Genomic DNA, 55,921 nt, shown 5'->3' with positions numbered 1-55,921 from the left:
GCAACTTCGACATGACAATCGTCGCCCATGCCGAGCCGCTCGACATCGACATCTACGGGCGCGATCCCTATTATTTCAATTACAAGAACACAGCCTTCAACGCGCTGATGCAGAAGGTCCAGGAGACGGCCGATCCCGCCGCGCAGAGTGCGATCTATGGCGAAGCACAGAAGATCCTCGCCGAGGACGTGCCGGCGCTCTACCTCTTCGTCATGCCGAAGCTCGGCGTCTGGGACAAGAAGTTGAGGGGGCTGTGGGAAAACGAACCGATCCCTTCCAACGTGTTGTCTGGGGTTTCCTGGAAAGAGTGAGGCGGTAGGTTTGTTAGGTGGGTGGTTGCGCCGGCTTTGGGGAGATCCGACATGCTTTTGGCCGATATAGCGCCCAGCCCTGCCCCTGCCTCACTAAGTCCAGTCAGCCCGGGCCGACATTGTTTAATTTCGCTGGCGGATGGCGCGGGGAGCCGCCGTGCCACCCCGGCAGCGTGGCCAGCATGATCGCGCTCCTCGCCCGCCGTCTCACCGGTCTCCTCGTTACGCTTCTGATCGTCTCACTGCTGATCTTCGCCGTCATGGACCTGCTTCCCGGCGATCCCGCCTCGATCATGCTCGGCACCTCTGCAAGCCCGGAGACGCTGGCGGCGCTGCGCCATGATCTCGGCCTCGACCAGCCGCTCATCCTGCGTTACGGGCAATGGCTTGCCGGTGTCGTGTCAGGCAATCTCGGTCAATCCTACACCTACGGCGTTCCGGTGGCGGGGCTGATCGTCGAGCGACTGGCGGTGACGCTGCCGCTGGCGCTGATGGCGGTCGTGCTTTCGGTGATGATCGCCGTGCCGCTCGGCGTGCTGGCCGCCTCGCGCCGCGGCGGCATCTTCGACATCATCGCAACGCTGTTTTCGCAGATCAGCATCGCCGTACCCGCCTTCTGGGTGGCGCTGCTGCTGATCATCCTGTTTTCGACGATGCTCGGGCTGATGCCGGCGGGCGGCTTCCCGGGCTGGAGCGCCGGCGTTCTACCGGCGCTCCAGGCTCTGGTGATGCCGGCCGTCGCACTGGCTATGCCGCAGGCCGGCGTGTTGACGCGGGTGGCGCGTTCAGCGGTGCTCGACACGATGCACGAGGATTTTGCCCGCACCGCGGTGGCCAAAGGGCTTTCACGCAGCGCCGTGCTGTGGCGGCATATCGTGCCGAATGCGCTGATCCCGATCCTGACCATGGTCGGGCTGCAGTTTACCTTTCTCATCGCCGGCGCGGTGCTGGTGGAAAACGTCTTTAACCTGCCCGGTCTCGGGCGGCTCGCGCTTCAGGCGCTCTCCCAGCGCGACATCATTGTGATGCAGGATGTCGTGCTGTTCTTCGCAGCCCTCGTCATCGTGATGAATTTCATCGTCGACCTCTCCTATCTGGCGATCGACCCCAGGATGAGAAAGGCGGCATGAAGCATGGCTCCTGCTGTTCCTTCCGTCGCCAGCCGCGGCCGAGCCTTTATACTTAGCCGGCGAATGAACCTGATCTCGGGAGCGGTGATCATCGGTCTCTTAATGGCCGTTGCGCTGCTGTCGCTCGTCTGGACGCCGCTGCCGCCGGCGAGGATGCAAATCATTCACAAACTGCAGCCGCCTCTTGCCTTCGGCGTGCTCGGCACGGATCAGTTCGGCCGCGACGTGCTTTCCATGCTGATGGCGGGCTGCTGGAATTCGCTGTCGATCGCCATCACCGCGGTTGCGATCGGCGGAACGCTCGGCTCGATCGCCGGCATTTCGGCGGCGGCCATCCGCGGCCCTTTCGAAGCGCTGCTGATGCGCATCTGCGACGTCATCTTCGCGTTGCCGCCGATCCTGTCCGCCATGGTGCTTGGCGCCTTTCTCGGGCCTGGCCGTTTCACCGCGATTACCGCGATCGCGGTCTTCATGATTCCGGTCTTTGCACGCGTGACGCTTGCGACCTCGCTGCAGGCATGGAGCCGGGATTATGTGACGGCGGCGAGGGCGATCGGCAATACGCGCCTGACGATTTCTCTCCGTCATGTGCTGCCGAATATAGCGAGCCAGATCATCGTGCATGGCGCAATCCAGCTCGGGCTGGCGATCCTCACCGAAGCGGGCCTCAGCTTCCTCGGGCTCGGAATGGCGCCGCCGGCGCCGACCTGGGGCCGGATGCTCGCCGATGCACAAACCTATCTGGCGCTGGCGCCCTGGCTGGCGATCCTGCCCGGCCTTGCCATCGCGCTTACCGTCTTCGGCTTCAACATGCTCGGCGACGGGTTGCGCGATCTTCTCGACCCGCGCGAGGCGAGCCGCTGATGTTCTCCCGAGACGAAACGCCCGAAAGACCATGCCATGACCGAAACCGACCTCACCATCCGCGAACTCAGGCAGCACTTCGCCGATAAAAGCCTCTCTCCCCTCGAATACTGGCTCGCGCTCGAAGATCATATCGCGGCCTGGGAGCCTTCGATTTCAGCACTCTACCTCTACGACCCGGAAGCAGCGCGCGCGCTGGCGAAGGCCTCGACGGAGCGCTGGGCGAAGGGCGAAACGCTGGGAATCCTCGACGGCATCCCGGTGACGTTGAAGGAACTGATCGCCACGAAAGGCCAGCCGGTGCCGCTCGGCACGAAAGCAGTGGAACTCAAACCGGCTGATGCCGATGCGCCCGCCGCCGCGCGGCTTCGGGAAGACGGCGCGGTGATCTTCGCCAAGACCACCTGCCCCGATTACGGCATGCTTTCCTCCGGCCTTTCGAGCTTTCATCCTCTCAGCCGCAACCCCTGGAATACGACGCAAAATCCCGGCGGATCGAGTGCCGGGGCGGCCGCGGCGGCGGCGGCCGGATACGGGCCGCTGCATATCGGCACGGATATTGGTGGCTCGGTGCGCCTTCCCGCCGGCTGGACCGGCATTTTCGGCTTCAAGCCGAGCCATGGGCGCATCCCGGTCGACCCCTATTATGTCGGGCGCTGCGCCGGGCCGATGGCGCGCACGGTCGGGGACGTGGCCTCCGCGATGGCGACGCTGTCGAAGCCGGACTGGCGCGACGGAACCAGCCTGCCGCCGAACGATTTCAACTGGATGGATCTCGACCTTGACGTGTCTGGCATGAAGATCGGGCTGATGCTCGATGCCGGCTGCGGGCTTGCGGTGGACGACGAGATCAAGGCCGCGGTCGAAGCGGCGGCGCGGCACTTCGAGGATGCCGGCGCGACCATCATCGCCGCCCAGCCGGTCCTGACACGCACGATGCTCGATGGGCTCGACAATTTCTGGCGCTCCCGCTTCTGGGGCGATATTGCGGAGCTCGACGAAGAGCGACGCAACGGCATCCTGCCCTATATAAGGGATTGGGCGAAGGGCGGTGCCGATATCGCAGGCGTCGATGCGGTCAAGGGTTTCAACCAGACGATCGAGATGCGCAAGAACTGCGGACGGCTGTTCAGCGAGGTCGACGCCGTGCTTTCGCCGACCAATCCGATCATCTCCTACCCGGCCGAATGGGCATCGCCGACCAACGATCCGGCCCTGCCCTTCGAGCATATCGGCTTTACGGTGCCCTGGAACATGTCGGAGCAACCGGCCGCGTCGATCAATTGCGGATTCTCCCGGTCGGGCATGCCGATCGGGCTGCAGATCGTCGGGCCGCGTTTTGACGACATGCGGGTGCTGCGGCTGTCGAAAACCTTCGAGGACTGGACGGGCGGGGTGAGCGCCTGGCCGCGGTCGCCGACCAACTGATCAGCTGGTCGGGCGGCGGTAGCCGGTTGGCTGCTCGTAAAGCCAACCGATACGCTTTACGGCGGCCTCGAAATTCTCGCGCGCCACCGTCATGCTGTGGCCGTTGGCGTGGAGGATGGTTTCCGGATCCTCGAAGACGGCGACATGGCCCTTCCAGAAGACCAGGTCGCCGCGGCGGATTTCGGCGCGGTCGATCGGCTGGCCGAGGCCGGCCGCCTGCATGTCGGTATCGCGCGGCGCATCTCGGCCGCTCATCAGCATCGCCAGCTGGACGAGGCCGGAGCAATCGATGCCGAGGCCGGAGCGTCCGCCCCACAGGTAGGGCGTTTCCAGAAAACGGGCCGTGATTTCGACATAGTCGGCGCCAGCGAGGGCGCCGATCGGCTGGAGGTGCTTGGCAAAGATCGCGGTTCCGTCATCGAGCACGACATAGTGATTGCCGCGCGCTTCCGCCTCGCCGGCGACATGGACGCGGCTTCCCATAGACAGGATGGCCTGGTGCGGCTTGCGCAATTCCGGCTCCGAATAAAGGAAGGTGCGCTGGACGGTGACGATGTGGGTGGGGGCCGGCCGGCCTTCCGACAACGCGTCTGTGGGGAGGTAGCCGACATAACCGTCCGAGGCGGCTTTCACCCAGCACCAGCCGCCGGCGCGATCGAACACCGTCACGCCCTCGCCAAGAAGCAGTTCAGTATCGATGCCTCGCGCAAGATCCGGTTCGGGGCGCAGGCCGACGACCGGAACGGCGACACGCGCCAGGGCGCCGTCCACGAAGCGCAAAGCCTCTACCTTGCCTTCGAGCCCCGCTTCGGCGAGATCGGGCCGATAGGCATGCAGCCGGCGGTCGAGCATCGTCATTGGCATTCCTTTCAAGTGGCCTTTCAAGTGGCCTTTCAAGTGGCCTTTCAGATGGCCTCTCAGAGCGGCAGCCGGCGGGCCTGATCACGGACGAGGTCGCCAAGCTTTTCCAGGTACAGCGCGCCGCCGACGGTGCGCTTGATGATTACGCTGCGCCGGTCGGCATCGTCGCGCACACGATCGACCAGGCCCATTTCGCCCATCGTATCCAAGGCGCGGGTGATGACCGGCTTGGTGACGTCAAGGGTGGCGGCAAGCCCACGCACCGTATGCGGCGGCGGCACCAGATAAATATGCAGCAGGATCGCCATCTGGCGCAACGTCAAATCGCGGTCATCGTGGCGGACCTGGTCGAGCGCCACGCCATGCCAGAGCCCCAGCGCCTGCGAGGCGGTCAGTTCGATCGGCACGGCCCCTCCGGATGATCGTTACGCTAACGTTTCATTTTCCGGCAGTTGGCATGGACATGCAAGGGGCGGCAGAAATTGCCGCCCGGCAGGGTGAATAAAATTTTAACGATCGGCAGGAAGGCGCAGCGCATGAACAGGGTCACGCGATGCGCCTCGGCTCCAGCGTGATATGCGTCAGCGCAGGCTCTCGCGGATATGATGGAAGAGCGCGCGGATTGCCTGTGCTTCACCGCCGCCCGGCGAATGCGGCCGTTCGGACTGCGCCCAGCCGTAAATGTCAAAATGCGCCCAGCTCTTCGCCTTGCCGACGAAACGCTTGAGGAAGAGGGCCGCGGTGATCGCCCCCGCCATGCCGCCGGCCGGCGCATTGGTCAGATCGGCGAACTTGGTGCGGATATCCTTTTCGTAACCGGAATAGAGCGGCAGGCGCCAGATCGGATCGTCTGTTTCCAGGCTCGCTTCGGTCAGATCATGCGCCAGATTGGCGTCATCGGTGAAGAAGGGCGGGAGGTCAGGACCGAGGGCGACACGGGCAGCACCGGTCAGCGTCGCCATGTCGATCAAGAGCTCGGGCTCGTCCTCGTCGGCATAGGCGAGCGCATCGGCTAGGATCAGACGGCCTTCAGCATCGGTATTGTCGATCTGGACGGTCAGACCCTTGCGGCTCTTGTAGATGTCGCCAGGGCGGAAGGCATTGGACGAGATGGCGTTTTCGACGACCGGAACGATGACGCGCAGGTCGACCTTCAGCTTGGCGTCCATGATCATCAGGGCAAGCCCCATGACATTCGCCGCGCCGCCCATGTCCTTCTTCATCAGCAGCATGGAGGCGGCAGGCTTGATATCGAGACCGCCAGTATCGAAGCAGACGCCCTTGCCGACGAGTGTCACCTTGCGATGGCCCTTTTTGCCCCAGCGCAATTCGAGAAGGCGCGGTGCATCGGCGCTGGCGCGGCCGACGGTATGGACCAGCGGGAAGTTTTGCTCGAGCAGGTCGTCGCCTTTGATAACCGATATCTCTGCCTTGTAATGTGCGGCCAGGCCGCGGAAGGCCGCCTCGAGCTGTTCCGGCCCCATATCATTGGTCGGGGTGTTGATGAGGTCGCGGGCGAGAAAGACGCCGGCGAGCTGGCGCTTGATGTCGGCACTGTCGGCATCGCGGGGGATCATCAGCGTCGCCGCCGGCGTTTTTTCGGACTTGTAGCGGTCGAAACGGTAGCGGCCGAGACCAAAGCCGAGAGCCAGGCGATTTGCCGTCAGCGGTGCAGTCTCGATGTGCCAGTCGCCGGCCGGCAGCGCCCGGGCGAGCCTGCCAGTAATATAAGGCTGCTCGGATGGATTGGTGCCGAGGCCAAAAAGCGCGCCGCCGAGATGGCCTTCGGCCGTCGGGATCAGCAGCACCGACCCGCTTTCGGCCTTGTAGCCCGCCCTGCGCGCCCAATCGAGCGCGATCGGATCGATCGTGCCGGTCTCGATATGGGCGGGGGTGACGGCAAAGATCGGCAGCGTCGAACCGCCCTTGGTGTTGAAAGGGGTCGCTCTCTCGATGAACTGATAGGGGGCCATGATTATCCTTCGGCGGTCGTAAGGAATCACTCCTTAACGGTCTGTTAGGGTTAACAGACTATTGCTGGAGCGAAGATTGCGTCAAACCTTTCCCTGTTCCGCTTCGAGGTCAGGCGCCGATTTCGGAATTCAGGAACGCGTCATGCCCGCCTCGCTTACATCCACATTCACGAATCGTATCCTGCAGGGCGCTGCGGCATCGCTCATCGTCCTGGCGGTTGCCGGCTGCTCGACGACCAAGGACCGGATGACGACAGGCTCGGTGCCGAAGCTCACCAAGCCGGTTGAAGAGATGGACGCGACCGAGCTGCGCTCGGCAACCGACCGGCTCGGTCAGGCCTATGAAAAGAACCCGCGCGATCCCGTCACCGGCGTCAGCTATGCCAACCTGCTGCGCATGAACGGCCGTGACACGCAAGCGCTCGCCGTCATGCAGCAGGTGGCGATCAGCAATCCCGCCGACCGCAACGTGCTGGCCGCCTACGGCAAGGCGCAGGCAGCGGCCGGCCAGTTCCAGCAGGCGCTCGATACGATCGGCCGCGCCCAGACACCCGACCGTCCGGACTGGAAGCTGATCTCGGCCGAAGGCGCGATCCTCGACCAGATGGGCCGGGCAAGCGACGCCAGGCAGCGCTACCGCGACGCGCTCGACATTCAGCCGAACGAGCCCTCCATCCTGTCCAACCTCGGCATGTCCTACGTGCTGACAGGCGATCTGCGCACGGCCGAAACCTATCTGCGCTCCGCCGCCAGCCAGCCGACCGCCGACAGTCGCGTCAGGCAGAACCTTGCCCTCGTCGTCGGCCTGCAGGGACATTTCCCCGAGGCCGAGCAGATCGCCCGGCGCGAACTTTCGCCGCAGCAGGCCGATGCCAATGTCGCCTATCTCAGAGGCATGCTCTCGCAGCAGAATTCCTGGCAGAAACTCGCCGCCAAGGACAAGACGCCGGGTGCCGCGGAGGCCAGCAATACCAACTAACAATGGTCTAGCGGACACTCAGGCCCGAAAGAATGAGACGAAGTCCGAGGCCGCCCATCACGGCACCGGCGGCCCGGTCTATCCAGCTCTTCGCAGCGAGATAGAGCCGCCGCGGATGGCGGGCCGAAAAGGCGAAGGCCACGATCGAATACCACCCCGCTTCCACCGCAAAGACGCCAAGCGGCAGCGCAACCATTAGATCGAGCGGCACCGTCCACGGTAGAAGCGCGGCAAAGAGGCTGGCATAGACGATGATGGTCTTCGGGTTGCTGAGTTGGGTCAGCAGCGCGGTCGTGAAGCTCAGCATCGGCGCGCGTTGGCTATCGCCGGCGTCGGAAACCTCCAGCGGCTGGCCAGCACCTCTCCAGATATTGACGGCGATATAAATGAGATAGGCGCCGCCTGCGACCTTCAGCAAGACATAGAGCCATTCGAACTGAGACAGCAGCGCCGTCAGCCCGGCGAGTGCCAGCACGGCAAAAACGACGCCGCCGGCGCCCATGCCGAGTGCGGCCGCAAGACCATCCAGCCGTGACCGCGAAATGGCAATCCTGGAGACGACGACGAAGCTCGGGCCGGGGCTCATAGCGCCGACTGCCAGGGCTGCCATGATGCTGATGAAAACGCCTGCGGAAGACATCCGAAAACCCTCGTTTGAGATCGGAGGTTACCGCATAATTCCTCAAATCGGAATCGATTTAAGCGGCGGCAATCATCAGAACTTGTCTGAGACCTGAATGCCGGCCGGGCCAAGAATAACAGCGATCAGCACCGGCAGGAAGAACAGGATCATCGGCACCGTCAGTTTCGGCGGCAGGGCGGCCGCCTTCTTTTCGGCTTCGTTCATGCGCTCGTCGCGGCCTTCCTGGGCGAGGACACGCAGCGCCTGCGCGACCGGCGTGCCGTAGCGATCGGCCTGGATCAGCGCTTGAGTGACCGAGCGTACCAGCTCGATCTGGGTGCGCGTGGCAAGATTTTCGAGCGCCATGCGGCGATCCGGCAGGAAGGAGAGTTCAGCCGTGGTCAGCACCATCTCCTCGGCGAGCGCCGGCGACTGCTCGCCGAGTTCTTCCGACACGCGACGCATCGCGGCCTCGATCGAGATGCCGGATTCGACGCAGATCAGCATCAGGTCCAGCGCATCCGGCCAGGCACGTTTGATCGAGTGCTGGCGCTTGCCCATGCGGTTCGAGACATAGATGTTCGGCGCGTAGAAACCGACATAGCCGATGGCGATGACAGCGAACATGCGGATGGGCAGGCCCCTTTCGGCGAGATGGCCGAGACCGAAGACCCAGAAGACGGCAAGCGCCAGGAAGAGGAAGGGCAGCAGGAAACGCGCCACGAGGAAGGTATTCAGCGCATTCTCGGAGCGAAATCCGGCAGCACGCAGCTTGTTGACGGTATTCTCGTCGACGAGCGCCTTGCGCAGGTTGAAGCGTTCGACGATCTGGCGGACCGAACGATTGTTCTGGCTCCTGAGCGAGGCTTTGCCGGCGCCGGTTTCGGCGTTCATGCGGGCGCGTTCGCGAGCGCGGATCTGCTCGCGCTCGGTCGAGACGGCCTTCATACGCTTGTTGAGATCGCCGCGCTCGAAGAAGGGGATGGCGATCGTGTAAAACGTGGCGAAGACGGCGACCGCGACGAAGAGCGCGATCAGCATGCTCGGATTGGTCAGGGTTGCGGCAAGGTCCTGCGACATGGGGTGCGTCCTTCCGTCTAGATGTCAAAATTGACCATGTTGCGCATGACGAAGATGCCGATCGACATCCAGATCGCCGAGACACCCATGATGAAATGGCCGCGCGGATCGGTGAAAAGGATCATCATGTAGTTCGGCGACGTGAGATAGACGAGGGTCGCGACGATGAAGGGCAGAGCACCGATGATGACGGCCGACGCCTTGGCTTCCATCGAAAGCGCCGAGACCTTGGCCTTCATTTTCCTGCGCTCGCGTATCACCTTGGAAAGGTTGCCGATTGCTTCCGACAGATTGCCGCCAGCCTGCGACTGGATGGCGATGACGATGGCGAAGAAGCTGACTTCCTGGAGCGGCATTTGGGTCGTCATGCGGGCGCAGGCGTCGGGGATGCTGAGGCCCACCTGCTGCGCCTCGATCACGCGCCGGAACTCGCTCTTCACCGGCTCGGTACCTTCGGTGGCGATGAGACGGATCGCATCGTTGAGCGGCAGGCCCGATTTGATCGAGCGGGTGATGACGTCAAGCGCATTGGGGAGCTCGTTGAGGAACTTGTTCTGGCGGCGCTTGATCAGGAAACCGACGATCCAGCGCGGCAGGCCGAGACCGGCGACGACGGCAATACCGATTATCACCATCAACGATACACCGATGATGAAAGCCATGAGCAGCAGCACGCAGGCGAAGATGGCGCTGATGAGATAGAATTTCCCGACCGTGATCGTCAGGCCGGCCTGCACCAGCCGGGATTTCATCGTCAGGGTCTTCTTGGTCTTTTCGTGCTGGCGCTTTTCCAGATCCTTCAGATTGTCCTGCACCGATTTCCGGCGCTTCGACATTTCCTGCACCCGGTCGCGGGCGGCCTTGACCTTGACCCGGTCGCTTTCAGCCGATTTGACGCGGTTGATGCGGCTTGCCGATTTCTTGTCGGCCTCGATCCGGGAAAACATCAGGGCATAGGCGACCGCCGCCGCGGAGATGGCGGCGAGGACGACGATTGCCAGCACTATCGGATCGAACCCGAACATCTCGCCTAATCCTTCGTTTTCGCTTCCATCGCGTCAAGGGCAGCGGCAAGACGCTTTTCCTCGTTGAAGTAACGGGCGCGATCCCAGAAATGCGGCTTGCCGACGCCGGTCGACATGTGCCGGCCGATCAGGCGGCCGCCCGCATCCTCGCCTTCGATCTCGTAACGCATCAGGTCCTGGGTGATGATGACGTCGCCTTCCATGCCGATCACCTCGGTGATCTGGGTGATGCGGCGCGAACCGTCGCGAAGGCGCGCCGCCTGGATGATCACGTCCACCGAGCTGGAGATGATCTCACGCACCGTCTTTGCCGGCAGGGTGAAGCCCCCCATGGCGATCATCGATTCGATACGGCTCAGGCATTCGCGCGGCGTATTGGCGTGGATGGTGCCCATCGAGCCGTCGTGACCGGTGTTCATCGCCTGCAGCAAGTCGAAAACCTCAGGTCCGCGCACTTCGCCGACGATGATGCGCTCGGGACGCATACGCAGGCAGTTCTTGACGAGATCGCGCATGGTAATCTCGCCCTCGCCTTCGATATTCGGCGGGCGCGTTTCGAGACGTACGACATGCGGCTGCTGCAGCTGCAGTTCGGCGGTATCCTCGCAGGTGATGACGCGTTCATCCCTGTCGATATAGTTGGTGAGGCAGTTCAGCAGCGTCGTCTTGCCCGAGCCGGTACCGCCCGAAATGACGACGTTGCAGCGCACGCGCCCGATGATCTGCAACACGGTCGCGCCTTCCGCCGTGATCGCACCGAAACGGACGAGCTGATCGAGCGTCAGCTTGTCCTTCTTGAACTTGCGGATGGTGAGCGCCGGCCCGTCGATCGACAGCGGCGGCGCGATAACGTTGACACGCGAGCCATCGGGCAGGCGGGCATCGCAGATCGGGCTCGATTCGTCGACACGGCGGCCGACCTGGCTGACGATGCGCTGGCAGATCGAGAGAAGCTGCGCATTGTCGCGGAAGCGGATCTCCGATTCGATCGTCTTGCCGCCGACTTCGATGAACGTCTGGCCGGCGCCGTTGACCATGATATCGGCGATATCGTCGCGCGCCAGCAATGGCTCCAGCGGACCGTAGCCGAGAACGTCGTTGCAGATATCCTCGAGCAGCTCTTCCTGCTCGGAGATCGACATCGCATAGTTCTTGATGGTGATGATGTCGTTGACGATGTCGCGGATTTCCTCGCGCGCGCTTTCGCCGTCGAGCTTGGAAAGCTGCGAAAGATCGATCGTATCGATCAGCGCGGAAAACACCTGCGCCTTGGTGTCGTAATATTCATCGGTACGAACAGGGCGCTTGCGCTGCGGCGTCTGCATCGGCGGCGGCGTCACCTGCTGGCGTGCGGGCTCGCGAGCGGGTTCGACCAGAATCGAGGGGGAAGAGGCCGCAGGGGCAGCGGCCGGAGCCGGCGGCGGGGGAGCAATCGCCCCTCCAACCTTTCCGGAACCTTCGTTTCCGCGTTTTCCAAACATGCCGCTTAATCCAATCTGCTTGTTCTACTTGCTACTTGCGCTTCAGGAGGCCCAGCAGTCCGCCCTTCTTCGCCTTCTTGATCGCGACACGGCCGGTGACGATGTGCGATATCTGCGAAAAGGTTTCCGCCGTCGGCGACTTCGGGTCGACTTCCGAGATCATCCGGCCGCTATTGGCGGCATTGCCGAAAAGATGGATGTCGAAGGGAATGATGGCGATCGGATCGATCTCCAGCGGCTCACAGAAATCCGATGGTGAAATCTCCGGACGTTTCGGCATGCCGACCTGGTTGAGGATCAGATGCGGCGGCTTGTCGTTCGGCCGCATCTTGCGCAACGCGTCCAGCATGTTCTTGGCATTGCGCAGGTTGGCGAGATCGGGAACCGCTGTGATGACCACTTCGTCGACACTCGACAGCACCGAGCGTGTCCATTCCGACCATGTATGCGGAACGTCGAGCACGGTAACGGGCGCGCTGCGCTGCAGCACATCGAGCACCGGCTGGAACGCCTGGCCATCGAAATCATAGGCACGGTCGAGCAGCGAGGGTGCCGCAAGCAGGGAGAGATGTTCGGAACATTTCGTCAGCAGGCGGTCCAGGAAGACCTCGTCGAGACGGTCGGGCGCGAAGACAGCTTCGGCGATGCCCTGGGCCGGATCCTGGTCGAAGTCGATGTTCGCGGTGCCATAGGGCAGGTCGAGATCGGCGAGGATCGTCTCGGATGAGAAGAGGTTGGAAATGCCGAAGGCACAATTATGCGCGATGGTCGAGGCGCCAGTACCGCCCTTCGAGCCGATGAAGGCGATGCTGCGGCCGAGCGGCTCGGCTTCCGGATCGACGAAGATCGAGGCCATCGACGCCAGGATATCGGGCATGGCAACGGGCTGGACCATGTATTCGGAGATGCCGTTGCGGATGAGGTCGCGATAAAGCCCGATATCGTTGTAGTAGCCGATAATGACGACTTTGGTCGTCGGATCGCAGACGGCGGCGAGCGGCGCGAGTTCGGAGAGAAGGTTTCCGGCATTCGCCTTGGTCTCGAGGATGATGAGGTTCGGCGTCGGGGCGCCGGAGAACATATTGGCGGCAGCGGCGATGCCGCCGCTGGTGATGCGCATGCTGACCTTTGCCACGCGTCGATCATTGGCGCAGCGTTCCATGACCTGCTGCAGAGCCTCGCTCTCACAGAAGGCATGCACGGAGATGCGCGGCAGCGGCCGCATGTTTTCCAGATCGGCCATGCGCACCGCCTCCTCGGCGTGGCGAAGCTCGCTTTGATTCTTGATTTCGTACTCTATCGCGCTCATCGTCCCGTTCCGCCTCAGAAGCTGCTGTCGCTGCCGGCGACCTCTTCGATCGTCGATGTCGTCGTCCGATATTCCTGGATCGCGTTGTTGCGGCGCTGCGCGTCGATCGGGGTCATGCCGCGGGGCGCCACCAGATCCTCCGGATTGGCGATCTGGGCGGCGAGGTTGTTCTGCGAGGCGCAGCCGAAATTATAGTAATTCTGGTTGGTCAAATCGCTAGAGATGTCCTTCGGCCACTGGCCGCATTGCGTGGTGATCGCCGTGGTGCCGGTAAAGCTCAGCCGGATCGGTGCCGCATCGCCGGGGCCGACCGCGGCGTAGGAGGTGTTGACGATTTTCGAGCTTGCGATCCCCCTCCTCGCCAGCTCGGCACGGACCTGATTGCGCAGTTGATAGGCTGCCGCCGAATTGGGCGAGCCTTGCGGCGACAGCACGTAAACCGGACCCGAGGCGCGCGCGATGTAGTTTGCGGCAAAACCGCGAATGAGGTCGCGCTGGGCGTTGGTCAGGCGGCGATCGGTGGAGGCGACGGGAATATCCACCGTCTGCTCCGCTTCGGTCACGATGATCGGGTGACGCGCGCGATAGTCGTCGGGAATACCGCCGGTCGTCAGCTGGTCATGTGGGCCGGCGCATCCGGAAAGGGCGGCCAGCGACATGGCAACCGTGGCAAAAAGCGCCTTCGAGATTCCGAGGCGGGGTGTCGTCGAATTGATATGGGCCATCACCTGATCCCTGTTCTCTTCCATTGCTGCCGACCGTGCGCCGCTCATTTGTAGATGAACCCAATTGAGCCGTGGAACTGCGCGTCGGCAACGGGCGCCTCGCGGCGGCCATAGACTTTGTTGACTCGGTTGAGGAAGAAGGTTGCACCGTCATTCTCGGGGCTGAAATTGTCGTCCGGCCGGTTGAGCTGATTGCGCGCCACCGGACGCACCAGATAGGGCGTTGCGATGATGACGAGTTCGGTTTCCTGACGCTCGAAACCCTTCTGGCGGAAGAGGGTGCCGAGCAGTGGAATCTTCGAGACACCAGGCGTGCCGCCCATCGTCTGGGAAACGTTGTCGCGGATCAGGCCGGCCAGCGCGATCGAGCCGCCCGAGGGCAGCTCCACCGAGGTCTCCGCCGAGCGGCGCTGATAGGTCGCGCCGCCGCTGCCGGCCACCGGTTCGGAGACATTGGTCTTGATCTGCAGGCTGATGCGTCCCGATGAGAGCACGACCGGCTTGAAGGCGAGGTTGATACCGTAGTTGAACGGCACGACGGTGACGTTGCCGTTGCTGTCGGTTGTCGAATAGAGCTGTTGGCCGCCGGAATTGAAGGTCGCGGCCTGGCCCGATATTGCCGTCAGCGTCGGCTCGGCAAGCGTCTTGACGACCTTGGCCTGCTCCAGCGCGTTGAGGTAGGTCGAAATGTCGTATTTTCCGATCGTGCTCTTGAACAGCGCCGCCAGGCCGCCGCCAACGACGGATGTGGCGCTGTCGGCGCTGGGGCTACCGAGCTGTGCGACTGTCATGCCGGAGGAATTGGAAACCAGATTGTCGAAGCCGAGCTGCTTCAGCACCTCGCGGCGGACCTCGGCGATCGTCACCTTGAGGGTGACCTGGTCCTCGCCCTCGATCTGCAGCAGGTTGACAACCTGCGAGCTCTGACGGGCTTCGGCAAAGAGCGCCACCGAGCTGTCGCCGCCGGTGCCCGATGCCGTCTCGCTTCTGGTCGTCGCTTCGCCGCCCTTCAGGAAGACCTGCGCCAGATCGGCCGCCTGTGTGGCATCCTGCGGGGTGCGCACGGTGCCGGTCAGCACGATGTTGTCGGAGACGATTTCGACGTTGATGTTGGAGTCTGGAATGAATCGGCGGAGATTGACTTCGAGGCCGGAAACGTCGCGCTCGATCTCGATGTCGAGATTGACGATTTCCTGTCCACCGGCGCCGAAGACGAAGATATTCGTCTGGCCGACCTTTTTGCCAAACAGGTAGATGCGCCGCGAGGTGCGGGTCACGGCATCGGCCATGGTCGGATCGGATACGAGGATATCATGCGCATCCTCGGGCAGATCGACGACGACAGCCTTGTTCAGCCCGAGCTTCAGCCGGCGGTGGGCATCGCGGCCGGTTTGCGAGATGCGGACCAGGTTTTCGGAATCGGCGCGCGCCTCGCCTGGTACAAGAAGCAGCGCGAAAGAGGCCGACACTATACCGGAGACGGCGACTGCCAGCGACAGGCAGCCTGTCAGGAGAAGTCCGGCGCGCCGCGTAGAATTGCCCATGTGCACGTCCCTTTACTCCGCCTTCGGCGCTGCGCTGGCATCGGTGACGATGGCGCCGGATTTGATGACCTGGATGCTCGCACTGCCGTTATCGCCGCTCAGCAGATAGTCGGCTGCGCTGGTGTCCTGCTCCTGCGCATCAGCGACCGAGCGTAGCGCGAGCGACAGCCGGTCCGCCATCTGCTGGGCGACAGCGAGCACCTTCGTTTGATCGGGGGTGAGTTCGAGCGTCGCGGTCGTGCCCACCACGGCCTTCGAGCCGTCGTCTTTTTCCTGGATCTGCTGGTCGATGGCCAGAACGCGGACATTGCTCAGCACGGTCTCGGTGATGAGCTTGTTGGCTTCGGTGCCCTTGCGGACCATGATGACGTCGACGCGGTCGTTCGGCAGGATGAAGCCGCCGGCACCTGTTGCCACCGATATCTCGGTCGCGACGGCGCGCTTGCCGGCCGGCAACAGCGAGGAAAGGATGCGGCTGCTGGAATCGGCGACCTTTTCCGGCCGGATCGGTTCGCCTTCGAAGATCGGCAGGCGCACGACGGCACCCTGCAGATCCTTGATCGCATCCGGCTTGTCGGCTTCGGTGATCAGGCCCGGGACAACGGCGCCCTGCGGCCAGGCCATCCAATGAACGGACTGGTCGCTCAGCCTTTCGCCGACCGCCAGATTGGCGCCCGAGACCAGGACGTTGACCGTCGGTTCCTTCTCGATGACCGACTGGACCTGGGTAACGACACCGCCGCTGCCTGCCATGCGCATCGCCAGGAGGCCGGCGAGGCCGGCTGCCACCACGGCGACAGCAAGGATTATAAGGCGGGCCGGTTTCATCGATCATTCCTCAGGGCACGATATGTTCGCCCTGCAGAATGCTCAGCAATTGGTATAATTATGGTTAATGGAACGCTTACATTTTAAGTTAACGGGCATTTAAAATGCCGTTATTTCAGGCTTTCCAGCGCAGCTAGGAAGAGCGGCGAAGAAGGGAAGGCCATGAAGCCGCCGATCGCGATGGCGATGCCGTAGGGGATCTTCTTGGCCAGCAGGACCGAATTCGGCACCGGCAGGCCGATGGCAAGGATGGTGTTCGATTGCGCTCTCACCAGCAGGATCAGCAAGGTTATCAGACCGCCGATCATGGCGACGTCGACCATCAGGAAAGCGAGCGATTGATTCAGACCAAACCAGAGCGCGGTGGCGCTCAACAGCTTGGCGTCTCCGCCGCCCATCACATTGAACGCAAAAAGAGCGAAGCAGGCACTAAAGACGATTGCCGCGCCGGCAAGATGCAAACCGATCATCTCCCAGCCCAGGCCGGACAGCGGCGCGAGGATGAAGAAAGAGGCAATCAGGATCAGGGAAACGCGGTTCGGAATCGTCATGGTGAACAGATCGGAAAAGGCCGCCATGGCGAGGCAGAGTGGCAATATCACAAACACTGCAGCGGCGATCATGTGTATACCCCGTCATAACGAGATGCGAAAAGGCTCACGGCCATTCAGCCTGTGAGCCCGCTCGATAGATCAGTCGGAGCCGATCCGGCCGTATAATATGGGCGCCAAGTGGCTGCCCCTATCTTAGTTCGACGCCGTAACGCCGGTGTTCATCTTGGTGCTCAGATTGTTGAACGTGGTGCTGATGCTGTTGCCGAGAGCCGTTGCGCCGGTAATCAGCGCTACGGAAATGAGGGCAGCGATCAGGCCGTATTCAATTGCGGTCGCGCCGGATTCGTCCTTCAGAAAACGGCTAAAAAGCTTGGTCATGGTAACTCCTAACTCCAGTTGATGTTCAGCACGTCCGCCAACTGTTTGCCGTTGATCGGATGGCATCAACCTAGCGAATGGGCGTTTCCATCGGCTTAAAGAAAAGAGTTAACGAGGCGTCAACGAGACACCAGCCCCTTGCAGGGTAAGTATTTTCTTATGCGACTACTTCAATATTTAACAATCTTCCCGGAATAACCGCTGGATTCATCCGGTAATAGCACAGGTCTTACTTCCAACCGGAGCGTGTGCGGTCCTGAGGCCGTGCCAAATCGGATCATTGCGCCTCATCCCGGAACAGGGAGGCGGGCTTAAGGCTTCGTTCACCATTTTTTTCCATTCTATGCGGATATTGCGCTGTGATCGTGAAAGAGGACCAAATGTCATCGAGCGGCAAAACCATTTTCTTTGCCGGCATGATCGCCGTTTTCGGTAATTCGGGAGTTTCCTCGGCCGCAGACGATGACATGCTGCGCGTCTATATGGATCACGCGCGCGTATTGAAGCTCGACCGCCCCGTCAGCAAGGTCATCGTCGGCAATGCCAAGGTCGCCGATGCGACCGTCGCCGACGCCAAGACCATCGTTCTCACAGGACGCAGCTTCGGCACCACCAATCTGGTTCTACTCGATGCCGATGGCAATGCGATCCTCGACGAGCGTATTCTGGTGTCGATCGATGAGGGCAACACGGTGCGCGTATACCGGCAGACCGAACGCTCCGTACTGTCCTGCACGCCGAACTGCGAGCAGCATGCACAGCAGGCGACCACCAGCACTACCTCGCCCTGATTGGCTTACCTCTCTTCTTCGGCCATTCGTTAAAATCGTCGCCTCAGACTGAAACGGAAAATCAACGAACGGACCCTAGTGTGGCGGACAGAGAATGTCGCTCGGGTCCAGGCAATGACGGTAATTGATCAGAAGACGGATAAAGCGCGCGTCTGCGCGCCGTTCCGTTTTTCACGGTTTCGCGCTCTCGGCCGATCGCGCGAGGGTTCCGCGGCGATCGAATTCGCGTTGCTTGCCATTCCCTATTTCCTGGTGATTTTCGCAGTCCTCGAAACCTTCGTCGCCTTTGCTGCCGAGGAACTCGTCTCCAACGCCGTCGATACGATGAGCCGCAAGATGCGAACCGGGCAGATCACCTATAATCTTGGCCGCACGACCGATATGAACCAGGCGCAGTTCCGCCAGGCTTTCTGCGATGAGATCTCGATCCTGATCCGCTGCTCGACGAGCGAAGTGGCTACGCCGAGCAAGCTCTACCTGGATGTACAGACATTCAGCACCTTTTCGGCCATTCCGACGACGATTCCCAAGCTTTCGACCGACAAATATGCCGACCTCAACACGGCGGCCTTCAAATATGCGCCGGGCGGCGCAGGCACCATCAACATGGTCCGCGCCTACTATCGCTGGGAAATCACGGCGGATCTGGTCCGGCCCTATATCACGACGATACGTCCCTCCGACGGTTCGATGCCGAGGGAATATCTGATCATCGCGACCGCGGCCTTGCAGAACGAGCAGTATCCATAATGGCGTTACGCAACCCGTTCAGCAGACTGGTATTGACGGCGCGGCGGCTGGCCCGAGACCGCAAGGGCGCCGGAGCGATCGAATTCGCGATCCTCTTTCCCGTGCTCGTCATGCTATATATCGGCGCTTTCGAGATCACGATCGGCCTCAGCGTCAGCAAGCGGGTGACACGCGCTGCAGGGACGGTGGCCGACCTCGTCACCCAGCAGCAATCCATCACGAAGAGCACGCTTGCACAGATGCCGTCGGTCGCAACCGCGATCTTCGTGCCTTACAACAACACGTCGCTGACGCTGAAGATCACCGGAATTACGATCGACGCCAGCGCCAATGCGAAAGTGCTGTGGTCGTGGGCGCAGGACGGGACCTCGCCCTATGCCAAGAATACGGCCGTGAGCAATGTGCCGTCCGACATGAAGACCGCCAACAGCTTCCTTGTTCGCACCGAGCTCAGCATCCCCTATACGATGTTCCTGTTTGCGCCGAATTTCCTGCCGGACGGCATGCGCACGATCACCATCAGCCGCAGCTATTTCTACCGCCAGCGGCAAGGCGACTCGATCGCCTGCAGCGACTGCTGACAGCCCTCCCCTTCTTCCCGAATTTGCCAAGCCGGCCGCAGCATTATATGCCTGAGGCTCTGCCGCTCCGACGTCCCTGGGGCCGGCGATCGGCTCTCTCGGGTGTAAAATGGCGCGTGCCTTTCTTTTCGTTCTGGATTCTTTCGGCGTCGGCGGAGCGCCGGATGCGGCGGCCTATGGCGACGAGGGCGCCGATACGCTCGGCCATATCGCCGAGTTCTGCGCAGCCGGAGCCGCAGATCGTGCCGGATTGCGCAGCGGGCCGCTTTCCCTGCCCAACCTGTCGGAACTCGGGCTGATGCAGATCGCCCGATCGGCCTCCGGCCGGTTCCCGGCCGGCATGCCCGTTCCCGAGAAGGTCTACGGAATTTATGGCGCCGCCACCGAAATCTCCCGCGGCAAGGACACGCCATCAGGCCATTGGGAGATCGCAGGAACACCTGTCAGTTTCGATTGGGGTTACTTCCCGATGGAGGGCGAGGCCTTTCCTGCCGAATTCATCGAGGCATTGTGCAGGGAGGCCGATGTGCCCGGCATTCTCGGCAACTGCCATGCCTCTGGAACGGAGATCATCGCCCGGCTCGGCGAGGAGCATATCCACACCGGCAAGCCGATCTGCTACACCTCCTCGGATTCGGTCTTCCAGGTCGCTGCGCACGAGGTGCAGTTCGGTCTCGATCGCTTGCTCACTTTCTGCCGTCTAGCCCGCGGGATGCTCGATCGCTACAATATCGGTCGCGTCATCGCCCGGCCCTTCATCGGTCAGTCCCCCTCGACCTTCCAGCGCACCGGAAACCGGCGCGACTTCTCCGTGCTACCGCCGGAGCCGACGCTGCTCGACCGGCTTATCGAACACGGCCGGCACGTGCATGCTGTCGGAAAGATCGGCGACATCTTCGCGCATCAGGGCATTTCCAGGGTCATTAAGGCAAATGGCAACGATGCGCTGATGGATGCATCGCTCTCAACCATCGACGAGGCCGAGGACGGCGATCTCGTCTTCACCAATTTCGTCGATTTCGACATGATTTACGGCCATCGCCGCGATGTGCCGGGTTATGCCGCGGCACTCGAAGCCTTCGATGCCCGATTGGCCGAAGTCCACAAGAAGCTGAAGCCAGGCGATCTCGTCGTGCTCACCGCCGACCACGGCTGCGACCCGACCTGGCGCGGCACGGACCATACGCGCGAGCGCGTGCCCGTCATCGCCTATGGCCCAGGCATCCGGTCGCGTTCGATCGGCGTGCGCCGCAGCTATGCCGATATCGGCGAGAGCTTAGCGCGCCATCTCGGCATTCCGGCGGGACCGCATGGAAGGAGTTTTCTGTGACGTCGCATTTGAAGAAGGTCGAACTGCACTGTCATCTGGAGGGTGCGGCACCTCCTGAATTGACCGAGGCGCAGGCGCACAAATACGGTGTCGATATCAGCGGCGAGCTTCGCGGCGGCGCCTATGTCTGGCATGATTTCGCAAGCTTCCTCGAATGTTACGACAAGGTTTCCGAGGTCTACAGGACCGAGGAGGACTATGCGCTTCTGACCGAAACCTATCTCGACCAACTCGCCGGCATCAATACGATCTACAGCGAACTGATCGTTTCGCCCGACCACGGCAAACGCATCGGGTTGGGTGCCGACGCCTATATATCAGGCATCTGCGAAGGCATCCGGCGGGCCAGGGAAAAGAGCGGTATCGAGGCCCGGCTGATCGTCACTGGCGAGCGGCATTTCGGTCCGGAGAGCGTGATCGGCGCCGCCGAATACGCGGCAAAGGCCGGCAATCCTCTGATTACCGGCTTCAACCTTGCCGGCGAGGAGCGGATGGGGCGCGTCGCCGACTATGCCAGGGCCTTCGATATCGCCCGCGATGCCGGCCTGGGGCTCACCATTCATGCCGGCGAGGTCTGCGGCGCCTTCAGTGTCGCCGACGCGCTCGATGCCGTGCGCCCCTCGCGCATCGGCCATGGCGTGCGCGCCATCGAGGATCTCGATCTGGTGAAGCGGCTTGCCGATCTCGGCACCGTGCTGGAGATCTGCCCGGGCTCCAATATCGCGCTTAAGGTCTTTCCCGATTTCGCTTCGCATCCGCTGCGCCGGCTGAAGGACGCCGGCGTGCGCGTGACGATAAGCTCGGACGATCCGCCGTTCTTTCATACCTCACTGGAGCGGGAATACGAACTTGCCGCCGAGGCTTTCGGCCTCAGCGACGACGAGATCGATGCGATGACACGAACGGCAATCGAAGCTGCCTTCGTCGACGATGAGACACGCAAGGCCCTGCTCGCCCGACTTTGAGAGCCAAAGGTGGAGCGAGGCTGGGGATGATCGGCGCAAATTGGCCGCCACTCTTGCAGTCGGGCCGATTTCCGTGAAAGAAACATTCGATAGAAAATGAAAGGCTTCCCCATGGACGGCGTCACGGTCATCGATCACCCGCTGGTGCAGCACAAACTCACCATCATGCGGCGCAAGGAGACATCGACGGGAAGTTTCCGGCGGTTGCTGCGCGAAATCTCGACGCTGCTCTGTTACGAGGTGACCCGCGATCTCGAACTGACAATGGAAACGATCGAGACGCCGCTGCAGACGATGGAATCGCCAATCCTCGAAGGCAAGAAGCTGGTCTTCGCCTCGATCCTGCGCGCCGGCAACGGCCTGCTCGAAGGCATGCTCGATCTCGTGCCTTCCGCCCGCGTCTCGCATATCGGCGTTTACCGCGACCACGAAACGCTGCAGCCGGTCGAATATTACTTCAAGGCTCCGGAAGACGTGGCCGAGCGGCTGATCATCGTCGTCGACCCGATGCTTGCAACCGGCAATTCGTCGATCGCCGCGATCGACAAGCTCAAGGAACGCGGCGCCCACAATATCCGCTTCCTCTGCCTGCTTGCCGCTCCCGAAGGCATCCGCAACTTTCGCGCCGCGCATCCCGATGTTCCCGTGTTCACTGCGTCGATCGACAGTCATCTCAACGAAAAGGGCTATATCATGCCCGGCCTCGGCGATGCCGGCGACCGCATGTACGGCACCAAGTAATTTCAGATTTCGTTTACCAAATCGAAAGCCTTGAAGGCCCGGTGGTTCATTCCGGGCCTTTTTGTTGGCGATATTAGCAACTTGTCAGCACTTGAGGTTTAGCAATTCCGAAGCATGAGGCCCCGCATGAAGCGGGGTTTATACAGGAAGGATTTCTGTTTCATGCTCGTGCGTACCGTCCTATTCGCCAGCATCGCCGCGGTGCTCGCAACACAGGTGCCTTCCTTCTTCGGAGACACCGGCCAGCGGTCTGCTGACGCGCTTTCCGCCAATTACCTATCGACCGAAAGCGACAAGCCCGCGGCACCCGCACCGGTCTCAGGCAGCAATGCGATCCGTCTGCAAGCGGATGCCCAGGGCCATTATACCGGCGGCTTCAAGATCAACGGCAAGTCGGTGCAAGGCCTGATCGATACTGGCGCCACCTATGTCGCGCTCAACGAGACGCTCGCCCGCCGACTGGGCTTCACCGCAAACCAGCTCGATTTCCGCTACGGGGTGAACACCGCAAACGGCCAGACGAAGGCGGCGCATGTGATGCTCGACCGGGTGGAAATCGGCGGCATCCGCGTGCGGGACGTCGAAGCCTTCGTCCTCAAGGACGAAGCGCTGACGACGACGCTAGTCGGCATGAGCTTCCTACAGAAGCTCGCCTCCTATTCCGTCGCCGACGGTTCGCTCAGCCTGAAGCAATAAACCATCAGATCCGGGTCGAGATCACCGGCGGCAGCTCCGGCTTTTCCTTGGTGATGCGGTAATGCGCGGCGAGTGCCGCCGCTGCCCGTTCCGCCGCCGCTTCGTCGGCGGCGTGAACCAGCGCGATCGGTTCGCCGGCGCTGACACGGGTGCCAAGCGGCAGAAGCTCGGAGAAGCCGACGCGATGATCGATCCGGTCGGCCGGATGGCGTCTTCCGCCGCCGAGATCGATGACGCTGATGCCGATACCGCGCGCGTTGCAGGCGGCAAGCCAGCCGGACCGAGGGGCGAGAACAGGTTTTTCCGCAGGCGCCCTGGCCAGATATTTGCCGGGGTTTTCGATAAGATCGGCCGGACCGCCGAGCATGGAGACCATGCGGGCGAAAACCTCGGCCGCCTGTCCCGATGACAGCGCCTTGCGCGCCATCCCCTCGCCTTCATCAGGGGAAGGTGCAATGCCCGATTTCACCAGCATCTCGGCGGCGAAGGCAAGAATGACGGTTTCGAGCCGCGTGTCCGCCTTCCTACCCGCCAGGAAATCCAGGCAGTTGCGCATCTCGACCGCATTGCCGGCTGCATCGGCGAGCGGCTGGTTCATGTCGGTGATCAGCGCCGAGGTCTTCACGCCTGCGCCATTGGCGACCTCGACCAGCGACTGCGCCAGGATCTCCGCCTGGGCACGGTCGGCCATGAAGGCGCCGTTGCCGACCTTGACGTCCAGCACCAGCGTCTGAAGCCCGGCCGCAAGCTTCTTCGACAGGATGGAGGCGGTGATGAGGGGAATGGAATCGACGGTTGCAGTCACATCGCGCACGGCATAGAGCCGGCCGTCGGCAGGCGCAAGGGCCCCAGTCTGGCCGATGATGGCGCATCCGGCCTCCTTCACGACCTTGTGGAACAGGTTCGCATCCGGGGTAATCATATAGCCGGGAATGGATTCGAGCTTGTCCAGCGTGCCACCGGTATGGCCAAGGCCGCGCCCTGAAATCATCGGAACGGCGAGACCGCAGGCCGCAGCGATCGGCGCCAGCATCAGCGAAACATTGTCGCCGACGCCACCGGTCGAATGTTTGTCGGCGATCGGGCGGTCGATATCGGCCCATTGCAGCCTGTCGCCGGAGTCGGCCATCGCCAGCGTCAGGGCGACGGTCTCGGCCCGCGACATGCCCTTGAACCAGACGGACATGGCGAAGGCGCCGATCTGGCCTTCCGACAGCTGACCGGCAGCGAGTGCTGCGATGAAGGACCGGATATCGTCGGGGTCGAGCTCGTCGCCATCGCGCTTACGCCGGATGATCTCCTGCGGGATCATCTCAATAGCTCGACGCCGCAGCCGGTGCAGACTGTGTTCCGCTCAGAACCGCCAGGATATCGTCAAGCAGACTGGAAGCGCCGAAACGGAAGGTCGACGGCATCGCCCAGTCGGGCGCCATGATGGTTTCGGCAAGACTCAGATAGAGCGCGGCATCAGCCACCGAACCGATGCCGCCGGCTGGCTTGAACCCGACCTTGCGGCCGCTTTCGCGAATGGCGCGGATCATGATGTCGGCGGCCTCGAGTGTCGCATTGACGGCGACCTTGCCGGTAGATGTCTTGATGAAATCGGCGCCGGCGTCGATGGCGAGTTCAGAGGCGCGGCGGATCAATGCCGCATCCTTCAACTCGCCGCTCTCGATGATGACCTTCAGAAGGACAAGGCCGGCGCATTCGGCGCGCACGGCCCTGACCATGTCGGTCACCGCCTTCTCATTGCCGGAAAGCAGCTTGCGATAGGGGATGACCAGATCGATCTCGTCGGCGCCGTCGGCAATCGCCTCGCGTGTCTCGGCGGCGACGTCGGCCACTTCCATATCGCCGGAGGGGAAGTTGACGACGGTAGCGATGCGCACGGCATGGCCGATGCCGAGGATATTGCGGGCCTGAGCGACGAAGCGCGGCCAGATGCAGATTGCAGCGCTGTTGCCGTAGGGCGTCTGCGCGCGGGCGCAGAGCACATCGATCTGCGCCTCGGTGCAATCGTCCTTCAAATTGGTGAGATCGAGAAGGGAAAGGGCGACAGCCGCCGTTTCCCGGATGGAATGGCTATTCATCTTTACTTCCTCCGGCCGCAATCATGTCTTTCAATATGGCGGCGAGACGGGCGCCGCCGATGGGCGCCATGTCCTTGGTTTCTTCATGGCTGAGCTCATTGCCGGTCATGCCAGCCCCATAGTTGGTGATAACCGAGGCGGCGGCAACCCTCAGGCCCAGCATTCTTGCAATGATGACCTCGGGCACCGTCGACATGCCGACGGCATCGGCACCGAGGATGCGGGCCATGCGGATTTCGGCGGGCGTTTCGAAGCTCGGGCCCGAAAACCACATATAGACACCGCGCGCCAGCTCGATTTCGAGTTTGGCCGCTGCCCTTTGCATCGCCCCAGCAAGGCCCGCATCATAGGCATTGGTCATACCGACGAAACGATGGTCGCTTTCCTCGCCGATCAGCGGGTTCATGCCGGAATAGTTGATGTGATCGGTGATTTGCATCACCGAACCGGGCGGCAGGTCGTCGCGTAGCGATCCGGCAGAATTGGTCAGGATCAGCGCTTCGACGCCGAGCGCCTTCAGCACCTCGATCGGCAGGCGCATGGCGCTGGCATCGCCCTTTTCGTAATAATGCACACGGCCGGAGAGCATGACGATAGGCACGCCTCCAAGGCGGCCGGCGACGACTTCGCCCGCGTGACCGGAGACGGCACTGACGGGAAAGCCCGGCAGGTCGCGATAGGGAACACGCACGGCGCCGTCCAGCTGGCCGACCAGGGAGCCGAGACCGGAGCCGAGCACGATGCCGTGGCGCGGCTTGATGCCGCCGAGCAAAGCGGCAAGCAGGTTGACTGTCGCCTTCATCCGAGTTCGGTCTCGAAGCTGAAGGGAAGAAGCTCTTCCATCGTCATCGTCTTCTGCACGCCTGCGTCATCACAGAGATAGATCTTCGTCTCCTTGGAGGCGAATTCGGAGATCTTCTGGCGGCAACCGCCGCAGGGCGGGCAGAGCGGCAGCTTCTCGGCAATGACCGCCATTTCGACGATCTTCTTGGCGCCGCCCATGATCATGGCGCTGATCGCCGTCGGCTCGGCACACCACCCTTGCGGAAAGGACAGGTTTTCGATGTTGGCGCCGGTATAGACCTTGCCGTCCTCGGCGCGGATCGCCGCACCGACCGGGAATTTCGAATAGGGCGCATGGGCAAAAGCCATCGCGCCGCGGGCGGCTTCGAACAGGTCGTGGGACATATCAACGCTCCTTCGTATAGGGCACGCCGCCGGCTTTCGGCGGGGTCGCGACGCCGATGAAGCCGGCAAGCAGGACGCAGGTCAGGATATAGGGCAGCGCCTGAAAGACCTGCACTGGCACTTCGCCGATCAGCGGCACCTGCTTGCCCTGCATGAAATTGGCCAGCGCATCGAGGAAGCCGAAGAGCAGGCAGGCAAACATCACCGGCACCGGCTTCCACTTGGCGAAGACGAGGGCGGCGAGCGCGATGTAGCCCTTGCCGGCCGACATGTCCTTGATGAAGGCGGCGGACTGGGCGATTGCCAGATAGGTGCCGGCAAAGCCGCAGAGGATGCCGGCGCACATGACGGCGCGGTAGCGCAGCCAGGCGACCGAGATGCCGGCCGTATCCACCGCACCGGGGTTTTCGCCGACGGCGCGCAGCCGCAGGCCGAAGCGGGTGCGGTAAAGCACCCACCAGGAAAACGGCACGGCAAGAAAGGCGAGGTAGGTCAGAATATTGTTGCCCGATATGACATTGGCATAAAGCGGGCCGAAGATCGGTATGTCGCGGGCGGCATCGGCACCCGGCAGGATGATCGGTGCGAAACGCGCATCCGGCGACAGCTGCGGCGTGCGCCCGCCTTGGCCGAACCAGGCCTGACCGAGCACGATGGTGATGCCGGCGATGAAGAAGTTGATCGCCACACCCGAGACGATCTGATTGCCGCGGTTGGTGATCGAGGCAAAGCCATGCACCAGGCTGAGCGCCACCGAACAGACGATGCCGGCACCGAGCCCGAGCCAGGCCGAATCGGTGAGATAGGCGATGCAGGCGGCAGCAAAGGCCGAGCCCAGCATCTTGCCCTCAAGGCCGATATCGAAGATGCCGGCGCGTTCCGAAAACAGACCGGCAAGGGCGGTGAAGATCAGCGGGATCGACAGGCGGATGGTCGAGCTCAGAACGCTGATGAAGATGTCATAATAATCCATCGCCCGCTCCTTAACCGCGCTTGAACTGTTGGTAGAGCCGCACCATCGCCGGCCGGAACATGTATTCCAGCGCGCCGGCGAAGAGGATCACCAGACCCTGGATGACAAGGATCATCTCGCGGGTGATGTTCGGCATTTCGAAGGAGACCCAATCGCCACCCTGGTAGAGGATGCCGAACAGGATCGCCGCCATGATGATGCCGAGCGGATGGTTGCGGCCCATCAGCGACACGGCGATGCCGACGAAGCCGGCACCACCGACGAATTCCACCTGCAGGCGGGCCGACGAACCCATGACGGGGTTCAGCGCCATCATGCCGGCAAGGGCGCCGGAGAGCAGCATGGCGACAATGACCGTGCGGGCATAGGGGATGCCGGCATAGTCGGCCGCCGTTCGGCTGACGCCCAGCGTGCGCATCTCGAAGCCGAGCTTGGTGCGCCAGATCAGGACCCAGACAAACCAGGCGGCAAGAAGGGCGATGATAAAGGAGACGTTGAACGGCGCAGCACCCAGCTTGGCTCCGAACGTCGTCATGAGCCAACCAAGCTTTGGAAGCTGCCCTCCCTCAAGGAAGGTGCGGGTTTCAGGCGCCATCTTGCCCGGCACGATCAGCACGTGCACCAGCAGATACACCATGAGGGCGGCGGCGATATAGTTGAACATGATCGTCGTGATGACGATGTGGCTACCGCGCTTTGCCTGGAGGAAAGCGGGGATGAAGGCCCAGGCCGCACCAAAGAGACCTGCGCCGATGACGGCGATCGGCATCGTCACATACCAGGGCACGTAACGATCGAGCGCCAGTGCCACCAGCGCGCAGCCGAGACCGCCGACATAGGCCTGGCCTTCGGAGCCGATGTTGAAGAGGCCGGCATGGATTGCCACCGCGACGGAGAGGCCAGTAAAAATGAAGCTCGTCGCATAGTAGAGCGTGAAGCCGATGCCTTCGCCGTTGCCGAGCGCGCCCTCGAGCAGCAGCGACAGCGCGTCTAGCGGGCTTTCGCCGATCAGCCAGACGACAAAACCGGAGATCAGGAAGGCGACGACGAGGTTTAAAAGCGGAATCAGGCCGTAGTTGATCCAGTGTGGTAGCGGAACGGAAGCAGTGCTCATAAAGGCCTCACGCGGCAATGCCGGCCATCATCAGGCCGAGGGTCTGTTCACCGGCATCGGGCGTCTTCTCGCCGACCACATGGCCGGCAAACATGACAAGGATACGGTCTGAAAGGGAGCGGACTTCATCGAGTTCGACGGAGACGAGCAGGATCGCCTTGCCGGCGTCACGCATTTCGATGATCCGGCGGTGGATGAATTCGATGGCGCCAATATCGACGCCGCGGGTCGGCTGGCCGATGATCAGCATCTTCGGATCGCGCTCGATCTCACGGGCAACGACGATCTTCTGCTGGTTGCCGCCGGAAAAATTCGCCGTCTTCAGCCGCGGGTTCGGCGGACGGATATCGTATTTCTCGATCATCTCCATCGCATCCTTGCGGATCGCTTCGAGATCAAGTAGCGGACCTTTGCTGTAGCCCGGGCGCCGGTGATAGCCGAGCACGGAATTTTCGTATTCCTCAAATTTCAGCACCAAGCCCATGTGGTGGCGGTCTTCGGGAATATGGGCGAGACCGAGTTCGCGCAGGCGGGCGGGATCGGCCTTGTCGATCGTCTGGCCGTCGAGAAGGATTTCGCCGGAGGTCGGCTTGCGGATGCCGGCAATCGCTTCCAGCAATTCGGACTGGCCGTTGCCGGCAACCCCGGCAATGCCGACGATCTCGCCGGCGCGCACGTCGAAGGAGACATTGTCGACCATGGTGACGCCGCGATTGTCCTTGACCGAAAGGTTGCGGACGGAGAGCACGGCGGCGCCGGGGTTCGCCTCGCCTTTCTGTACGCGCAGCAGCACGCGGCGACCAACCATCAGCTCGGCAAGCTCCTCCACCGTCGTTTCCGCCGTCTTGCGGGTCGCGACCATCTCGCCGCGGCGCATGACCGAGACGGTATCGGTGATCGCCATGATCTCGCGCAGCTTATGGGTGATGAGGATGATCGTCTTGCCCTGGTCGCGCAGCACCTTGAGGATGCGGAAGAGGTGATCGGCCTCTGCCGGCGTCAACACGCCGGTGGGTTCGTCGAGGATCAGGATCTCGGCGCCGCGATACATGGCTTTCAGGATTTCGACGCGCTGCTGCAGGCCGACCGGAAGCTCTTCGATCAGCGCATCCGGATCGACCTCGAGACCGTATTCCGTTTCCAGCCGCTTGAGTTCGGCGCGGGCCGATGCAACACCTCTCGCCAGCAGCATGCCGCCTTCGGCGCCGAGCATGATGTTCTCAAGCACCGTGAAATTGTCGACCAGCATGAAATGCTGGTGCACCATGCCGATGCCGGTGGCGATCGCCGCCTGGCTGTCGCGGATGGTGACGGGATTGCCGTTGACGCGGATCTCGCCGCTATCGGCATGGTAGAAACCGTAGATGATCGACATCAGCGTCGATTTGCCGGCGCCGTTTTCGCCGATGATGCCGTGGATCGTCCCCCTGGCGACGGTGAGGTTGATGTCCTTGTTGGCATGGACGGCACCGAATTTCTTATCGATGCCGACAAGCTCGATAGCGGGCTTATCTGTCACTGCAGGCTCCAAATAAGAAAAGGGCGTATGGCGAAAATCCCCTCCGCCATACGCCCGATCTCAATCGTCGATCATTTCCGGGCGCGGATCACTTCGGGCAAGCGTTGTCCGAGGTGTAATCGTGAACCTTGATGGTCCCCGCGATGATATCGGCCTTGGCCTTGTCGACGGCCGCCTGCATTTCCGGCGTGATCAGCGACTTGTTGTTGTCGTCGATCGCTGCGCCGACACCCTCTTCCTTGACGCCGAGCGCCTGGACGCCACCGGTGAACTTGTCGTTCTTAGTGTCGGTATAGGCGTTGTAGACGGCGAGATCGACACGCTTGACCATCGAGGTCAGAACAGAGCCCGGATGCAGATGGTTCTGGTTGGAATCGACGCCGATCGACAGCTTCTTGTTATCGGCGGCCGTCTGCAGAACGCCGAGACCGGTGGCACCGGCTGCCGCGTAAATGACATCGGCGCCCTGATCGATCTGGTTCTTGGTGAGTTCTCCGCCGCGAACCGGGTCATTCCAGGCTGCGCCCGTGGTGCCGGTCATGTTCTGGAAAACTTCGACATCGGCCTTGGCGGCGCGTGCGCCCTGTTCATAGCCACATTCGAACTTGCGGATCAGCGGAATGTCCATGCCGCCGACGAAGCCGACCTTGCCGGTCTTCGATGCCATGCCGGCGAGAACGCCAACGAGGTATGAGCCTTCCTCTTCCTTGTAGACCACGGAGCGCACGTTCGGTTTATCGACGACGGAGTCGACGATGATGAACTTGGTGTCGGGGAATTCGGCTGCAACCTTCTCGATGGCCGAAGTCCAGGCGAAGGAAACGGCTACCACCGGATTGAAACCGCGGCTTGCGAAGTTGCGGATGGCCTGTTCGCCCTGGGTGTCGCCCGTCGGCTCGAAGTCGCGATAGGCAATGCCGGTCTCGGCCTTGAACTTCTCGGCGCCGTTGTAGGCCGCCTCGTTGAAGGACTTATCGAACTTCCCGCCGGTGCCGTAAACCAGCGCCGGCTTGACATCGGCAGCGAGCGCCGTCGTCGACATGGCAGCCACGGCAAGGAGAGTGAGAAGGGATTTTTTCATTGTGCAGCCCTGTTGTTGCTATTCGTTAGGGGTCCTCCCGCAAGTCCTTTTCGGACATGTCTGCGGAACCACCGACCTCCCCCCGGAGGCCTGGCTGCGTGCATCCTTGCATGGCTCACGGAAAAATTCACCAGAAATTTTTCAGCTGGTAAAGATTTGCAGCGATTGCCGAAAATCCGTTCTTCGGGGCTGATTTTTAGACATTTCCGCCGTCGGGATGCGAAATTTCCAGCCAATCCGGCAGCCATGTCGGGGCTACGGAAACAATGGAGGCCGATCGGATTCCCGGCCGGGTCGCGGCGGCAAAACGGCTTGCCTATGCGGTGAAGCGACCAGCCACCGGCGGCTTCTTATAACCGATCATCCAGAGAAGCAGCGCGATCACCAGGAAAACGGCAAAGGCCGGCTGGAGCATCAGCCATTGGAAGATGAAGGTGTAGAACCGCGGGTGGACATAGTAGGAAAGGGAGGATTGCAGCGACATGAGGGTTGTCGGGCTCACATCCTGCCATGCATCGGAGATCGGCGTCACCACCACTGAGGACGCTGCAACCGATTGGATCGAATCGATGGTCCCGGCAATAACGGCCGCCGCAAGCGCGACAAGGCTGGCCAGACGCAACAGGAAACGCATCAATTCCTCCGACGCTCGTTATGCCGGACAATTCCGGCCGGCCGCGCCATTCTCCACCTTGAGAATTACATAGTCATCGATGAGGTGAAGCACAATGGACGGGTCGAGGCGAGTTTTATCGGAAGAAGTCAAAAAACTGTTAGATTTCGGTTGATCGACAAAAAATCATCGGTATATATCGCGCCGTTCCGACGATTTGCTCCTATCCAGGCGCGAACGCCAAAGAAGGACAGGTGGCCGAGTGGTTTAAGGCGCACGCCTGGAACGCGTGTGTACGTGAAAGCGTACCGTGGGTTCGAATCCCACCCTGTCCGCCATACCGCAAGGGGACCCCTTGCATCTTCAGCGACACCGCAAGATTCGAGAAAATCGATTGCGCGCCCGAAGGCGCGTAACCCGGAGAACAGTCTGCGCTTGCAGACATCTGCGCTTCTCACCTAACCATGACGAAACCGACTTGAAGAAGCTTGAGGCTCCGACTTGTGGGACAGAACTCAAAAGCCTTTTCGCTCAGCCGCCCGGCGATCGAATTGCCTGCCAAGAACGATCCAACGTCATCACGGTTACGGATACCTATTGGAAAATTTCCGAGATCTCGCTTGTCGCTGAGATTGTATGAAGCCCTCCCTCGGACATCTGAAATTTGCGAGCCAGAACGATGGAGGCATAGCATATTCCAAATGTCCCCAGGCTTTGCGAAACAATAAGCAGTGCCAAAGCCGCGAGGCTTATTTTTCCACCCTGAAAAACAGCAGCCGCTTGGTATGACATAGACGCCGCTATGGCCATCAATAGAAACGGAACGATAGAGGGAAGAATAATCCCGGCAAACAGGCGCAAAAAGGTTGGAACGAAGCCATGTCGGCCCCTGGCAAAGGCATCTGCAAGTCCGCTGGTTGAACCTGCAATTCCGGCAGTCGGCCAGGTTCCGACAAGGGCGAGGAGCGACGGATAGCTAATTGCGAACAGCCCGCCGCATACCAGTACAAGTCCACCCGTCGACAAGGAAGCGGCGCCGAAGGCGAGAGGGAGGCCGATTACGATAGCCATTACGACAAGCACAATGAGGAAATTTTTCCAGATGTAGCTGCCAAACCCAACCATCCCTCGGTTGATCTGCACTCGTTCCGTTCCGCTCAATATGGTATTTTGGGCACAATATCCTAAATATAGCGCAACAAAAAACTGAGTTGAACCGCCACGACTGCTCTCATTGTACTCAGAAAATACTATGACCGCGCAACTTATTGCAACAACAAAACAAATAAGAAACAGATTATGCCTTAGGAAGGAAATCGTGTCACTCAGCATTGTCACCCCTGCTAGCCTGCCGCTCGCTGCCGAGTCGAGATATCGTCATCAAAATACAGCGCTGTCAAATGCAGGGCGCGTCATCAACGTGCTGGGAACCAAGAATATGTCGACGGCCCACAGCGCGTCGAACGATTCCTGATTTTTTACCATGCCGCTTCACCGCGTCTTTGCACGTTTGGGTTTATCTTCTGCCAAACTAAAACACGGAGATTAAACAGGTGGAAGAACTGTCGGTAAAGTCGAAGATCATCAAATCAGTCTATTTCAGCCAGGAAGACGGGCGGCTCAGGATTTGCTTCAAGAATGGCGAGGAGCGGCTGTTCGAAGGCGTTCCGTCCTCGGAAGCCCATGCGATGACAGTGGCGCCGTCTCCCGGCCATTATTACCTCGACCGGATCAGAACTCGGTTTCGGAGACTGGCTGCCTGACAAGCCGAGGCGCCAGCTTACGTCCCGGAATGCTCCCGATCGGGACAGGTCCGGTGGATATTAACGGCCCTTTAACCCTCCCTGTTATCTTGGTTGGATCGCGTCGGCCGGATGGCGGCAACGTGTCGGCGCTGCCGGCTTGTTCAGGGTCGGCTAGCCGGGAGGCTCGGTGGCGGACCCCAGCCAGGAAGCCGGGCCTCCCCGTCACGCTATTTTCGTTGATCGTGATCGCATGATCCCGGGTCGTTGCGGTCTCCGTTACCCCTGAACTAGCGATTTGGGGCTAATCCTGTGAAAAACTCCAATCATCGAATCCGGACTAGACAATGTTTTATTAGCATGATTGCATAAATCTATCGGATAGGACCAAGGGGGTGACGATGTTCGAGACTCTGCTTGAGATGCAGGAGCGTGGCGTACGGGACCGTGCGCGTGGCCGCAGCTTGGCCGACAATCCGATGTCGAAGCCGGATATTCTGCCGATCACCGATTTCCAGGAATGGTACTCGATGTTCGACGCCTGGCGCTTCGGCTGGTCGATCGAGGATGCGATGGCGGGGCAAAACAATGCGCCACGGGATGGCGGCGCATTGTCGCTCGCCTACACCAGAACGGTCTGATCGATCCTGTCCTCGGCGCCGAAGAATTTCAGGTAGCGCTCGACCTCTGCGGGGTCACCCGTCGCCTTCTGCGGATTGTCGGAGAGCTTGACCGCCGGACGGCCGTTGGCGTCGCTGACCTTGCAGACGACCGAGATCGGGTTGAGGCCGGATATTTCGATCGGCGCACAGCCGGAAAAATCGTTGGTCAGGTTCGTGCCCCAGCCGAAGCTCATGCGCACGCGGCCTTCGAAATGCTGGTAGGTATCGATGATGGCGTCGACATCGAGACCGTCGGAGAAGATCAGCAGCTTCTGGCGCGGATCCCGACCCATTTTCTTCCACCAGTCGACAATCTTTTCACCGCCTTCGATCGGCGGGGCACTGTCCGGGCGGAAGCCGGTCCAGTCGGCGACCCATTCCGGCGCGTCGCGCAGGAAAGCGGCAGTGCCGAAAGCATCCGGCAGGACGATCAGAAGGTTGCCGCCATAGAGCTTGTTCCAATCGCGCAGGATCTTGTAGGGCGCGTTGCGCAGCTGCTCATCGGTTTGCGCAAGGGCGGCAGCCACCATCGGCAGTTCGTGGGCATTGGTGCCGACGGCCTCGAGATCGGAATCCATCGCCAGCAACACGTTGCTGGTGCCGGTAAAGGCCGGGCCGATGCCTTCCTTCAGCGCTTCGACGCACCAGCGCTGCCAGAGGAAACTGTGACGGCGGCGGGTGCCGAAATCGGAAATGCGCAAGCCCGGCAGTTCCTTCAGCCGTTCGACCTTCGACCACATCCTCGCCTTGGCGCGGGCATAGAGCACATCGAGGGTGAAGGGACCGAGCGCCTTCATCGCCGAGCGCGACCGCAATTCGTTGACGATGGCGAGCGCCGGGATCTCCCACATGGTGGTTTCCTTCCAGGCCCCATGGAAATCCAGTACATATTGACCGTCCTTCTTCGACAGCTCGTATTCGGGCAGCTGAAAGTTGGAAAGCCAGGCGAGGAATTCCGGCTCGAAGATCTGGGCGCGGCCATAGAAACTGTTACCCGCCAGCCAGATCATCTCCTTCTTGGCGAGTTTCAGCGTGCGGGCGTGATCGAGCTGTTCGCGCAATTCACCTTCGTCGATCTCATCGGCAAGGCGCACGCGCTTAGTCCGATTGATGAGGGTAAAAGACGCGTTCACGTCAGGATAAAGCTTCCAGATCATCTGCAGCATCAGAAGCTTATAGAAGTCGGTATCGATCAGGCTGCGAACGATCGGATCGAGTTTCCAGGCGTGATTGTAGACGCGTCTTGCAATATCGGTCCTGGCCATAAAATTCCTGCCCCTGTCCACTCCGGTCAGGTGCTGCCAAATTCCCGGCGATTGCCAAGTCCGGGCCGGCGCACGAACCGGCTCGTGCGCCTTCTTATCGAAAAATCGACAGACAAAGTCCAGATAAAACAACAAGCATCCCGCGGCGCGAATGGCGGCGGGATGCGAGAGCTCATTTACCGAATGCTTATTGGGCCGGCGCTACGGGTTGGGCCGGCGCTGCAGGCGTGACACCAGGGGCGGCCGGCTTAGTGTTTGGCGTCTCGGTCGGAACCGCAGTGCCGTTTTGCAGCGTTGGCGCAGGTGCCGTGGCAGGCTGCTGCGACTGCAGCTGCTGGCCGGGCTGCTGCGGCGCCACCTCGTTTGCTTCGCGCTTGCCCCAGATCTCCACCGGGATCCAAACCACGAAAGCCAACACCAGCGCGGCGAGCAGCACCAGCAGGATGCGATAACCCGTGCGCCCCTGCCTCGCCTTCACCGGCGGGATCTGCTCTTCCCTGTGAAGCTTGCCGTCAGAATTTTCCCAGCGTGTTTCCGTCTGATGTGCCATCATCGTTTCCTTCCGCTGTCTTGACGGGCCGGATCCGGCCCGAGAATTCCACAGGGAAACGGGTGGCTGTCTGGAAGGTTCCGGGGGCTTAGATCCGGATGATTTTAGGCGCTGACAGGTTTCTGCATGACGCTCTAATAGCCGACGGCGCGGTCGACCACGAATTGCAGCGGCTCGCCGCGCTCGAAACGGGCGATCTGCGTCTCGACATGGCGGAACAGCGCGTTTTCTTCGGAGACCGCCGCGTCGTGCGGCGTGATGAAGACGTTCTCCAGTTCCCACAACGGGTTGTCGAGCCCAAGCGGCTCCACCTCGAAGACATCCAACGAAGCGCCGCCGAGGGTGCCGTCGCGGATCGCGGAAACGATATCGGCTTCGACCTGGCTCTTGCCGCGGCCGGCATTGATGAGGATCGGGCGCCCGAGCGCGCCGTCGCAGCGCAGCTTTTTGAATAGCCCGCTATTATAAAACCCCGTCGTCTCAGCGGTGAGCGGCAGCAAGCCGACAAGGATGTCGGTCCTTGCGAGGAACCCGTCCAATGCGCCGGCATCGAAGGTTTCGACGCCGTTGATCTCCTTGCGGGTGCGCGACCAGCCGATGACGTTAAAACCCATCACCTTCAGCTTGGCGACCGCATCCAACCCGAGAATGCCGAGGCCCATGACGCCGACCGTCACCTCCGCCGCTTCCGGCGCGATCAGCTTGGCCCATTGGCGCTGCCGTTGGTGGCTGTCATGGGCATATTGCCCCCGCAGATGCATCAGGCACTGCATGACCACCCATTCGCTCATGCGGGTCGTCAGGCTGCGATCGACGAAACGGACGATCGGGATCTCCGGCAGACCGTCCATGCCGATAATATGGTCGACGCCGGCGCCGCCGGAGAAGATCACCTTGAGGTTTGGCGCCCGTGCGAAAAGGTCGGCATCCGGCTTCCAGAGCAGCGCATATTCGGCCTCGCGGAGATCGCGCATCCGATCGGCCGCATCGGCGAGATTGATGCTGCCGCGATCGGAAAAGGCCGTCTTCAACACGCGGGCGACGCCTTCGGGATTGAACTTGATATCGACGAGAACGGGAGGTGTCGGCATGATCATCTTTACTGCTGCACGGTGGGCGTCGGCACCGCCTCGATGTTGAAAGCGGCCGCCATCAGCGCCCTGGTGTATTCGTCCTTCGGCGCGCGGAAGATTTCCGATGACGGGCCCTGCTCCACCACCTTGCCAAATCGCATGACGATGACGTCGTTGGCGAGCGCCTTCACCACCTTCAGGTCATGACTGATGAAGAGATAGGCGAGATCGTGCTTCCTCTGCAGATCGCGCAAGAGATCGACCACCTGGGCCTGCACGCTCATGTCGAGCGCGGAGGTTGGCTCGTCGAGCATGACGAAGCGCGGTTTCAGCACCGTCGCGCGGGCAATGGCGATGCGCTGGCGCTGACCGCCGGAGAATTCGTGCGGATAACGCCAGCGGGTCAGGGGATCGAGACCGACTTCCTCCAGCGCCCAGCAGACGCGCTGGTCGCGCTCTTCCGATGTCAAAGAGCGCTCATGGACCTTCAGCCCTTCGGCGACGATATCGCCGACCGACATTCGCGGGCTGAGCGACCCGTAGGGATCCTGGAAAACCACCTGCAGCTGGTTGCGCAACGGCCGCATCTCGCTGAACGAATAGCCGGCTATATCCTTGCCGACGAAGGCAATTCGCCCTTGCGAGGAAATCAGCCGGGTGAGCGCCAGGCCAAGCGTGGTCTTGCCGGAACCGGATTCGCCGACGACACCGAGCGTCTGCCCGGCACGCAGCGAAAGATCGATGCCGTCGACCGCCTTCACGTGATCGACGACGCGGCGCATCAGCCCTGCTTTGATCGGGAACCAGACGCGAATGTCGGAACCTTCCATCACCATCGGCTTTGCGGGATCGGCAAGCGGCGGCTCGCCGCGTGGTTCGGAGGCGAGGAGGTGGCGGGTATACTCGTGCTTCGGATTGGCGAAGACGTCCTCGACCGTTCCGGTTTCGACGATCCTGCCCTTGGTCATGACGCAGACGCGATCGGCAAATTTACGCACGATGCCGAGGTCATGGGTGATGAACAGCATCGACATGCCGTGCACGGCCTTCAACTGCCGGAGCAATTCGAGGATTTGCGCCTGGACGGTGACATCGAGGGCGGTGGTCGGCTCGTCGGCGATCAGCAATTCCGGCCGGTTGGCGAGCGCCATTGCGATCATGACGCGCTGGCGCTGGCCGCCGGAGAGCTCGTGCGGATAGGCCTTCAAGCGCTTCTCAGGCTCGCGGATGCCGACCTGGTTCAACAGTTCCAGTATGCGCTGGCGCGCCGGCTGGCCGGTGAGGCCCTGGTGCAGCGCCAGGATCTCGGCGATCTGCTTCTCGATCGAATGAAGCGGATTGAGCGAGGTCATCGGCTCCTGGAAGATCATGGTGATGTCGTTGCCGCGCACTTCGCGCAACGCCCGTTCCGACGCTTTCAGAAGGTTCTTGCCCTTGAACAGGATCTCGCCGGAGGGATGGCTTGCCGAGGGATAGGGCAAAAGCCGCAGGATCGAGTTGGCCGAGACCGACTTGCCGGAACCGGATTCGCCGACCAGCGCCACGACCTCACCCTTGGCGATATCGAAGGAGATGTGATCGACAGCAAGCGAGGTCTCGCCGCCCTGATGAAAGGCAACAGAGAGATCGCGGACGGAAAGGAGCGGTTCTGTCATGTCACTCATTGAAACGTCTTCCTCGGGTCGAAGGCATCGCGCACGGCTTCGCCGATGAAGATCAGCAGGGAAAGCATGATCGACATGGCGAAGAAGGCCGTCAGCCCGAGCCACGGCGCCTGCAGGTTGCTTTTGCCCTGAGCGATCATTTCACCGAGCGAAGGGGAGCCAGGCGGCATGCCGAAGCCGAGGAAGTCGAGCGAGGTCAGGGTGGTGATCGAGCCTGAGAGGATGAAGGGCAGGAAGGTCAGCGTCGCGACCATGGCGTTCGGCAGCAGGTGGCGCCACATGATGGTGCGATTGTTGACGCCGAGCGCGCGGGCGGCGCGGACATATTCGAAATTGCGGGCACGCAGGAATTCGGCTCGCACGATGCCGACGAAGCCGACCCAGGAAAAGAGCAGCATGATGCCGAGCAGCACGAAGAAGCCGGGCGGCAGCAGGGCCGCGATGATCAGTAGGATGTAAAGCACCGGCATCGACGACCAGATTTCAATGAAACGCTGCAAAAGCAGATCGGTCCAGCCGCCGAAATAGCCCTGCACCGCACCCGCGGTCACGCCGATGATCGCCGAGCAGATGGTCAGCACCAGGCCGAAGAGCACCGAAATCCGGAAACCGTAGATGACGCGCGCCAGCACGTCGCGGGCCTGGTCGTCGGTGCCGAGCCAGTTGAGATTGCCCAGCGTGCAATCCGGATCGTTCACGGCCTGCGGATAGCCGGCGCAGCGCTCCTCCCTGGTCATCAGCCAGAAGGGGGCAGTCGGTGCCGAATGCGGAATGTTTGAGTTGACCGAGCGGTAGGAATAACGGATCGGCGGCCAGATCATCCAGCCATTGGCATTGATCTCATCCGATATCACCGAGGAACGGTAGTCGGTCTCGGCGAGGAAGCCGCCGAACTTCTCCTCGGGATAGTCAATGAGAACCGGCAAGAGGATCTCGCCCTTGTAGGAGGCGATGATCGGCCGGTCGTTGGCGAGGAACTCGGCAAACAGGCTGAGGACGAACAGCAGCAGAAACAGCCACAGCGCCCAGTAACCGCGGCCATTCGCCCGGAAATTCTGCCAGCGACGGATGTTGGTCGGCGACAGCAGGCCCTTGCGCGGCGGCTTGACGGGCGCTGCAACAGCAGGATTTGCGGCGGCGTCCATCAGACATCCCTCCGCTCGAAATCGATGCGCGGATCGATCCAGGTGTAGATCAAGTCGGAAACCAGGCTGACCGCGAGGCCGAGCAGCGAGAAGATGTAGAGCGTGGCAAAGACGATCGGGTAATCCCGATTGATGACCGAGAGATAGCCGAGACGGCCGAGGCCATCCAGCGAGAAGATGTTCTCGATCAGCAGCGAGCCGGTGAAGAAAGCCGAGATGAAGGCGCCGGGAAAACCAGCGATGATGATCAGCATGGCGTTGCGGAAGACATGACCGTAGAGCACCTGCCGCTGGTTCAGGCCCTTGGCGCGGGCAGTGACGACATATTGCTTCTTGATCTCCTCGATGAACGAGTTCTTGGTCAACAGCGTCGTCGTGGCGAAGGCCGACAGCGAAAGCGAGATCAGCGGCAAGGTGAGATGCCAGAAATAGTCGAGCGGCTTCTGCCACCAGGCCAGCTGGTCGAAATTATCGGAGACCAGGCCGCGCAGCGGAAACCAGTCGTAGAAGGAGCCGCCGGCAAAAAGCACGATCAGCAGAATGCCGAAGAGGAAGCTTGGTACGGCATAACCGACGACGATGACGCCGGACGTCCAGACATCGAAGGTCGATCCATCCTTGATCGCCTTGCGGATGCCGAGCGGGATGGAAATCGCATAGGAGAAGATCAGGATCCAGATGCCGAGCGAGATCGACACAGGCAGCTTCTCCTTGACGAGTTCGAGCACGGAGGTATTGCGGAAGAAGCTCTCGCCGAAATCGAAGCGGATGTAATTCCACATCATTTCGCCAAACCGCGTCAACGGCGGCTTGTCGAAGCCGAACTGCTTTTCGAGCTTGGCGATCAGTTCCGGATCGAGGCCCTGGGCGCCTCGATATTTAGAGCCTTCGTCGTTACCGCCGCCGCCGAGAAGATCGCCACCGCCGGACAGACGCTGGTCGGCACTGTCGGCCTGACCGGTCAATTGGGCGATCACCTGCTCGACGGGGCCGCCGGGGGCGAACTGAATGACGGTGAAGGAAATCGCCATGATCCCGATGATGGTCGGGATCATCAATAGCAGGCGGCGAAAGATATAGGCGCCCATCAGCCTTCAGCCTCCGGGAATGATTTTTCTGCCTGCCCGCCGTCCAGTCCAATGCCGCTCAATCCGTCAGCCTTCCGTTGCCGGCCCTGCCGACGTGTCGTGATTCGCTCGTGCCATTTGGAGCCCAGGACCCCTGTATTGCAAGCCCGCTCATTTTGCCGAGGTCGACCACCAGGCATCGGGGAAGCCAAGGCTGTAGGCCGGAAACTCGGCCGGATGCGTGACGGTGTTCCAATAGGCGATGTTGTAGGTATCACGGTAGAACAGCGGGATGACGTAGTGATTTGCAAGCAAGACCCGGTCCATGGCCTTGATCGCAGCGACCTGTTCGTCGCGGTTCGGCGCGAAGATAATCATGCGAATGAGCTCATCCACGGCCGGGTTGGCAATGCCGGCGTAGTTGCGAGAACCCTGCTGGTTGACCGAGCCGGATCCCCAATAGTCGGCTTGCTCATTGCCCGGATTCATCGTCTCCGCCCAGACATTCCAGATCATATCGTAATCAAAGCTGCGTTCGCGGTTGACAGCTTGCGAAGCGTCGACTGTCCGAACCCGCGCATCTATGCCGATTTTCTTGAGATTGCTGGCATAAGGCACCGCCCAGCGCTCCAACATGGCGCTCGACAACAGTATCTCGAAACTCATCGGCTGGCCGGTCTTGGTATTGACCATGCGATTGCCCTTTAGCTCCCAACCGGCTTCTTTCAGAAGAGCAATCGCCTTGCGGAGGTTGTCGCGGCTCTTCTGCGGATCGCCGCCGACGGGATTGGTGTACGGCGTTGTGAAGACCTCCGGGGGAATCTTGTCTTTCAGGCCTTGCAGTAATTCGAGCTCACGCCCCTGCGGCAGACCGGAGGAGGCGAGGTCGGTGTTCCAGAAATAGCTGTCGATGCGCTTGTAACTGTTAAAGGCAACGGTGCGGTTCAGCTCCTCGAAATCGAGGCCGTAGTTCAGCGCCTCGCGGACCCGCTCGTCCTTGAAGAGGTCACGCCGCATGTTGGGTACGAGCGCTTGCAGGATGCCGGTGGAGCGTAGCGGATTTGCAACCTCCTCTTTTTTGACGCGTCCTTCCTTGACTGCAGGAAAATCATATCCCGTCGCCCAGCGGGCAGCCGTAGTCTCCTGCCAATAGTCGCTATTGCCGGCGCGAAAGGCTTCGAACTCGACATCCCGATCACCGAAATAGGTGTAGATGACATTGCGGAAATTGTTCTGGCCGACATTCACATTGAGATCCTTGCCCCAATAGTCGTCACGCAGTTCATAACGGATCGTGGCGCCGGGCGAGAAGGAAGCAATCTTGTAAGGCCCGGAACCCATCACCGGCTCCAGAGTCGTCTTGGTAATGTCGCGCGGCTTGCCATCCGGTCCGGCCGCCTCCCACCAATGTTTCGGCACGATCATCAACTGGCCAAGAATGTTTGGCAGTTCGCGGTTGTTCTTCTCGTCGAAGATGAAGGTGACGTCCCGATCGCCGGTCTTTTCCGCCTTGACGACGTGATGGTAATAGTTACCGGCGAGGGGGTTCAATTCCTTGGTCTTGTCCAGGCTGAAGATGACGTCTTCGGGCGTTACCGGCTGACCATCTGCCCATTTCGCCTCCTTGCGCAGGCGAAATGTCGCGCTGGAGACGTCAACGGGATAGGATAGCCCCTCGGCAAGCAGACCGTAGGAGACCAGGAGTTCGTCATCTGCCGGCTTCATCAACGTGTCGTAGGCAAGCGACAGACCTATCGCTGTTTGGCCTTTTGCCAGCAGAGGGTTGAAGGTGTCGAAGGCGCCGCTTGCTGAAAGGCGCAGATCTCCGCCTTTCAGTGCATCAGGATTGACATAGTCGAAATGCGCAAAGCCCGGCTTGTACTTCATCTCGCTGATGACGGAGCTGCCGATCTTAAAGGGCTGGTCCTGACCCGTTGCCGTCATGGGCGCCAAGGCCCCCGCAAGCGATAGAAATACACCGATCTTCGACCACAGAGCCATTCACGCTTTCCCCTGATTATTGATGGGTTCGACAATACGAAAAATACCGGCGAAAAACAGGAGAGAGTTTGGTTTTTGCCGGGCACGCGAAAATTTGACCTGGCTCGGCCGCGTCAAGGTTGAAAGCGTCAGCGGGATCGGGCGAGCGCTGCGGCGATCCGTCACCGCCTGCGGCGATCCCCGCCAGCCAAATCATCGATTCACCAAAATCGCTTTTCACGATAGATTCGACGCAAATCACTTCGGCAGCGGTTCAAGGAAATAGTATGGCTTTCGGCTTCGCGCAGGCTTTCAGGAGATTCGGCAAACTGACGCTTGCCGGCGCAATCGGCGCAGGCCTTGCCGCCGGCGATGTCGGCGCTGAGCAGAAGACGCCAAGCCCAGGCAGCGCCAAAGGCCAGTTCGGCGCCGTCAGCATGCCGACCCAGGGGTCGGCGCAGCCGATCGGCTTTTACGCCAAGGGCTGCATGACCGGGGCGGTGGCGCTGCCGACCGACGGGCCGACCTGGGAGGCGATGCGGCTTTCGCGCAATCGCCGCTGGGGCAATCCGGCGATGATTTCGCTGCTCGAACGTCTTTCTGAGGACGGGGCCAAATATGCCGGCTGGCCGGGTATCCTCGTCGGCGATATTGCGCAGCCGCGCGGCGGGCCGATGTTCAACGGTCATGCCTCGCACCAGATCGGCCTCGATGCTGATGTCTGGTTTACGCCGATGCCGGCGCGCCGCATGACGGCCAAGGAGCGCGAGGACCTGCCCTTCACCACGATGCTGCAGAAGGACAAGTTCCTGACCGTCGACCCGAACGTATGGACGCAATCGCGGGCGCGGCTGCTGATGCTGGCGGCAAGCTATCCCGAGGTGCAACGCATATTCGTCAACCCGGCGATCAAGAAGAAGATGTGCGACACCTGGACGGGCGACCGCACCAATCTCGGCAAGCTTCGGCCGGAATACGGCCATGACTCGCATTTCCACATCCGCATCAAATGCCCGGCCGGTGCGGCCGGATGCACGCCGCAAGCCCCTGTTGCCGCCGGCGATGGCTGCGACAAGTCGCTCGCCTGGTGGTTCACGCCGGCCCCCTGGGCGCCGCCGAAACCGCCGAAGCCCGGCGCCAAACCGCCGAAGCCGCCGCGCGAGATGATGGTTTCGGACCTGCCGAAGGGCTGCGCCGCGGTGCTCGATGCCGCTGCCGTCGCCTCGATGCAGGCCGCCACCTATAGCGGAGCTTCCGCCGCAAGCGCGCTCACCGCCGCTCCGGCAGCAGAGCCGGCCGCCGATCCCGATGGGGCACTGCCGGATGTCGGGCCGGTTCCAAACGACAAGCCGGCGATACAATGAAGGGCGGCCCGAGACCGAGGCGCCGAGGGAGGGCGCGCTGTCTTTCAAATCGCAAATTCTTGGTATAGAAGCGGTCAAATCGATTGAATTGCTTGGGCGGAGATTGGGTTCATGGCCGGCGGCAAATGCCTTGCATTGATTGCGCATGACCAGAAGAAAGACGACATGGCGGATTTCGCCCGCGCTCACCGGGACATCCTCTCCCGCTGGAAGATCGTCGCCACCGGCACGACCGGCGGGCGGGTGCTCGACGCCGCCCCGGATCTCGACGTCACCAGGCTGAAAAGCGGACCGCTCGGCGGCGACCAGCAGATCGGCGCGCTGATTTCGACCGGCGAGGTCGACGCCCTGATCTTCTTCGTCGACCCCTTGACGCCGATGCCGCACGATGTCGACGTCAAGGCGCTGATGCGGCTGGCGATCTTTTACGATATTCCGATGGCGCTCAACCACGCGACCGCTATAAAACTTCTTCCCACACTCGAAGCCTGATCAGCACGGAACCGGCCATGCCAAAACCGAACAACAGCACCGCTCCGCTGCCTTTCCCGATCCTGATCGGCGATATCGGCGGCACGAATGCCCGCTTCTCCATCCTGACCGATGCCTATGCCGAGCCGAAGCAGTTTCCGAACGTGCGCACGGCGGATTTCGCGACGATCGACGAAGCGATCCAGCAAGGCGTGCTCGACAAAACAGCCGTGCAGCCGCGTTCGGCGATCCTTGCTGTCGCCGGCCCGATCAACGACGACGAGATCCCGCTGACCAATTGCGACTGGGTGGTGCGGCCAAAGACGATGATCGAGGGCCTCGGCATGGAGGACGTGCTCGTCGTCAACGATTTCGAGGCGCAGGCGCTGGCAGTCGCCGCCCTTTCGGATGAGAACCGCGAACGCATCGGCGACGCCACCGGCGACCTGATCGCCTCCCGCGTCGTGCTCGGACCGGGCACCGGTCTCGGCGTCGGCGGGCTGGTGCATGCCCAACACAGCTGGATCCCGGTTCCCGGCGAAGGCGGCCATGTCGATCTCGGACCGCGCAGCAAACGCGACTATCAAATCTTCCCCCATATCGAGACGATCGAAGGCCGCGTCTCCGCCGAGCAGATCCTCTGCGGGCGCGGCCTCGTCAACCTCTACCACGCCATCTGCGTGGTCGACGGCATCCAGCCGACGATGAAGGATCCGGCCGACATCACCTCGCACGCACTTGCCGGCAGCGACAAGGCGGCCGTTGAGACCGTCTCGCTGTTTGCCACCTATCTCGGCCGGGTGGCGGGCGACATGGCGATGGTTTTCATGGCGCGCGGCGGCGTCTATCTGTCCGGCGGCATCTCACAGAAGATCCTCCCGGCGTTGAAGAGGCCGGAATTCCGCATCGCCTTCGAGGACAAGGCGCCGCATACGGCGCTGCTTCGCACCATCCCGACCTATGTGGTGACGCATCCGCTGGCAGCGCTTGCCGGGCTTTCCTCCTATGCCCGCATGCCGGCGAATTTCGGCGTCTCGACGGAAGGCCGCCGCTGGCGGCGCTGACCCCGGCGCGCAGAGCAATAGAGCGCCCCTTTCGCGTCCTATCCGGACGCGCGGCGCTCTAGCCAAACCAGTCCCAACTCTTTATAGAGCCGGCAAAAGTACGCGTCGCCCCCGCGCCGCGTTTGGTCCGAGACAGGAAACCTCATTTTTGGAAGCGGCGGAAAGCAGAACGCAGAGCGTCAGCAGCGATACCGTAACCGGCATCCTGAAGCGCATCATCGCTGAAAACGGCCGCGATCATCTCTGGGGCTATGTCTTTGCGATTGCCTGCTTGATCGTGGTGGCGCTTTCGACGGCGTTTACCGCGTGGATCATGCGGGCGATCATCGACGAGGCCTTCGCCAACCGGCGCGCCGACGTCGTCTGGATCATCTGTCTTTCGATTTTCATCGCTTTCGTGCTGCGCGGTTTTGCCAGTTACGGCCAGGCGGTGACGCTTTCCAAAGTCGGCAACGATATCGTCGCGCGTTACCAGCGCCGGCTCTATTCGCATCTGATGACGCTTTCGGTCGGCTTCTTCAGCGAGGCCCGCTCTGCCCATATCGCCGCGCAGGTGAGCCAGAACGTCAGCGGCATCCGCGACGTGCTCAACTTGACGATCACCTCGACGGTGCGCGACCTGCTGACCTTCATTTCGCTGCTGGCCGTGATGATCCTCCAGGATCCGTTGCTCAGCCTTGCGGTGTTCATCATGGCCCCGCCGCTGCTTTATGCGCTGCGTTATGTTTCCAAGCGGCTGCGCTCGGCGACGCGCGAAGCCGTGCATTTGAACAGCCACGTTCTCGGCGCCATGCAGGAGACGATCCAGGGCATCGCCATCGTGAAAGCCTTCACGATGGAAGACGAACTGGAACGCAAGGTCACCAAGCTCATCAAGGGTGCCGAAAACAGGGCGAACCGGATTGCCCGGCTTTCCGAACGCACGTCTCCGCTGACAGAAAGTTTCGCGGGCTTTGCCGTCGCCAGCGTGCTGGCCTATGCCGCCTACCGCTCAATCTACTACAATGTGCCGCCCGGCGCCTTTTTCTCTTTCGTCACGGCGCTGCTGCTTGCCTATGACCCGGCCCGCCGGCTTGCCCGCCTGCAGGTGCAGATGGAGCGTGCCGTCGTCAATGCGCGGATGATCTATGAATTGCTCGACATGGAGCCGCGCCAGCGCGACCTGCCGGATGCCCAGCCGCTGACGGTGACGCAAGCCAGGATCGAATTCCGCAACGTTTCCTTCGGCTATGGCAGTGAGAGCGTGTTGAGCGGTGTGAGCTTCATCGCCGAGGGCGGCGCGACCACGGCGCTGGTCGGCCCTTCGGGGGCCGGCAAATCCACCGTCATCAACCTCATTCCGCGCTTCTACGATCCGCGCGAGGGCGAAATCCTGATCGACGGACAGGACATCGCCCACATCACCAAGAAGTCGCTGCGCCAGCAGCTCGCCTATGTCTCGCAGCAGCCCTACCTGTTCGAGGGCACGATCCGCGACAATATCCGCTATGGCCGGCCGGAAGCGACCGATGCCGAGGTGGAAGAAGCGGCCCGGCTTGCCTATGCGCATGATTTCATCTCAGCCCAGCCGCAGGGTTACGAGACGCCGGTCGGCGAAAACGGCGTGACGCTTTCCGGCGGCCAGCGCCAACGGCTGTCGATTGCGCGTGCCCTGGTGCGCAATGCGCCGATCCTGCTTCTCGACGAGGCGACCTCAGCCCTCGACACCGAATCCGAAGCGGCCGTGCAGAAGGCGCTCGACGAGGCGATGACCGGCCGTACCGTCGTCGTCATCGCCCACCGGCTTTCGACCGTGGTGCGCGCCGACAAGATCGTCGTCATGCAGCAGGGCCGCGTCGTCGAGGAAGGCAATCACGAGACGCTTGCGAAGGTCCGCGACGGTCTTTACGCTCGCCTCAACAATCTGCAGAGGCCTTCGGCCTCAGATTCAAACTGACCTGGTGAGCCTGACATGAGCGATGCTGCGATGAAACTGGTGGTGGTTGGCGCAGCCGGGCGCATGGGGCAGACGCTGATCCGGCTCATCCATTCCATTGAGGGCGCCACACTCCATGCCGCAGTCGAGCGCAGCGGTTCGCCCTTTATCGGCAAGGATGCCGGCGAGATCGCCGGTCTCGGCCCGACCGGTGTCATTATCGGCGACGATCCGCTCAATGCCTTTCTGGATGCCGAAGGCGTGCTCGACTTCACCTCGCCTGCCGCAACAACGGAATTCTGCGGCCTCGCCGCTCAGGCCCGCATCGTCCATGTCGTCGGCACGACCGGCTGTTCGGCTGAAGACAATGCCAAGATCGCCGCCGCCGCCCGCCATGCCCGTATCGTCAAATCAGGCAATATGAGCCTCGGGGTCAATCTGCTCAGCGTGCTCGCCGAGCAGGCCGCGCGTGCGCTCGAGCCTGATGACTGGGATATCGAGATCCTGGAAATGCACCACAAGCACAAGGTGGATGCGCCTTCCGGCACCGCCCTTCTGTTCGGCGAGGCCGCAGCAAAGGGGCGCGGCATCGATCTTGCCGCAAAATCCGTGCGTGTGCGCGACGGCCATACCGGCGCCCGGCAAGCCGGCACGATCGGCTTTGCGACGCTGCGCGGCGGCTCCGTCATCGGCGAGCATTCGGTGCTGTTCGCCGGTGAAGGCGAAATCGTCACCCTGTCGCACAGCGCAGCCGACCGCTCGATCTTTGCGCGCGGCGCCATCAAGGCCGCACTCTGGGCGCGCGACAAGAAGCCGGGTCTCTATTCCATGCTCGACGTGCTCGGGCTTTCTTCTTCATAACGATATTGCGGAGGCAAATTCATGAGTGGTACCCTCGTCCTCGTTCGCCACGGCCAGAGCGACTGGAACCTGAAGAATCTCTTCACCGGCTGGAAGGATCCCGATCTGACGGCGCTCGGCATCGAGGAGGCCAATGCCGGCGGCAAGGCGCTTGCCGAATACGGGATCAAATTCGACGTCGCCTACACCTCGGTGTTGGTGCGCGCGCAGCACACGCTGAAGCTCATCCTCGACAAGGTCGGCCAGCCCGATCTGCCAACGATCCGCGACCAGGCGCTGAACGAGCGCGACTATGGCGATCTCTCCGGTCTCAACAAAGACGATGCTCGCGCCAAATGGGGCGAGGAACAGGTGCATATCTGGCGCCGCTCTTATGACGTGCCGCCGCCCGGGGGCGAGAGCCTGCGCGATACCGGCGCCCGCGTCTGGCCCTACTACCTCACAGAAATCCTGCCGCGCGTGCTCAACGGCGAGAAGGTGCTGGTTGCCGCACACGGCAATTCGCTGCGCTCGCTTGTCATGGTGCTCGACAAGCTCAGCAAAGAAGGCGTGCTTGCCCTCAATCTCGCGACCGGCGTTCCCATGGTCTACAAGCTGAAGGCGGATTCCACCGTCGCGTCGAAGGAAGTGCTCGGCGATATGTCCGGCGCACACTGAATTCTGACGTCCGTGCCAGCCGGAGTCGGCTGGCACCTCATGTCTCAATTCTCGATGGTGAACTGCACCCGGTCGGCTGCGAACCGGCTGATCGAATATTGCACCGGCACGCCATCGAGATCAGTGTTCATCGCCTTTGCGATCAGCAGGATCGCGCCGGGGGTGAGTTCGAGGTCGGCCATATCGGCTGCATTCGCATGGGCGGCCGTCACCTCGGTCGTTGCACGGACATAGTCCGACAGGCCGAGCTCGGCGAAAGCCTTGGTGATCGATTCGTGCTTGCGGTAGGCCTCGCCGATCCCGGCAAAACGCCCGGCAGGAAACCAGCTCGTCGCCTTTGAAACCGGCCGCCTGTCGGCATGGCGCAATGTTTCCAGCCGGATCACCTGCCCCCCTGGCTTGATATTCAGCCAGCGGGCGACCTCGGCGCTGGCCTCCTCCTTCACCTCGTCGAGCAGAAGGCCGCGCATCTCGCGCGCCTGATCGCCGATGCCGGCGGTAAATCGCGTGCGCCGGGTAATCGGGAAATTCAGCCGCTCCTTGCGCTCGATCAGCGTGCCGCGACCTTGTACCGCACGGACGATCCCTTCCTGCGCCAAGGCCGCCAAAGCGCTCCGCACCGTATGCCGGTTGACGCCGAATTGCAGCGCCAGGACCGTCTCCGGCGGCACCATTCCGGTCTCGTCATAGGTACCCGTGCTGATTGTCTCACGGATCCGGTCGGCGATCTGGCGCCAGAGCGCCACACCAGTCTGCCTTTGCACCTGCTTTAATCCTGGCATTCCGCCCCCGTTCCCACGTCCGATGTCACACGCTTGTCACCACATCGATTTAAGCGTAGGTATATCTTGTATGGTTGTCTATATCAATAGACATTTTAGGAAGCGATAATGATATCAGCGGATAGGACAGGCGCAACGCCACAGACGGCATCCGGGCGCAAACGCGCCGCCGATCTGCTGGCGCGCGCGGAACTGAGCGAACTCTCGGCGGTCTGGAACGCGTTGCCGGAAAAGCCCGCGGCACATCCGGTGCGCGGACCGGAGACCGGGTTGGTGATGGTCCGCGGCCGCATCGGCGGCGGCGGCGCTCCCTTCAATCTTGGCGAGGTCACAGTGACCCGGGCCACGGTCCGGCTCGTCTCCGGGGCGATCGGCCATGCCCAGGCGCTGGGCACCGACCGTGAGAAGGCCCGGCTGGCGGCGATCTTCGACGCGCTCTGGCAGGAGGAGGCGACGAAGGATTTTGTCGAACAGGCACTGCTTTTGCCCGTCGCCGAACGGATCGCCGATGCCGAACGCCGCAAGGCGGACGAGACGGCAGCGACCCGCGTCGATTTCTTCACCATGGTGCGGGGAGACAACTGATGGGGCTGAAGACAGAAGCCCTCACAGGTGGCTTTGCCGACCCGGTCTTCCACGCCCAGAGCGTCTTCAAGATGCTGATGGACGGCATGGCTCGCCCCGGCACGATCCAGACCGTCCGGCCCGATGTCGCGCCGCCTGTGCCGTTCGGTATTGGCGCCGGCACGATCGCGCTGACGCTTTGCGACCACGACACGCCTGTCTGGCTGTCCCAGGGACTGGCGAAATCGGCCGTGCCGGAGTGGCTCGGCTTCCACACCGGCGCGCCGCTGACCGGTGAAAAGGCTGAGGCCCGCTTCGCCTTCACGGAGGCCGGCACCGCGCTTTGCTCCTTCGGCCTGTTTGCATCGGGCACGCAGGAATATCCCGACCGCTCGACGACTGTTGTCATCGAGCTCGCCGATCTCGAGGGTGGACGCAGGCTGGCGCTGATGGGGCCCGGTATCCAGACTGTGACGGAAATCGCGCCTGTCGGGCTGCCGGAGACCTTCCTGCGGCTCTGGACCGAGAACCGCGCGCTCTTCCCGCGCGGCATCGACGTCGTGCTGACGTCGGCCGAGCGTTTCCTCTGCCTGCCGCGCACCACCAAGATCACAGCAACGGAGATCTGAGCTCATGTATGTTGCCGTCAAGGGTGGCGAGGCCGCCATCGCCAATGCCCACCGCCTACTGGCCGACCGCCGCCGCGGCGACCGTTCGTTGCCCGCGATCGGCATCGAACAGATCGTGGCGCAGCTGGCGCTCGCCGTCGACCGGGTGATGGCCGAGGCCTCGCTTTTCGACCGCACACTCGCAGCGCTTGCCGTCCGCCAGTCGCGCGGCGACATGATCGAGGCGATCTTCCTGCTGCGCGCCTACCGCACGACGCTGCCGCGTTTCGGCTATTCCAAGCCGCTTGACACGGCTGATATGACGATCGAACGCCGCATCTCGGCGACCTACAAGGATCTGCCGGGCGGCCAGCTTCTTGGGCCCACCTTCGATTATACCCACCGGCTGCTCGATCCGTCGCTGCTTTCCGACGAGGCGGTCGAGACGCCTGCCCAGCGCACAGCCGAGACCGGCCGCGTCATGCGCGTCTCCGAGATCCTCGGCGAGGAGGGGCTGATCGAGGCCGACGGCGACATGCCTGAGGATCACGAGATCGGCGACCTGACCCGCGAGCCGATGGAATTTCCGATGACCCGCGATCTGCGCCTGCAGGCGCTCGCCCGCGGCGACGAAGGTTTTCTGCTGGCGCTCGGTTATTCCACCCAGCGCGGCTACGGCCGCAACCACCCCTTCACCGGCGAGATCCGTATCGGCGAGGTCGAGGTGGAATTCGACGTGCCGGAACTCGGTTTTGCCGTCTCGCTGGGCACGATCCAGATCACCGAGTGCCAGATGGTCAACCAGTTCAAGGGTTCGGCGAAGGCACCCCCGCAATTTACCCGCGGCTACGGCCTGGTCTTCGGCCAGAGCGAGCGCAAGGCGATGGCGATGTCGCTGGTCGACAGGGCGCTTCGTGCCGAAGAGCTCGGCGAGGATATCACCGCCCCGGCACAGGACGAGGAATTCGTCATCTCGCACTCCGACAACGTCCAGGCGACCGGCTTCGTCGAGCACCTGAAGCTTCCGCATTATGTGGACTTCCAGGCCGAACTCGATCTCGTCCGCCGCATGCGTCGCGAATTCGAAGCCGCCCGCAACGCTGGCGAAGACATGAAGGAGGCCGCCGAATGAGCGATCTGGCCAGCTACAACTTCGCCTATCTCGACGAACAGACCAAACGGATGATCCGCCGCGCCATCCTGAAAGCGATCGCCATTCCCGGCTATCAGGTGCCTTTCGCTTCGCGCGAAATGCCGATGCCTTACGGCTGGGGCACCGGTGGCGTGCAGGTGACGGCCTCGATCATCGGACCGGATGACGTGCTGAAGGTCATCGACCAGGGTGCCGACGACACGACCAACGCCGTTTCCATTCGCGCTTTTTTCCAGAAGGTCGCCAATGTCGCGGTGACGACGCGCACAGGCGAGGCGACGATCATCCAGACGCGCCACCGCATTCCGGAAGAGAAGCTCGGGCCCGGCCAGGTGCTCGTTTACCAGGTGCCTATCCCCGAGCCGCTGCGTTTCCTCGAACCGCGCGAGACCGAGACGCGCAAGATGCATGCTCTCGAGGAATACGGCCTGATGCATGTGAAGCTCTACGAGGATATCGCCCATAACGGCCGCATCTCCAAGACCTATGCCTATCCGGTGAAGGTACACGGCCGTTACGTCATGGACCCGTCGCCGACGCCGAAATTCGACAATCCGAAGATGCATATGTCGGACGCGCTGCAGCTTTTCGGCGCGGGACGCGAGAAGCGCATCTATGCGGTTCCGCCCTATACCGACGTCGTCAGCCTGGATTTCGATGACTATCCCTTCGACATCCAGCGCTTCGACAAGCCCTGCGCCCTTTGCGGTGCCGAGGATGTCTATCTGGACGAGGTGGTTCTCGACGACAAGGGCGGGCGCATGTTCGTCTGCTCCGACACCGATCACTGCGAAGACCGCCGCGCCCATGGGCATGCCGGCGAGATGTTGGCCCGGGAGGCTGCAGAATGAGCGATATCCCGCTTCTCAAAGTCCATGACGTTTCGAAATTTTACGGCAACCGGATCGGCTGCCGCGACGTCTCCTTCGATCTCTGGCCGGGCGAAGTGCTCGCCATCGTCGGCGAGTCCGGCTCCGGCAAGACGACACTGCTGAACTGCCTCTCCACCCGGCTGCTGCCGAGCACTGGCAGCGTCGAATACCACATGCGCGACGGCAGCTACCGCGACCTCTACCGCATGAACGAGGCCGAGCGGCGTTTCCTGATGCGCACCGACTGGGGCTTCGTGCACCAGAATCCGGCCGACGGCCTGCGCATGACCGTCTCCGCCGGCGCCAATGTCGGCGAACGGCTGATGGCGATCGGCGACCGGCACTATGGCACGATCCGCGCTTCGGCGATCGATTGGCTGGAGCGCGTCGAGATCGACGCCGACCGCATCGACGACCAGCCGCGCGCCTTTTCCGGCGGCATGCGCCAGCGCCTGCAGATCGCCCGCAACCTCGTCACCGGCCCGCGCCTCGTCTTCATGGACGAACCCACGGGCGGCCTCGACGTCTCGGTGCAGGCACGCCTGCTCGATCTGGTGCGCGGCCTCGTTAACGATCTCGGCCTGTCGGCGATCATCGTCACCCACGATCTCGCCGTCGCCCGCCTGCTCTCACACCGGATGATGGTGATGAAGGACGGCTACGTCATCGAACACGGGCTCACCGACCGGGTGCTCGACGACCCGCGCGAACCCTACACGCAACTGCTCGTCTCCTCGATCCTGCAGGTCTGAGCAATTCAAGACTTTACAGCGTCCTTGCGCGTCTTTTCAGGGCCCGGCGCTGTAAATCCGAAACCAGGAAAGAAGACATCATGCCAACGCCCCTCGTCGTTTCCGAAGTCTCGAAAAGCTTCACCATGCACCTGCGCGACGGCATCAGGCTGCCCGTCGTTTCCAATGTCGCCTTCTCGGTCGCCTCAGGCGAATGCGTCGTGCTCGGCGGCCCATCGGGCGTCGGCAAGAGCTCGCTGCTCAAGATGATCTACGGCAATTATGCCGTCGACACTGGCCAGATCCTCATACGCCACGACGGGCGCATCGTCGACCTCGCCGCCGCCGATCCGCGCACCGTGCTCAACGTGCGGCGCCACACGCTCGGCTATGTCAGCCAGTTCCTGCGCACAGTACCGCGCGTCGCGGCGGTCGATGTGGTTGCCGAACCGCTTGTGGAGCGCGGCGAAGACGCCGCCACGGCACGGGAAAAGGCGGGCGCCCTGCTTGCCAGGCTCAACCTGCCGGAAGCGCTCTGGCAACTTCCACCCGCCACCTTCTCCGGCGGCGAGCAGCAGCGCGTCAACATCGCCCGCGGCTTCATCACCGAGCACACGATCCTGCTTCTCGACGAACCCACAGCCTCGCTCGATGCCAAAAACCGTGCCGTCGTCGTCGGCATGATCGAGGAGAAGAAGAAGGCGGGTGTCGCGCTTCTCGGCATTTTCCACGACGAGGAAGTGCGCGAGGCGGTCGCCGACCGCATCCTCGACGTCCAGCTGTTCTCGCCTGGAAAGATCGCCGCATGAGCCGCAAGCTTGGCATCGAGCCCTATGTGCATGAGACGGCATCCGTCAGCGATTCCACCTTCGGGCGCTATACGGAGGTCTCCGAGCGCTGCCGCATCAGCGAGGCCACGTTCGGCGACTATTCCTACATCATGCAGGATGGCTCAGTCTGGTGCGCAACGATCGGCAAGTTCGTCAATATTGCCGCCGCCGTGCGCATCAACGCCACCAATCATCCGACCTGGCGGGCGACGCTGCATCATTTCACCTATCGTGCCGCCGACTACTGGCCGGACGGCGACATGGAAACCGATTTCTTCGCCTGGCGGCGGGCAAACCGCGTGACGATCGGCAACGATGTCTGGATCGGCCATGGGGCGACCATCCTGCCCGGCGTCACCGTCGGCAACGGCGCGGTGATCGGCGCCGGTGCGGTGGTATCGAAGGATGTCGCTCCCTACGCGATCGTCGGCGGCGTGCCGGCCAAACCAATCCGCGAACGCTTTCCAAGAGAGATCGGCGAACGGATGGACAGGCTTTCCTGGTGGGATTGGGAGCACGACCGGCTGCGCCAGGCGCTGCAGGATTTCCGCAACCTGAGCGCGGAAGATTTCCTGTTCCGCTACGGTGGTTAAACCGCCGATATAGATGCGCAACAAGCGCGGGGATATGTGACAGGACTTACACAAATATGACATGGGAGGTTCATCAAGCGGGACTAATGCGATGCTGACCAAGGCCTGGAGTGCAAAGGGAAAGCATGATGTTCGAGCTGAAGAATGTCACACGTCGTTTCGGAAAAAAGCTCGCCGTCGATTCCGTCACGCTCGACATTCCTCAGGGCCAGATGGTCGGCATCATCGGCCGATCCGGCGCCGGCAAGTCGACGCTCTTGCGCATGATCAACCGGCTGCAGGAACCGAGCTCCGGCTCCATTCATTTCGCCGGCGTCGAGGTCTCCGGGCTTCGCGGCCGGGCGTTGCGCAACTGGCAACGCGATTGCGCGATGATCTTCCAGCAGTTCAACCTGGTGCCGCGCCTCGACGTTCTGACCAATGTCATGCTCGGCCGCCTCAACCACCGCTCGACGCTTCTGAGCCTGCTCAACATCTTCACCCGCGAGGAACGTGTGCATGCCATCGCTGCGCTCGAACGCCTCGGCATCGAGCAGACGGCGTTGCAGGCATCCGGCACGCTTTCCGGCGGCCAGCAGCAGCGCGTGGCGATTGCGCGAGCGCTGATGCAGAACCCGAAGATGGTTCTCGCCGACGAGCCGATCGCCTCGCTCGATCCGCTGAATGCCAAGATCGTCATGGATGCGCTGCGCGATATCAACGAGCGCGAGGGCATCACCGTCATCACCAACCTTCACACGCTCGACACCGCCCGCAACTATTGTGAGCGCATCGTCGGCATGGC

General features: G+C 61.9%; 60 protein-coding genes and 1 tRNA gene (2 of these 61 cut by a window edge). 29 read left to right on the top strand and 32 right to left on the bottom strand.

All coding sequences use genetic code 11. From position 1 onward, the window contains the following. The 4 genes from HJB84_RS17935 to HJB84_RS17920 all read left to right on the top strand — a co-directional run. On the top strand, positions 1-311 hold the end of the coding sequence (locus HJB84_RS17935) for an ABC transporter substrate-binding protein (RefSeq protein ID WP_221116507.1). Its footprint begins 1,219 nt before the window's first position; only the last 311 of its 1,530 coding nucleotides appear in the window; its start codon lies beyond the left edge, outside the window; the stop codon is at positions 309-311. A 182-nt stretch (positions 312-493) separates the two neighbouring features. Further along, on the top strand, positions 494-1,441 hold the full coding sequence (locus HJB84_RS17930; RefSeq protein WP_221116506.1) for an ABC transporter permease: 948 nt from the start codon (positions 494-496) through the stop codon (positions 1,439-1,441). Between the two features lie 3 nt (positions 1,442-1,444). Beyond that, on the top strand, positions 1,445-2,305 hold the full coding sequence (locus HJB84_RS17925; RefSeq protein ID WP_221116505.1) for an ABC transporter permease: 861 nt from the start codon (positions 1,445-1,447) through the stop codon (positions 2,303-2,305). 36 nt (positions 2,306-2,341) lie between these two features. After that, positions 2,342-3,733 (top strand): amidase, encoded by a 1,392-nt coding sequence (locus HJB84_RS17920; RefSeq protein WP_221116504.1) that lies wholly within the window; start codon positions 2,342-2,344, stop codon positions 3,731-3,733. Here the strand turns inward: HJB84_RS17920 and HJB84_RS17915 are convergent, their stop codons facing one another. The 3 genes from HJB84_RS17915 to HJB84_RS17905 form a co-directional block, all read right to left on the bottom strand. Then, a complete protein-coding gene (locus tag HJB84_RS17915) occupies positions 3,734-4,591 on the bottom strand; it encodes an NlpC/P60 family protein (RefSeq protein ID WP_221116503.1) in 858 nt (285 codons plus the stop codon). 59 nt (positions 4,592-4,650) lie between these two features. After that, positions 4,651-5,001, bottom strand: coding sequence for a MarR family transcriptional regulator (locus HJB84_RS17910; RefSeq protein ID WP_003589207.1), 351 nt, complete (start codon positions 4,999-5,001; stop codon positions 4,651-4,653). A gap of 174 nt (positions 5,002-5,175) precedes the next feature. Then, positions 5,176-6,567, bottom strand: a complete 1,392-nt coding sequence (locus HJB84_RS17905) for a M17 family metallopeptidase (protein WP_221116502.1) — start codon at positions 6,565-6,567, stop codon at positions 5,176-5,178. Between the two features lie 142 nt (positions 6,568-6,709). Between HJB84_RS17905 and HJB84_RS17900 the strand changes: the two genes are divergently transcribed. Next, positions 6,710-7,546, top strand: a complete 837-nt coding sequence (locus tag HJB84_RS17900) for a tetratricopeptide repeat protein (RefSeq protein ID WP_207582494.1) — start codon at positions 6,710-6,712, stop codon at positions 7,544-7,546. Between the two features lie 7 nt (positions 7,547-7,553). Here HJB84_RS17900 and HJB84_RS17895 read toward each other — a convergent pair whose 3' ends face one another. The 10 genes from HJB84_RS17895 to HJB84_RS17850 form a co-directional block, all read right to left on the bottom strand. Then, positions 7,554-8,186: a LysE family translocator gene (locus HJB84_RS17895; protein ID WP_221116501.1), complete on the bottom strand. Its 633-nt coding sequence runs from the start codon at positions 8,184-8,186 to the stop codon at positions 7,554-7,556. Positions 8,187-8,261: 75 nt separating this feature from the next. Next, a complete protein-coding gene (locus HJB84_RS17890) occupies positions 8,262-9,248 on the bottom strand; it encodes a type II secretion system F family protein (RefSeq protein WP_207582492.1) in 987 nt (328 codons plus the stop codon). Positions 9,249-9,265: 17 nt separating this feature from the next. Beyond that, the gene (locus HJB84_RS17885; RefSeq protein ID WP_207582491.1) at positions 9,266-10,273 is read right to left on the bottom strand and encodes a type II secretion system F family protein; all 1,008 of its coding nucleotides are present in this window, start codon (positions 10,271-10,273) and stop codon (positions 9,266-9,268) included. A 5-nt stretch (positions 10,274-10,278) separates the two neighbouring features. Continuing rightward, a complete protein-coding gene (locus tag HJB84_RS17880; RefSeq protein WP_207582490.1) occupies positions 10,279-11,754 on the bottom strand; it encodes a CpaF family protein in 1,476 nt (491 codons plus the stop codon). 31 nt (positions 11,755-11,785) lie between these two features. Next, a complete protein-coding gene (locus tag HJB84_RS17875) occupies positions 11,786-13,063 on the bottom strand; it encodes a CpaE family protein (protein WP_207582489.1) in 1,278 nt (425 codons plus the stop codon). Positions 13,064-13,077: 14 nt separating this feature from the next. Next, the gene (locus HJB84_RS17870; protein ID WP_207582488.1) at positions 13,078-13,836 is read right to left on the bottom strand and encodes a CpaD family pilus assembly protein; all 759 of its coding nucleotides are present in this window, start codon (positions 13,834-13,836) and stop codon (positions 13,078-13,080) included. Then, the gene (locus tag HJB84_RS17865; RefSeq protein ID WP_221116500.1) at positions 13,833-15,332 is read right to left on the bottom strand and encodes a type II and III secretion system protein family protein; all 1,500 of its coding nucleotides are present in this window, start codon (positions 15,330-15,332) and stop codon (positions 13,833-13,835) included. Before HJB84_RS17865 ends, HJB84_RS17870 begins: the two co-directional genes overlap by 4 nt. Positions 15,333-15,344: 12 nt before the next feature. Then, positions 15,345-16,160, bottom strand: a complete 816-nt coding sequence (gene cpaB / locus HJB84_RS17860) for a Flp pilus assembly protein CpaB (RefSeq protein ID WP_207582486.1) — start codon at positions 16,158-16,160, stop codon at positions 15,345-15,347. Positions 16,161-16,270: 110 nt separating this feature from the next. After that, positions 16,271-16,783 carry a prepilin peptidase gene (locus HJB84_RS17855; protein WP_207582485.1) on the bottom strand — a complete coding sequence of 171 codons (513 nt, stop codon included), beginning with the start codon at positions 16,781-16,783 and terminating at the stop codon, positions 16,271-16,273. Between the two features lie 123 nt (positions 16,784-16,906). Next, positions 16,907-17,092 carry a Flp family type IVb pilin gene (locus tag HJB84_RS17850; protein WP_007634070.1) on the bottom strand — a complete coding sequence of 62 codons (186 nt, stop codon included), beginning with the start codon at positions 17,090-17,092 and terminating at the stop codon, positions 16,907-16,909. Positions 17,093-17,472: 380 nt separating this feature from the next. Here HJB84_RS17850 and HJB84_RS17845 point away from each other — a divergent pair, with 380 nt between their 5' ends. The 7 genes from HJB84_RS17845 (at position 17,473) to HJB84_RS17815 (ending at position 22,946) form a co-directional block, all read left to right on the top strand. Further along, complete coding sequence (locus HJB84_RS17845) at positions 17,473-17,883, top strand: pilus assembly protein N-terminal domain-containing protein (RefSeq protein ID WP_207582484.1); 411 nt, start codon at positions 17,473-17,475, stop codon at positions 17,881-17,883. Positions 17,884-17,997: 114 nt separating this feature from the next. Further along, complete coding sequence (locus tag HJB84_RS17840) at positions 17,998-18,633, top strand: TadE/TadG family type IV pilus assembly protein (RefSeq protein ID WP_207582483.1); 636 nt, start codon at positions 17,998-18,000, stop codon at positions 18,631-18,633. Beyond that, a complete protein-coding gene (locus HJB84_RS17835; RefSeq protein ID WP_207582482.1) occupies positions 18,633-19,214 on the top strand; it encodes a TadE/TadG family type IV pilus assembly protein in 582 nt (193 codons plus the stop codon). The genes HJB84_RS17840 and HJB84_RS17835 overlap by 1 nt, the downstream gene beginning before the upstream one ends. Positions 19,215-19,323: 109 nt before the next feature. Beyond that, positions 19,324-20,544 (top strand): phosphopentomutase, encoded by a 1,221-nt coding sequence (locus tag HJB84_RS17830; RefSeq protein WP_207582481.1) that lies wholly within the window; start codon positions 19,324-19,326, stop codon positions 20,542-20,544. Continuing rightward, on the top strand, positions 20,541-21,509 hold the full coding sequence (locus HJB84_RS17825; RefSeq protein ID WP_207582480.1) for an adenosine deaminase: 969 nt from the start codon (positions 20,541-20,543) through the stop codon (positions 21,507-21,509). Before HJB84_RS17830 ends, HJB84_RS17825 begins: the two co-directional genes overlap by 4 nt. A gap of 111 nt (positions 21,510-21,620) precedes the next feature. Beyond that, positions 21,621-22,250: a uracil phosphoribosyltransferase gene (gene upp / locus HJB84_RS17820; protein ID WP_003544477.1), complete on the top strand. Its 630-nt coding sequence runs from the start codon at positions 21,621-21,623 to the stop codon at positions 22,248-22,250. A 126-nt stretch (positions 22,251-22,376) separates the two neighbouring features. Further along, on the top strand, positions 22,377-22,946 hold the full coding sequence (locus tag HJB84_RS17815; protein WP_207582479.1) for a TIGR02281 family clan AA aspartic protease: 570 nt from the start codon (positions 22,377-22,379) through the stop codon (positions 22,944-22,946). A gap of 4 nt (positions 22,947-22,950) precedes the next feature. On the opposite strand, the gene deoA is transcribed toward HJB84_RS17815, so the two are convergent. The 9 genes from deoA to HJB84_RS17770 form a co-directional block, all read right to left on the bottom strand. Then, a complete protein-coding gene (gene deoA / locus HJB84_RS17810; RefSeq protein WP_207582478.1) occupies positions 22,951-24,258 on the bottom strand; it encodes a thymidine phosphorylase in 1,308 nt (435 codons plus the stop codon). A 1-nt stretch (position 24,259) separates the two neighbouring features. Then, entirely contained in the window at positions 24,260-25,036 is a 777-nt protein-coding gene (deoC, locus tag HJB84_RS17805; protein WP_207582477.1) for a deoxyribose-phosphate aldolase, read from the bottom strand. Continuing rightward, a complete protein-coding gene (locus HJB84_RS17800) occupies positions 25,029-25,838 on the bottom strand; it encodes a purine-nucleoside phosphorylase (protein WP_207582476.1) in 810 nt (269 codons plus the stop codon). Before HJB84_RS17800 ends, deoC begins: the two co-directional genes overlap by 8 nt. After that, positions 25,835-26,224: a cytidine deaminase gene (locus HJB84_RS17795; protein ID WP_207582475.1), complete on the bottom strand. Its 390-nt coding sequence runs from the start codon at positions 26,222-26,224 to the stop codon at positions 25,835-25,837. Before HJB84_RS17795 ends, HJB84_RS17800 begins: the two co-directional genes overlap by 4 nt. Position 26,225: 1 nt before the next feature. Beyond that, positions 26,226-27,197: an ABC transporter permease gene (locus HJB84_RS17790; RefSeq protein ID WP_207582474.1), complete on the bottom strand. Its 972-nt coding sequence runs from the start codon at positions 27,195-27,197 to the stop codon at positions 26,226-26,228. A gap of 10 nt (positions 27,198-27,207) precedes the next feature. After that, positions 27,208-28,311 (bottom strand): ABC transporter permease, encoded by a 1,104-nt coding sequence (locus HJB84_RS17785; RefSeq protein ID WP_207582473.1) that lies wholly within the window; start codon positions 28,309-28,311, stop codon positions 27,208-27,210. Positions 28,312-28,318: 7 nt separating this feature from the next. Beyond that, positions 28,319-29,830, bottom strand: a complete 1,512-nt coding sequence (locus tag HJB84_RS17780) for an ABC transporter ATP-binding protein (RefSeq protein ID WP_207582472.1) — start codon at positions 29,828-29,830, stop codon at positions 28,319-28,321. An 88-nt stretch (positions 29,831-29,918) separates the two neighbouring features. Then, positions 29,919-30,911 carry a BMP family protein gene (locus HJB84_RS17775; RefSeq protein WP_221116499.1) on the bottom strand — a complete coding sequence of 331 codons (993 nt, stop codon included), beginning with the start codon at positions 30,909-30,911 and terminating at the stop codon, positions 29,919-29,921. 316 nt (positions 30,912-31,227) lie between these two features. After that, positions 31,228-31,545 carry a hypothetical protein gene (locus HJB84_RS17770; RefSeq protein ID WP_221116498.1) on the bottom strand — a complete coding sequence of 106 codons (318 nt, stop codon included), beginning with the start codon at positions 31,543-31,545 and terminating at the stop codon, positions 31,228-31,230. Between the two features lie 227 nt (positions 31,546-31,772). Here HJB84_RS17770 and HJB84_RS17765 point away from each other — a divergent pair. Beyond that, positions 31,773-31,862, top strand: a tRNA-Ser gene (locus HJB84_RS17765). A 256-nt stretch (positions 31,863-32,118) separates the two neighbouring features. Here HJB84_RS17765 and HJB84_RS17760 read toward each other — a convergent pair. Next, entirely contained in the window at positions 32,119-32,856 is a 738-nt protein-coding gene (locus HJB84_RS17760) for a hypothetical protein (protein ID WP_207582469.1), read from the bottom strand. A gap of 221 nt (positions 32,857-33,077) precedes the next feature. On the opposite strand from HJB84_RS17760, the gene HJB84_RS17755 reads away from it, so the two are divergent. Beyond that, a complete protein-coding gene (locus HJB84_RS17755) occupies positions 33,078-33,287 on the top strand; it encodes a KTSC domain-containing protein (RefSeq protein ID WP_003555857.1) in 210 nt (69 codons plus the stop codon). A 380-nt stretch (positions 33,288-33,667) separates the two neighbouring features. Continuing rightward, positions 33,668-33,907 carry a CrpP-related protein gene (locus HJB84_RS17750; RefSeq protein ID WP_184376805.1) on the top strand — a complete coding sequence of 80 codons (240 nt, stop codon included), beginning with the start codon at positions 33,668-33,670 and terminating at the stop codon, positions 33,905-33,907. Here the strand turns inward: HJB84_RS17750 and pncB are convergent. The 8 genes from pncB to HJB84_RS17710 all read right to left on the bottom strand — a co-directional run bounded on the left by pncB (position 33,889) and on the right by HJB84_RS17710 (position 42,913). Then, a complete protein-coding gene (pncB, locus tag HJB84_RS17745; RefSeq protein ID WP_221116497.1) occupies positions 33,889-35,193 on the bottom strand; it encodes a nicotinate phosphoribosyltransferase in 1,305 nt (434 codons plus the stop codon). The genes HJB84_RS17750 and pncB overlap by 19 nt on opposite strands. A gap of 187 nt (positions 35,194-35,380) precedes the next feature. Further along, entirely contained in the window at positions 35,381-35,746 is a 366-nt protein-coding gene (locus HJB84_RS17740) for a hypothetical protein (RefSeq protein WP_221116496.1), read from the bottom strand. A 131-nt stretch (positions 35,747-35,877) separates the two neighbouring features. Continuing rightward, positions 35,878-36,834 carry a glyoxylate/hydroxypyruvate reductase A gene (locus HJB84_RS17735; RefSeq protein WP_221116495.1) on the bottom strand — a complete coding sequence of 319 codons (957 nt, stop codon included), beginning with the start codon at positions 36,832-36,834 and terminating at the stop codon, positions 35,878-35,880. Between the two features lie 8 nt (positions 36,835-36,842). After that, on the bottom strand, positions 36,843-38,480 hold the full coding sequence (locus HJB84_RS17730; RefSeq protein WP_221116494.1) for an ABC transporter ATP-binding protein: 1,638 nt from the start codon (positions 38,478-38,480) through the stop codon (positions 36,843-36,845). Further along, positions 38,477-39,625 (bottom strand): ABC transporter permease, encoded by a 1,149-nt coding sequence (locus HJB84_RS17725; RefSeq protein ID WP_207582462.1) that lies wholly within the window; start codon positions 39,623-39,625, stop codon positions 38,477-38,479. Before HJB84_RS17725 ends, HJB84_RS17730 begins: the two co-directional genes overlap by 4 nt. Beyond that, positions 39,625-40,713, bottom strand: coding sequence for a microcin C ABC transporter permease YejB (locus HJB84_RS17720; protein WP_207582461.1), 1,089 nt, complete (start codon positions 40,711-40,713; stop codon positions 39,625-39,627). The genes HJB84_RS17725 and HJB84_RS17720 overlap by 1 nt, the downstream gene beginning before the upstream one ends. Positions 40,714-40,863: 150 nt before the next feature. Further along, positions 40,864-42,693 carry an extracellular solute-binding protein gene (locus HJB84_RS17715; RefSeq protein ID WP_207582460.1) on the bottom strand — a complete coding sequence of 610 codons (1,830 nt, stop codon included), beginning with the start codon at positions 42,691-42,693 and terminating at the stop codon, positions 40,864-40,866. A 16-nt stretch (positions 42,694-42,709) separates the two neighbouring features. Then, complete coding sequence (locus HJB84_RS17710; protein ID WP_207582459.1) at positions 42,710-42,913, bottom strand: hypothetical protein; 204 nt, start codon at positions 42,911-42,913, stop codon at positions 42,710-42,712. Positions 42,914-42,959: 46 nt separating this feature from the next. On the opposite strand from HJB84_RS17710, the gene mepA reads away from it, so the two are divergent. From mepA to HJB84_RS17680, 6 genes are all read left to right on the top strand, one after another. Next, entirely contained in the window at positions 42,960-44,036 is a 1,077-nt protein-coding gene (gene mepA / locus HJB84_RS17705; RefSeq protein WP_207582458.1) for a penicillin-insensitive murein endopeptidase, read from the top strand. 111 nt (positions 44,037-44,147) lie between these two features. After that, a complete protein-coding gene (locus tag HJB84_RS17700) occupies positions 44,148-44,528 on the top strand; it encodes a methylglyoxal synthase (protein WP_164006080.1) in 381 nt (126 codons plus the stop codon). 17 nt (positions 44,529-44,545) lie between these two features. Next, positions 44,546-45,571 (top strand): glucokinase, encoded by a 1,026-nt coding sequence (locus HJB84_RS17695; RefSeq protein WP_221116493.1) that lies wholly within the window; start codon positions 44,546-44,548, stop codon positions 45,569-45,571. 148 nt (positions 45,572-45,719) lie between these two features. Beyond that, complete coding sequence (locus HJB84_RS17690) at positions 45,720-47,507, top strand: ABC transporter ATP-binding protein (protein WP_207582455.1); 1,788 nt, start codon at positions 45,720-45,722, stop codon at positions 47,505-47,507. Between the two features lie 15 nt (positions 47,508-47,522). After that, positions 47,523-48,347, top strand: coding sequence for a 4-hydroxy-tetrahydrodipicolinate reductase (gene dapB, locus HJB84_RS17685; protein ID WP_207582454.1), 825 nt, complete (start codon positions 47,523-47,525; stop codon positions 48,345-48,347). Positions 48,348-48,368: 21 nt separating this feature from the next. After that, a complete protein-coding gene (locus HJB84_RS17680; RefSeq protein ID WP_164006076.1) occupies positions 48,369-49,004 on the top strand; it encodes a 2,3-bisphosphoglycerate-dependent phosphoglycerate mutase in 636 nt (211 codons plus the stop codon). Positions 49,005-49,048: 44 nt separating this feature from the next. On the opposite strand, the gene phnF is transcribed toward HJB84_RS17680, so the two are convergent. Then, positions 49,049-49,786: a phosphonate metabolism transcriptional regulator PhnF gene (gene phnF, locus HJB84_RS17675; protein WP_221116492.1), complete on the bottom strand. Its 738-nt coding sequence runs from the start codon at positions 49,784-49,786 to the stop codon at positions 49,049-49,051. 108 nt (positions 49,787-49,894) lie between these two features. Here phnF and phnG point away from each other — a divergent pair, with 108 nt between their 5' ends. From phnG to phnC, 8 genes are all read left to right on the top strand, one after another. Next, a complete protein-coding gene (phnG, locus tag HJB84_RS17670; RefSeq protein ID WP_207582452.1) occupies positions 49,895-50,371 on the top strand; it encodes a phosphonate C-P lyase system protein PhnG in 477 nt (158 codons plus the stop codon). Further along, positions 50,371-50,979: a phosphonate C-P lyase system protein PhnH gene (gene phnH, locus HJB84_RS17665; protein ID WP_221116491.1), complete on the top strand. Its 609-nt coding sequence runs from the start codon at positions 50,371-50,373 to the stop codon at positions 50,977-50,979. Before phnG ends, phnH begins: the two co-directional genes overlap by 1 nt. Positions 50,980-50,983: 4 nt before the next feature. Beyond that, positions 50,984-52,090: a carbon-phosphorus lyase complex subunit PhnI gene (locus HJB84_RS17660; protein WP_221116490.1), complete on the top strand. Its 1,107-nt coding sequence runs from the start codon at positions 50,984-50,986 to the stop codon at positions 52,088-52,090. Continuing rightward, positions 52,087-52,962 (top strand): alpha-D-ribose 1-methylphosphonate 5-phosphate C-P-lyase PhnJ, encoded by an 876-nt coding sequence (locus HJB84_RS17655; protein ID WP_207582449.1) that lies wholly within the window; start codon positions 52,087-52,089, stop codon positions 52,960-52,962. Before HJB84_RS17660 ends, HJB84_RS17655 begins: the two co-directional genes overlap by 4 nt. Next, entirely contained in the window at positions 52,959-53,735 is a 777-nt protein-coding gene (phnK, locus tag HJB84_RS17650; RefSeq protein WP_207582448.1) for a phosphonate C-P lyase system protein PhnK, read from the top strand. The genes HJB84_RS17655 and phnK overlap by 4 nt, the downstream gene beginning before the upstream one ends. 80 nt (positions 53,736-53,815) lie before the next feature. Further along, a complete protein-coding gene (phnL, locus tag HJB84_RS17645; RefSeq protein WP_221116489.1) occupies positions 53,816-54,523 on the top strand; it encodes a phosphonate C-P lyase system protein PhnL in 708 nt (235 codons plus the stop codon). Further along, on the top strand, positions 54,520-55,137 hold the full coding sequence (locus tag HJB84_RS17640; RefSeq protein WP_207582446.1) for a DapH/DapD/GlmU-related protein: 618 nt from the start codon (positions 54,520-54,522) through the stop codon (positions 55,135-55,137). The genes phnL and HJB84_RS17640 overlap by 4 nt, the downstream gene beginning before the upstream one ends. A gap of 128 nt (positions 55,138-55,265) precedes the next feature. Beyond that, positions 55,266-55,921: the 5' portion of a phosphonate ABC transporter ATP-binding protein gene (gene phnC / locus HJB84_RS17635; protein ID WP_207582445.1), read on the top strand. 190 nt of this gene lie beyond the right edge of the window; 656 of the gene's 846 nt are visible here — the first part of the coding sequence; it begins with the start codon at positions 55,266-55,268; its stop codon lies beyond the right edge, outside the window.

This window comes from Rhizobium sp. NZLR1b, from assembly GCF_019685155.1.
Classification (GTDB): domain Bacteria; phylum Pseudomonadota; class Alphaproteobacteria; order Rhizobiales; family Rhizobiaceae; genus Rhizobium.
The sequence above is the reverse complement of the archived record's forward strand: the minus strand, read 5'-3'. Positions and strand labels throughout refer to the sequence as shown.

Coding starts and splice junctions, on each gene's coding strand:
- HJB84_RS17930 (WP_221116506.1), top strand. CDS start 494: ATGATCGCGCTCCTCGCCCGCCGTCTCACCGGTCTCCTCGTTACGCTT.
- HJB84_RS17925 (WP_221116505.1), top strand. CDS start 1,445: ATGGCTCCTGCTGTTCCTTCCGTCGCCAGCCGCGGCCGAGCCTTTATA.
- HJB84_RS17920 (WP_221116504.1), top strand. CDS start 2,342: ATGACCGAAACCGACCTCACCATCCGCGAACTCAGGCAGCACTTCGCC.
- HJB84_RS17915 (WP_221116503.1), bottom strand. CDS start 4,591: ATGACGATGCTCGACCGCCGGCTGCATGCCTATCGGCCCGATCTCGCC.
- HJB84_RS17905 (WP_221116502.1), bottom strand. CDS start 6,567: ATGGCCCCCTATCAGTTCATCGAGAGAGCGACCCCTTTCAACACCAAG.
- HJB84_RS17900 (WP_207582494.1), top strand. CDS start 6,710: ATGCCCGCCTCGCTTACATCCACATTCACGAATCGTATCCTGCAGGGC.
- HJB84_RS17895 (WP_221116501.1), bottom strand. CDS start 8,186: ATGTCTTCCGCAGGCGTTTTCATCAGCATCATGGCAGCCCTGGCAGTC.
- HJB84_RS17890 (WP_207582492.1), bottom strand. CDS start 9,248: ATGTCGCAGGACCTTGCCGCAACCCTGACCAATCCGAGCATGCTGATC.
- HJB84_RS17885 (WP_207582491.1), bottom strand. CDS start 10,273: ATGTTCGGGTTCGATCCGATAGTGCTGGCAATCGTCGTCCTCGCCGCC.
- HJB84_RS17880 (WP_207582490.1), bottom strand. CDS start 11,754: ATGTTTGGAAAACGCGGAAACGAAGGTTCCGGAAAGGTTGGAGGGGCG.
- HJB84_RS17875 (WP_207582489.1), bottom strand. CDS start 13,063: ATGAGCGCGATAGAGTACGAAATCAAGAATCAAAGCGAGCTTCGCCAC.
- HJB84_RS17870 (WP_207582488.1), bottom strand. CDS start 13,836: ATGAGCGGCGCACGGTCGGCAGCAATGGAAGAGAACAGGGATCAGGTG.
- HJB84_RS17865 (WP_221116500.1), bottom strand. CDS start 15,332: ATGGGCAATTCTACGCGGCGCGCCGGACTTCTCCTGACAGGCTGCCTG.
- cpaB (WP_207582486.1), bottom strand. CDS start 16,160: ATGAAACCGGCCCGCCTTATAATCCTTGCTGTCGCCGTGGTGGCAGCC.
- HJB84_RS17855 (WP_207582485.1), bottom strand. CDS start 16,783: ATGATCGCCGCTGCAGTGTTTGTGATATTGCCACTCTGCCTCGCCATG.
- HJB84_RS17850 (WP_007634070.1), bottom strand. CDS start 17,092: ATGACCAAGCTTTTTAGCCGTTTTCTGAAGGACGAATCCGGCGCGACC.
- HJB84_RS17845 (WP_207582484.1), top strand. CDS start 17,473: ATGTCATCGAGCGGCAAAACCATTTTCTTTGCCGGCATGATCGCCGTT.
- HJB84_RS17840 (WP_207582483.1), top strand. CDS start 17,998: ATGACGGTAATTGATCAGAAGACGGATAAAGCGCGCGTCTGCGCGCCG.
- HJB84_RS17835 (WP_207582482.1), top strand. CDS start 18,633: ATGGCGTTACGCAACCCGTTCAGCAGACTGGTATTGACGGCGCGGCGG.
- HJB84_RS17830 (WP_207582481.1), top strand. CDS start 19,324: ATGGCGCGTGCCTTTCTTTTCGTTCTGGATTCTTTCGGCGTCGGCGGA.
- upp (WP_003544477.1), top strand. CDS start 21,621: ATGGACGGCGTCACGGTCATCGATCACCCGCTGGTGCAGCACAAACTC.
- HJB84_RS17815 (WP_207582479.1), top strand. CDS start 22,377: ATGAAGCGGGGTTTATACAGGAAGGATTTCTGTTTCATGCTCGTGCGT.
- deoA (WP_207582478.1), bottom strand. CDS start 24,258: ATGATCCCGCAGGAGATCATCCGGCGTAAGCGCGATGGCGACGAGCTC.
- deoC (WP_207582477.1), bottom strand. CDS start 25,036: ATGAATAGCCATTCCATCCGGGAAACGGCGGCTGTCGCCCTTTCCCTT.
- HJB84_RS17800 (WP_207582476.1), bottom strand. CDS start 25,838: ATGAAGGCGACAGTCAACCTGCTTGCCGCTTTGCTCGGCGGCATCAAG.
- HJB84_RS17795 (WP_207582475.1), bottom strand. CDS start 26,224: ATGTCCCACGACCTGTTCGAAGCCGCCCGCGGCGCGATGGCTTTTGCC.
- HJB84_RS17790 (WP_207582474.1), bottom strand. CDS start 27,197: ATGGATTATTATGACATCTTCATCAGCGTTCTGAGCTCGACCATCCGC.
- HJB84_RS17785 (WP_207582473.1), bottom strand. CDS start 28,311: ATGAGCACTGCTTCCGTTCCGCTACCACACTGGATCAACTACGGCCTG.
- HJB84_RS17775 (WP_221116499.1), bottom strand. CDS start 30,911: ATGAAAAAATCCCTTCTCACTCTCCTTGCCGTGGCTGCCATGTCGACG.
- HJB84_RS17770 (WP_221116498.1), bottom strand. CDS start 31,545: ATGCGTTTCCTGTTGCGTCTGGCCAGCCTTGTCGCGCTTGCGGCGGCC.
- HJB84_RS17760 (WP_207582469.1), bottom strand. CDS start 32,856: ATGCTGAGTGACACGATTTCCTTCCTAAGGCATAATCTGTTTCTTATT.
- HJB84_RS17750 (WP_184376805.1), top strand. CDS start 33,668: ATGTTCGAGACTCTGCTTGAGATGCAGGAGCGTGGCGTACGGGACCGT.
- pncB (WP_221116497.1), bottom strand. CDS start 35,193: ATGGCCAGGACCGATATTGCAAGACGCGTCTACAATCACGCCTGGAAA.
- HJB84_RS17740 (WP_221116496.1), bottom strand. CDS start 35,746: ATGATGGCACATCAGACGGAAACACGCTGGGAAAATTCTGACGGCAAG.
- HJB84_RS17735 (WP_221116495.1), bottom strand. CDS start 36,834: ATGCCGACACCTCCCGTTCTCGTCGATATCAAGTTCAATCCCGAAGGC.
- HJB84_RS17730 (WP_221116494.1), bottom strand. CDS start 38,480: ATGAGTGACATGACAGAACCGCTCCTTTCCGTCCGCGATCTCTCTGTT.
- HJB84_RS17725 (WP_207582462.1), bottom strand. CDS start 39,625: ATGGACGCCGCCGCAAATCCTGCTGTTGCAGCGCCCGTCAAGCCGCCG.
- HJB84_RS17720 (WP_207582461.1), bottom strand. CDS start 40,713: ATGGGCGCCTATATCTTTCGCCGCCTGCTATTGATGATCCCGACCATC.
- HJB84_RS17715 (WP_207582460.1), bottom strand. CDS start 42,693: ATGGCTCTGTGGTCGAAGATCGGTGTATTTCTATCGCTTGCGGGGGCC.
- mepA (WP_207582458.1), top strand. CDS start 42,960: ATGGCTTTCGGCTTCGCGCAGGCTTTCAGGAGATTCGGCAAACTGACG.
- HJB84_RS17700 (WP_164006080.1), top strand. CDS start 44,148: ATGGCCGGCGGCAAATGCCTTGCATTGATTGCGCATGACCAGAAGAAA.
- HJB84_RS17695 (WP_221116493.1), top strand. CDS start 44,546: ATGCCAAAACCGAACAACAGCACCGCTCCGCTGCCTTTCCCGATCCTG.
- dapB (WP_207582454.1), top strand. CDS start 47,523: ATGAGCGATGCTGCGATGAAACTGGTGGTGGTTGGCGCAGCCGGGCGC.
- HJB84_RS17680 (WP_164006076.1), top strand. CDS start 48,369: ATGAGTGGTACCCTCGTCCTCGTTCGCCACGGCCAGAGCGACTGGAAC.
- phnF (WP_221116492.1), bottom strand. CDS start 49,786: ATGCCAGGATTAAAGCAGGTGCAAAGGCAGACTGGTGTGGCGCTCTGG.
- phnG (WP_207582452.1), top strand. CDS start 49,895: ATGATATCAGCGGATAGGACAGGCGCAACGCCACAGACGGCATCCGGG.
- phnH (WP_221116491.1), top strand. CDS start 50,371: ATGGGGCTGAAGACAGAAGCCCTCACAGGTGGCTTTGCCGACCCGGTC.
- HJB84_RS17660 (WP_221116490.1), top strand. CDS start 50,984: ATGTATGTTGCCGTCAAGGGTGGCGAGGCCGCCATCGCCAATGCCCAC.
- HJB84_RS17655 (WP_207582449.1), top strand. CDS start 52,087: ATGAGCGATCTGGCCAGCTACAACTTCGCCTATCTCGACGAACAGACC.
- phnK (WP_207582448.1), top strand. CDS start 52,959: ATGAGCGATATCCCGCTTCTCAAAGTCCATGACGTTTCGAAATTTTAC.
- phnL (WP_221116489.1), top strand. CDS start 53,816: ATGCCAACGCCCCTCGTCGTTTCCGAAGTCTCGAAAAGCTTCACCATG.
- HJB84_RS17640 (WP_207582446.1), top strand. CDS start 54,520: ATGAGCCGCAAGCTTGGCATCGAGCCCTATGTGCATGAGACGGCATCC.